We start from the raw sequence: 57,671 nt of genomic DNA, 5'->3' as shown, positions 1-57,671 counted from the left end.
TCGCCATGAACGACTTCTCTTCCGTTCAGATCGGCCGGCGCAGCGCCGTGCAAGCGCCGCGTCCGGCGCCGATGCACATCGTGCTGTTCGGCGCGGGGCACGTCGGCCATGCGCTCGTCACGCTGCTGGGCAGCTTGCCGTGCGTCGTCCAGTGGGTCGATGAGCGCGACGAACTGTTCCCCGACGAAACCCCGGCCAACGTGCAGATCGAAGCGACCGACACGCCCGAAGCGATCGTCGACACTGCGCCGCCCGGCGCGTATTTCCTCGTGATGACGCATAACCACGCGCTCGACTTTTCGCTCGCCGCGCGCATCATGCGGCGGCGCGATTTCACCTACTTCGGCATGATCGGATCGAAGACAAAGCGTGTGAAATTCGAGCGTCGTTTGCTGGATCGAGGCGTGGATCTGGATCGGCTGGTGGAGATGACGTGCCCGATCGGCGTGACCGGCATTGTGGATAAAGCGCCTTCGGCGATCGCGGTCGCGGTGTGTGCCGAGTTGCTGCAGATCCGTTCACGTCAAGCCTCGGCTCAGGCGGCAATGCAGAAGCTTTGCGCGAGCGTCTAGGCGGAGAGAGCCTTCAAACGCAACATCGAGCCGTCAAGCACCACACCACAACGTCAGCCCTCCGCGGCTGACGTTTCTTTTTTCACCGGCCGTTTCGCGCGCCGCACCTTCTGCGCGATCAATTCATCCGACACTTGCGACATCAGCGTACGCAGCCAGCCGACATCGCTCGGCCGATCCGGCTGCGGATGCCACAGCTGATAGCACTTGATGCGCGGAAACGGAATCGGCACTTCGACCACCGCGAGCGGCAGGATGCTGGCATAGTGCATTGCGAAACGCCGCGTGGTCGTGAAGATCAGATCCGATTGCAGCAGCGTTTGCGGCACGAGGCCGAAGTAGGGCAGCGTGGTGACGATGCGCCGCTCGGCGCGTGCCCTCGCGAACCCGATGTCGACGGCGCCGCCGCTGGCGCCGCTATAAGGCGTTGGCGCGAGATGCGGTGCGGCGAGATACGCTTCGCGCGTCATCGGCGTGCGTGCGAGCGGATGATCGGCGCGCATCAGGCATACCACCGTATCGGAGAACAGGTCACTGCGCTCGAAACGCGGATCGGGCTTCGGCCAGTTGCCGATCACCAGATCGAGTTCACCGGCATCGAGCGCGGCCGAATGGTCGAGCATCGGGCTCAACGAATCGATCTCCAGACGCGCATGCGGCGCCGCTTCGCGAAACTGCGCGATCACGGTGGGCATGAAGAAGTCGTTCAGATAGTCCGGCGCCGCCACGCGGAAGGTCCGGCGCGAGCGGCCGGCATCGAAGTCGCCGTGCGGCGTCGCAACGAAATCGACTTCGCGCAGCACGCGTTGCGCCGAGGCCAGCAAGGATTCGCCGTATTCGGTCGGCACCATGCCCGACTTGCCGCGCACGAGGATCGGATCGTTCAGCGTCTCGCGCAGTTTGCGCAGCGCGGTGCTGATGGCGGGCTGGGTCTGATTCAGACGCAGCGCGGTTTGTGTGACGCTGCGCTCGACGATCAGCGTGCGCAGCACGCGCACGAGCCAGATATCGAGGGAAGCGGCGGAATCGTCCATGGTTTAGGCGAGGCGATGCAAGCAGGTCGGGTCCGGATGAAGCGTCGTACGGAGCCGCCCGCGAGCCAGATCGCGAGAGCGGGGCGCAAAGGTTATAACCTTAGGCCCGTTTGCGGTGTGGCGGCATAGCAGGCGCGGTATGGCCGGCATCAGGACGGCCTTTTTGACACCATCACGTCCGAAAAGGCCTGTGCAAGCACAGGCACGGCGCGCCTGTTTGCACGAATATTACGTCTTGCTTTCGCTTTAATCGTCGGCAAGGCCGGAAGGCAGCGAACTGATCCGCTTCACTTCCTTCGAGTCGAGCCAGTTCGGCGTGCGTGCGCAATACAGCACCATGGGCAACGCGTCTTCGCCCCAGAACAATTGATCGTTCAGACGGAAGGTCGGCACGCCGTAGACGCCCAGACCGATTGCATCCGTAGTGTTGCGCTGCAACTGCGCCTTCACTTCTTCGTCCTTGATCAGTTCCGGGCCGTCCGGCATGCCGACACGCTCGCACAGTTCAGCGAATGCGCCGTTGCTCGACGGATCGCGGCCTTCCCGCCAGATAAAACGGAAGATCTCGCGTACGAAGCTGATGTCGCCCTTCGCCGCGGTGGCGAGCAGGAGCGGCTTCATCGAGTCGAACGGATGGGCCGGCGGCATCTTGAACGGAATGCCGAGCTGGTCCGCGCGAAACAGCGCGTGGCGGTACAGGAAGGTGCGTTTGGCGGGCACGCTATAAGCGGGCCGCTGGCCCCAGTGGCGATACAGCTCGTTCAGCACGACCGGCGTGAACGCGAAGTCGAAACCCGGCCACTTGTCGTGTTGCTCGAGCAACAGGTAGGTGAACGGCGAGACAAAATCGTAAAACCACTGCGGTTGCCTGGCGTCGATGCCTACGGTCATAAGTGTCTCCCGGATTGCCCTTTCCGAACGGTGTCGTCTGCTGGACCGTCGGAATTGTAATGATCTTACGCGGTGCAGCCGCCGCTTGCACCCGTCAATATGGATTTGGACCGGGGATGGCCGACACGGCGACCGCCAAACTCGACCCCGTGAGTCGGTACGGGTCTCTAGGCGTGGCGGCCGGCCGAAGGCTCGTCGGCCTCGTCGGCTCCCCGCGCTTCAGGTGATTCCGTTGCGGCATCGGCTTCTGATGCGTGCGCCGAAGCAGGTGGCTGCGGCTCGTCGTCCGAGTCTTCCGCCGCGTCGCGCTGAGCCTCGCGGCTATGCGTGAGCCGCTCGCGCACGAAGCCGATATGCTCGCGCAGCACGTAGAACTGATCCGCATAGGCGAGCGGCATTTTTAGCCCGTTCACCGATTCTTCGATCGCATCGAGCCGCTCGATCAGCGTGGCGCGTTCTTCGGCCGAGTACTCGCTGAGCGCACTGCGTTCGATCGCGATCAGCGCGCCATACCAGCGGTAAATGCGCGATTTCACCCGCCACGTGTACAGGGAGGGCACGACGCGCAGCGCCGGAATCAGCAGCACGATCAGCGGCACTACGACCACCAGCAACCGGTCCGCGAGACTTGCCAGCCAGAACGGCAAGATCCGGTAGAGGAAGCTCTTGCCTGACTTGTAGTAGCGGGCGGCGTCGTCGCTGATCGGGAAATCGTGGGCGAGCGGCGCGGGGAATTCGCCGGCGCGCTGCATGATGTTTGCCTTGCCGTGGACCTCGCGGGCCGCTTCGATCAGCAGATCGGAGAGCGCGGGATGCAGCGAATCGCGCGCCACCAGTTCGGCGGTCGGCGCCACCATATGAATCGGCGTGGACGGCAGATTCTTGCCGAGGTCGAACGCGCCCATCGGCATCTGGAGCTGCGTCAGATACGGAAAACGGCGGGTGTAGGCATCGGCCTGGGTGAAGTCGTAGAACTGCACGTTTGGCGTGCGATAGAGCTTGCCCATCACTGCCGGTTGCGCCGAATCGCCGGCCAGAAACGCCGCGTCGATTTTGCCGGCGACGAGTGCCTGGGCGGCGTCGTCGCCCGAGAGCGGCAGCAGTTTGGTCGGACCGCCCGGCACGATGCCGTTGGCCTTGAGGAGGGCGAGCGCCAGTTCGCGCGTGCCGCTGCCTTCGGCGCCGACCGCGAGGCGCAAGCCTTTGAATTCGGAGAGCCGCGAGATCGTCGGGCCGTGATAGAAGATCGCCAGCGGCACATAGGCCACGCTGCCGAGCGACATCAAGCCCTCGTTCGCTGCGCCGGGCGCGACCCCGTCCTGCACGAAGCCGACGTCGACGTTCGACTTCGGGTCGGAGAGCCGTTTGAGATTCTGCAGCGAGCCTTCCGAGGGCAAGACGTTCAGGGTGATACGGTTGCGCGCCAGGATCTCCTTGTATTTCTGGGCCGCATTCCAGAAGGTGCTGCCTTCGGGGCCGGCGCTGATCGTCAGCGTGCTGGGCGGCGCGGGCTGGATCAGGCGCACGGCGACCCAGATCGCCGCGATGGCAATCAGCACGAGCGGTCCGAACGAGACCGCCAGATCGCGCCAGGAGATCGCCACAAAACGGGCGACGAGACGGGGAGGGCGTTTGCGGCCGGTGGCTGGCTTCATCGGGTGACGTGACGGCTACGGTCGAAAGTGAACAGGATGGCGGCGTTCCGCGGCGCGCGAACCGGGCGAAGCATTCGCGCCATGCCGGCCTGGCTGCCGTGCGGGACATACAAAAAACCGCACAAGCCGCGCGGCAGCGCGACGCGCCGATGGTACCTGAGATTAGCGCGGCGGCGCAGCGTCCAGCCGGCGCGGGCGCCGTCAAACCCGTAACAATTCGTGAACGGCGCATGACCGGCATATGAACGTCCCATGAACGACACATTGACCGGCCGGCCAGGCACGCCCGAACCAGAATATGAACAACGCATGAACGAAACACGCCCGATGCCCCCTGTGACAACCGGAACGCACCGCAACGTATGACTAAACCCTTTGCGCTTCTGGCGCGGCTAGATTAAATTGTGGTTCGCTGCCGCGAACAGATGTTTGCACAGCGTGACCCGGCACGACAGACAAGAACCGGGCGCGCTGGCGGACCTCGCGGCTTGCCGGCTCCCGTAGCGCATCGCATGCGACTAACGGTGGCCGGCCTCTCTCGCCTCTCGCACACCGTGTCGCAGCCATAGTCGGCCGTCGCTGAGCCGCGCGTTGACGCGTCTTAAGCATGGCCGCCGGTAGTCGTAACGAAGCCGCTTGTACATGCGGTCCAATGTGTAGCTAAGGAGAATAGAAACTATGAAATCGGTCGGTTTTCTGAAAACGCTGGGCTCGGTTGTGGCAATGGTGGTGGCGTGCAATGTGTACGCTCAGGCAAGCGATGCAACGGCTACGGGCACGACCGCAGCGCCGGCTGCAAGTGCCAAGGCCGGCAAGAAGGCCAATAGCCAGTTGGGTCGCAAGGTGCGCAGCGCGCTCGCCAAGGCGCAAGGCATCGACGTCTCGAACATCGCCGTGCGTGCTCGTGGCGGTGCAGTGACGCTGACGGGTTCGGTGCCTGACCAAGGCCAGATCGACGCTGCCGGTGAAGCGGCCAAGGGCGTTGCCGGTGTGACGTCGGTGTCGAACAAGCTGACCGTTGTGCAGCAGTAAGACGCTTGCAATGAGCAGGCCGCGCTAAGCGGCCTGCATAAGCGAGAGCTCCGGCGAATACCCGGAGCTTTTTTTTCGCTTTATTTTTCCTGGCGGTGATTTTTGAAGCGGTGATGATGAATCGGCCAGTACCGGACTGAACGTCGGCGCCGCAACAGCCCGTTTGTGCGCTGTGACACACTATCGACGCGGCGCGAAGCGTACTGTGATGCAAGTGGAACCGGAGTCAACGCCATGGAAACCACGCAATTGCGTTATACCGATCTGCCGATCAGCGATCGGGCGGCTTTCGAACTGGTATGCGCGCGGCATGGTTTTGCGCCGGCGCATTTCGACATCAGCGCCTGCCCGGACCCGGGCGATGCCGCACACGAGCGCCTTGTCACGGTTCGGCGCGGCGGCTGGGCGCAGTCATATCACGACCATCACGGCCAATGGGTCAGGCAGTTCGAGACCGATCTGACCTGCCGGTTTTTCAAATAGCGCGGCTGCTTTACGACAGCACGAGGCGCACGCCGACCAGCGTGAGCGTGGCGGCGAGCACGTTGCGCAGTAGCGCGTCCGGTGCACGCGACGACAGATAACTGCCGATCGCGATGCCCGGCAACGATCCCACCAGCAGCGACAGCAGCATCGACCAGTCGACCGAACCCAGCAGCCAATGACCGGCGCCCGCCAGCAGCGTGAGCGGCACCGCGTGCGCGATATCGGAGCCGACGATGCGTGTGGTCGGCAGCAACGGATACAGCAGCAGCAACACCGTCACGCCGATCGCGCCCGCACCCACCGACGTCAGCGACACCAGCACACCCAGCACCGCGCCGGTCAGCATGGTGAGCGCGAGCGTACGGCCTTGCCTGGGCGCACGCTGACGGCGCGCGCCGAGCGCCGCGAGTTGCGGGCGGAAGATCAGCGCCACGGCCGTGACCAGCAGGGCGGCGCCGAGCACGATCTGGATCAGCCGGCTCGCGCCCGGTGTGTCCATCCCGTACCGATGCAGCAGGATCAAGGTGATGGTCGCCGCCGGTACGCTGCCCGCCGCGAGGCGCAGGGTGATCTGCCAATCGACGGTGCCTTTCAGGCCGTGCACCAGCGTGCCGGTCGCCTTGGTGGCGGCCGCGTACAGCAGATCGGTGCCGACCGCGGTAGCCGGATGCACGTTGAACAGCAGGACCAGGATCGGCGTCATCAGCGAGCCGCCGCCGACACCCGTCAGCCCGACCAGAAAGCCGACGAACAGGCCGGAGACGGAGTACAGCAGATCGATGTGGGGAAGAGCCATTGAGCAGACCGCTGACGGTCGGGTGGGTTGAACAGGTTAGACGGCAAGGCCGGCGCGCACTTGCCTTTGAGCGCGGGCGCATCCCGGCGACAGGCCCGCGACGGCGCGGCGAAAGCCGCTATTGTCGCAAAACTGCCGCGCTTGCGTACAAAGTGCTATGACACGCCCTGCTGCGCCCCCTGCATACGATCGATTAGCGCCAGCACTTCGGGCCGGCTCTCGCCCTTCGCATGCACGAAGTAATAAGTCAGCGGCGAGGCGACTTCGTGGCGGCTCACGCGCACGAGGCCACTCTTCTGCAGATACGCGTCGGCCAACGGCACGCGTGCCAGCGCCACGCCGAGTCCCGCTTCGGCGGCGGCCAGAACCAGTGTGTAGTCTTCGAAGCGCCGGTCCTGCGCGCGCGGCTTCAGCGGAATACCTAGCGCGCCGAACCATGCGCGCCAGCCGGTCACATCCGAGTCGTGCAGCAGCGGCACATCGAGCAGCGCGGCGTCGCCATGTTTGTGCCGCTGCTTCGCGAGGCGTGCGGCGAGTTCGGGATGCGCGACCGGATAAAGCGTCTCCGGCAGGAAAGGCTTGACCTCGAGCTGACGCCAACTGCCGCGCCCGTAGCGAATCGCCAGATCTGCTTCGCCGCCGGCAATGTCGGCGTTGCGATGGTCGATATCGAGCTGGATGCGTAGCGCCGGGGCAGCGCTCTCGAATGCCGCCTGGCGCTCGAAGAACCACAGTTTGGCGAACGCGGGCACTACGCTCAGCTTGACCAGTTGCGGGCTGCGCGGCGAGCGCCACTGATCCGCCGCGCTGTCGATGATGCCAAACGCCTGCTCGATACGCCCCACGAAGCGCTGCCCGTCCGGCGTCAGCCGCACGCCGCGCGCATGGCGTTCGAACAAGGTCATGCCGAGCCAGTTTTCCACCGCGGCCACCCGCCGGCTGATTGCGCCGTGCGTCAATCCGGCGACCTCGGCAGCGGCGAGGAACGAGCCTTCGCGGGCGACGGCGCAAACGGTTTCGAGGCTCGCAAGCGGCGGCCGCGCCGATGAGGTCGGTGAGGAGGTGTGAGCCATATTCACATCACGATGTGTATTTGTGCGCTAGCTTAGCAGCTCACGGCGCGGCACCATCTGCGCATGAACACACTCACTTCGTCCCCATCGCCCCGTTCCGCGCGGCAGCCGCTGCTGGCCGCAGGCGCGGTCGCCTGCACTATCGTGTCCTGGGCGTCCGCCTTTCCATTCATTCGTATCGGCTTGCAGGGTCTGGCGCCGTTGCCCTTGGCGGCGGCGCGCTTCGCCACTGCGGCGCTGCTGGTGATCGCATGGCTTGCCTATCGGCGTCCACCCTTGCCGACATGGCGCGACGGTCTGCGTTTTGTGCTGTGCGGTTTTCTCGGCATCGCGCTTTACAACGCGCTGCTCAACACCGGCGAGAAAACGGTGGCGGCAGGGGCGGCGAGTTTCATCGTCAATACGCTGCCGATTTTCACGGCGCTGCTGGCAGCCGTGTTTCTCGGCGAGCGATTCAATCGGTGGGGATGGCTCGGTTCGTTAGTCAGTCTCGCCGGCATCGCGGTGATTGCGCGAGGGCAGCCCGGCGGCCTGACGCTCGGCGCGGGCAGCACGCTGATTCTCGGCGCGGCGCTGTGTTCGGCGAGCTACTTCGTGCTGCAACGGCGCCTGATTCCGGTCTACGGGGCATTGACGTGCACCGCCTACACGTTGCTGGCAGGAGCGGTGTTGCTGGCGCCGTGGCTGCCGGGCGCGTTGAGTTCGCTGGGCAGTGCGCCGCACGGCACGGTGCAGGCGGTGCTGGTGCTCGGCGTATTTCCAGCGGCGCTGGGTTATGCAACGTGGACATTCGCGCTGGGCTACTTCGGCGCGGCGCGCGCGGCCAATTTCCTGTATCTGACGCCCGCGGTGGCGACGGCATTGTCCGCCGTGCTGACCGGCGAGCGTCCAGGTCTTGCGACGCTCTGCGGCGGATTGATGGCGATTGCCGGTGTGGTGTTCGTGGCGCTGCGGGGCCGCTCGTGAGTCAGAAGGCGCATCGTTCGTTGAGCGCCGTTGCGCAGCCCCGCTAACCTTACTCAGAGCGCGCGGCGAATCTCGACGATACCGAACGCCGCCAGCGTGATCCCGACGATCCGGTCGATCGCGACGCGCAGCTTGCTGCCGATCGCATGACGCGCGAGCGACACCACGGTCACGAGAAAACACCACCACGCGATCGAACCGCAAAATACGCCGCCTACGGTGGTCAACGCGATGCTCGATGAAAACGCGCCACGCGGAGCGAGCGTCGTGAACAGCGCGGCAAACATAATGACGGTTTGCGGATTGGTCAGCGTGAGCAGCAATGAACTTGCATACGCGCGCAGTGCGCCGGCGCGGCCTACCTGGGCGAGCTTGCCGTTGCCGTCGCTGTTGCCGTTTGCCGCGTCGGCGGGCGCTTTTTGCAGCAGCGTACGCACGCCGAGATAAAGCAGAAACAGACCGGCGACCAGATGCAAGGGCCGGTCGTAGGCGAGCATGAACTGCGAAATGCCGACCAGGCCGAGCGCCGCGATCAGGCCATAGACTGCATCGCCGGTCGCAATGCCGAAGCCGATTGCGAGCCCCGCGCGCGGACCACCCGTCAGCGTGCGGCGGATGCACAACATGCCCATCGGGCCGACCGGTGCGGCAATCGCGAGGCCGACGCCCGCGGAGGTGACGAAGAGACTGGCGGTGGACATGGGATAGCCTTTGTCAGTTGTTCTGATTGCGCAGTTTGCCACACGATTAACGGCCACAACCCGGGGCGCGCTCGACGATCGCCAACCAGCGTGCAGGCCGTGGATACCCTGGGATGGACTTGGCCGCCGCCTTCCTCGGGCATAATTTTCCCACTTCAAACATCCAGGGCGCGCCCGTTCATGTGGCAAATCGATCAGGTGACGTTGCGCTTGTTCATCGCCGTCTGCGAGGAAGGCACGATCGCGCGGGCGGCCGAACGCGAGTTCATCGCGCCGTCCGCGGTCAGCAAGCGGCTCGCCGATCTCGAAGCGCTGGTCGACGTCGCGCTGCTCTCGCGCAGTCAGCGCGGCGTGCGCGCGACTGCCGCCGGTGAGGCGCTGCTCAGGCACGCACGGCTCATCATGCGCGGCCACGAACGCTTGCAGGCCGAACTCAGCGAATATGCGGCCGGCGCGCGCGGTCATGTTCGGGTGCTGGCGAATGTCTCGTCGATGGTCGAGTTTCTGCCCGAGGCGCTGTCCGTGTTTCTGAAGGCCAATCCGCAGGTTCGTGTCGATGTCGAAGAGCGCGTCAGCGCCGAGATCGTGCGCGGCCTGGAAGAGGGCGTGGCCGATCTCGGCATCTGCCGCGATGTGCTGCCGATGGGCAGTCTCGATGTGCTGCCGTATCGCTCCGATCATCTCGCGCTGATCGTGCCGCGTGATCATCCGCTGGCCGGTGAATCCGCGGTTGGCTTCGAGCAGACCCTGGCGTTCGATCATCTCGGGCTCGCATCGAACGCATCGGTGAATGCGCTGATGCAACGCATCGCCGTGGAAAAAGGCGGCGAGCTCAACTATCGAACCTATGTGTCGACCTTCGACGCCGCCTATCGTTTTATCCAGGCAGGTCTTGCCGTCGCGATCCTGCCGAGCGAGGCGCTGCCCAAACATGCGGCTGACGAATACGGCATCGTCGCCGTGCCTTTGCGCGAAGCTTGGGCGGAGCGGCGGTTTGTGATCTGCATGCGCGACCGCAAGGCGCTGACGCTGACGGCGGCGCATTTACTCGACCATCTGCTGCATCCTCTGAAAAGCCCTTAAGGGTTTCCCCTTTGCGACGGCGCACGCCCGCCCCGCATGCCACTGCAGCCATCGCGAGCGGCGATGGAGTGCGTCGTCAACGCAGACTTTGCCGCACGGCCGCGCGCGGGCACGCTGTCACTCAGCGGCTTCATTTCCCACATTCCATGCAAGATTCAAGACCGGGATTCAAGACCATGAGTGACACCCAGGAGCGCGTCGTCGTGACCGAAGTCGGCATGCGCGACGGCCTGCAAAGCATTGCACGCACAATGCCCACCCAGTTCAAGCGGCGCTGGATCGACGCCGCCTATGCCGCCGGCGTGCGGCATATGGAAGTCGCGTCGTTTGTGCCGGCGAAGCTATTGCCGCAAATGGCCGACGCCGACGAAGTGATCGCCCACGCGCTCACCTACGACGATCTGATCGTGACGGCATTGGTGCCGAACCTGAAGGGCGCGCAACGTGCGCTCGATTCGGGCGTGCATCGGATCGTCGCGCCGATTTCGGTGAGTACGGCGCATAGCCTTGCCAATGTCCGCAAGACGCCTGTCGAGATGATCGAGTCATTTGCCGCGATGCGCGAGCTGATCGATAGCGCGGCCAGTGCGAACGCGCGACGCGTCGAACTGATCGCGGGATTGTCGACGGTGTTCGGCTGTACGTTGCAAGGCGCGGTGCCTTACGCCGATATCGCCGCGATTGCGCGCGCTGCGGTGCAGGCGGGCGCCGACGTTATCGCGCTCGGCGACACCACCGGCGAAGCGACGCCGCGCCAGGTCGGCGAAATCATCGAGCTGGTGCGAGAGGTCGCGGGCAGCAAGCTGCGCTCGCTGCATTTCCACGACACGCGCGGCCTTGGCCTCGCGAATACGCTGATTGCGCTGCAGCACGGTATCCGCGAATTCGACGCGTCGCTGGCAGGCCTTGGCGGCTGTCCGCATGCGCCCGGCGCGACCGGCAACGTGAACACAGAGGACCTCGTGTTCATGCTCGACAGCATGGGTTACGACACCGGCATCGACCTCACCCGACTTATCGCGTCGCGCGACATTCTCGCCGACGCGCTCCCCGGCGAACCGCTGTACGGCTATCTGGCGCGCGCCGGTTTGCCGAAGCAGTTCAGTGCAGCTGCTCAACGTTTTGAATCTTCCGGATCACGGGTGCTGCAATGACTTCAATTTCTTCTACGTCTGCTTCTTCTGCACCTACGTCTTCAGCAGGGCAACAGGGCGCGTTGCCGCTTGCAGGCATCCGCGTGATCGAGTTGTCGCACATGGTGATGGGGCCAACCTGCGGAATGATTCTTGGCGACCTCGGCGCCGAAGTCATCAAGGTCGAGCCGCCGCGCGGCGACGGTACGCGCCGTTTGCTCGGTACCGGCGCGGGATTTTTCCGTACTTTCAATCGCAACAAGAAGAGTGTCGCGCTCGATCTCGATAGCGAAGCGGGGCTGGCCGCGCTGCACAAGCTGGTCGATACCGCGGATGTATTCGTCGAGAACTTCAAGCCGGGCCGCATGGCGAGCCTGGCTCTCGATTACGCGTCGCTACGTGAGCGCAATCCCAGGCTGATCTACGTCTCGCACAAAGGCTTCCTTAACGGGCCATACGAGCACCGTCTCGCTCTCGACGAAGTCGTGCAGATGATGGCCGGCCTTGCCTACATGACGGGACCGGTAGGCCGTCCGTTGCGTGCGGGCAGTTCGGTCAACGACATCATGGGTGGCATGTTCGGCGCAATCGGCGTGCTTGCCGCGCTGCACGAACGGCATACGAGCGGACGCGGCAAGGAAGTGCAGAGCGCGTTGTTCGAAAACTGCGTGCTGCTTTCCGCGCAACACATGCAGCAGTTCGCGGCGACCGGTGTGCCCGCTGCGCCGATGCCCGAACGCATCAGCGCCTGGGCCGTCTACGACGTGTTCCGGCTTGCCAACGACGAGCAGATGTTTATCGCCGCGACCGGCGACGGCCAGTGGCGCGCGCTGTGCGCGATTCTCGGTCGCGCCGACCTGCTGGCTGATCCGCGCCTCGCGACCAACAACGACCGCGTGCTGGCGCGCGAGTGGTTGCTGCAGACGCTCAGTGAAACTTTGAGTCGCTTCGAAGGCGCGGCCCTCGTGCCGCTGTTCGAGCGTGACCATATTCCCTTCGCGTCGATCACGAAACCCGAGGACCTGTTCGACGATCCGCATCTGAACGAGAGCGGCGGCCTCGCGCGATTGACACTCGATGACGGAAGCGAAACCGCGATGCCATTGCTGCCGATTTCGATGGATGGCGCGCGTCTGCAACCGCGCTCGCCGATCGCCAAGATCGGTGAGCACACCGCCGACGTGCTGCGCGGTTTGGGCTACGACGAAGCACAGATCACGGCGTTGGGTGGCGGCGTAGCGCAGACGCCGCGAGAAGCTGCGTGAGGGTAGCGCTGCGCACGATGTGTCAAACGTAGTCAATCAATCTCATCCGGCGTCAGACCGGAAATCATGGAGACGGACGATGAAATCGTCGAATCATGCGGTGTATGCGACAGCGGTCGGCGATGCCGGCGCGCTGGGTGGTTTGCCCTCAGGCGCCGGTGCGTCGGCCAGCGGCCGTGCTGAAGAGATCGCGCTGAATGGCGCGCGCATTTCGGCGCGACTCGACCGTTTGCCCGCGACGCGTTCGATCTGGCAACTGGTGATGCTGCTGAGCCTTGGACTCTTCTTCGAACTCTACGACCTGATGTTCTCCGGCTATATCGCGCCGGGCCTCGTGCGCAGCGGCATTCTCACTGCGACGACGCACGGTCTGTTCGGTACCAGCGGTGTGGCGAGCTTCATCGCGGCGTTATTCGCGGGCCTGTTCATCGGCACGGCCGCATGCGGTTTTCTCGCTGACCGCTTCGGGCGGCGCGCGATCTTCACATGGTCGCTGCTGTGGTACACCGCGGCCAACATCATCATGGCGTTCCAGGACACGGCGCTCGGACTCAACCTCTGGCGCTTCATCGCAGGGATTGGCATCGGCGTGGAGATCGTGACGATCGGTACGTACATTTCCGAGCTCGTGCCGAAACATGTGCGGGGCCGTGCGTCAGCCTTTTCGCAGGCAGTCGGTTTTTGCGCGGTGCCGATCGTCGCGTTTCTATCGTATTTGCTGGTGCCGCACCGCTACTTCGGCCTCGACGGCTGGCGTCTGGTCGTGCTGACCGGCGTAGTGGGTGCGATCGTGGTGTGGTGGATCCGTCTGCGTTTGCCGGAGAGCCCACGGTGGCTCGCGCAGAAGGGCCGCATCGATGAAGCCGACGCCGTGATGAAGCGACTCGAAGCGCGCGTGGAACGAGAATATGGACGGCCTTTGCCGGAGCCGGCGTTGCCAGAACCGGTTCGCGCGCGTGCGACGTTTCGCGATCTGCTGGTGCCGCCGTATCGCAAGCGCACGCTGATGTTGATCATTTTCCACGTGTTCCAGACGATGGGTTATTACGGCTTCGCGAACTGGATTCCGACGTTGCTGATCAAGCAGGGCATTACCGTCACGACGAGTTTGATGTACGCGAGCATCATCGCGATTGCGGCGCCGCTTGGACCGTTGCTGGGGATGCTGATTGCCGACCGCTTCGAGCGTAAGACGGTGATTATCTGCATGGCGGCGGTGAACGTGGTGTGTGGGTTGCTGTTCAGCCAGGCGCGGGAGACGGTATTGCTCGTGAGTTTGGGCGTGTGCCTGGTGCTGGCTGGCAACATTATTTCTTATAGCTATCACGCATATCAGGCCGAGCTGTTTCCGACCAGTATTCGCGCGAGGGCGGTGGGGTTTGTTTATTCGTGGAGCCGGATTTCGGCGATGTTTTCCGCGTTTGTGATTGCGGGATGCCTGAACCGTTTTGGCGTGAATGGGGTGTTTGTGTTTATTTCGGGGGCGATGATGATCGTCATGTTGGCGATCGGGACGCTTGGGCCGAAGACGCGGGATGTCGCGTTGGAGGATATTTCGAGGTAAAGCTGGGAGGCCCGCCTGGCGGGGCGGGCTTGCTGCCTGGTTCGTGCTTCTTTAGTGTTTCTTTGGCGTTGCCGAAACGGTTGGCGCTACGCGGATCGGAGGTGCGCCCGATGGCGTCGTGGCCGGTGTGGGTTTCTTGGCCTGTTTCGGTTTCTTTACTTCGCGGTTACTGCGCATTTGACCTTTTGCCATGATGGGCTCCCCAGTAGGCTTTTATCGCTCCGCGAGGGAGCTAGTTGGATAGTGTGCGCTGAATTTTGTTTTTATGGGAGAGGATTTGGGGTTTTTTGCCTGCGGGGCGCTTATTGTCAGTGTTCGTAGGGCTTTGGCCCTTCCTTGAATTGTTAGTGGTTTATTAGCGTTCCCCCTGTGCGGGGGGCACCTACTTTTCTTTGCCGCCGCAAAGAAAAGTAGGCAAAAGAAAGCGGCTAGAAGCCCCTGCTAAGCGGGCACCGTGGTTTGCCTGGGGTAGTGGTGCGACTGGAATCCGTGTTCTCGCACACTCCGCGTTAGTGACAAAGGAGTCATCAGCTCCCACTCCGCACTGCGTGCGTCGCGGACGGGTCTGCATGGGAAACCTCCTGCTTCGGTTTTGGTTTGTGGGGGCCGTTGGCTCCGCCTCGGCGAGGCGCTCTGCACTCACCTGGGAACCCTAACTTCAAATGATATGTCCGTGCCCCGCTATCACGGTCGCGGCTGCGCGGTGCAAGGTCGAGCCGCGATCCGGTGGCGAGGGGTGGGAGTCAAAACGTAGCGGATGGTTTTATGAACGGCTCTTCGGCGCGCGCAGCGCCGCCGGAAGTATGACGCCCTTGTCACAAGCTTATGCACGGGCACGAACACAGATTCCAGATGCACCACTACCCTGCGTGGGCTGCGGGACCCGCTTAGCAGGGGCTTCTAGCCGCTTTCTTTGCTTATCTTTCTTTGCGGCGGCAAAGAAAGTAAGTGCCGCCCCGCACAGGGGCAACACTAATAGACCACTAACAATGCAAGGAAAGGCACCAAACCCAGAACAAGAAAAGCCCAAAACCCTAAGAACACGGCCAACAAGCGCCGCAGGCAACAACCCACCCTTCAACCCGCGCGCGCCCTACTGCGCCGCCAAGTCTCCGATGGCAACTCCCCAAACTGCCCCCGATACTCATTGGAGAAATTCCCAAAATGCCAAAACCCCCACCGCGTGGCGACTTCAGTAACAGACCCAGCGGCTCTCAGTTCCCGCCGCACATGATCAAGCCGAACCGCTCGTATATACGCTGAAGGATTCACTCCAACCGTATCCTCAAACGCATACTGCAAAGTGCGCCGACTCGCGCGAAACCGCGCACATAGCTCGGCGACAGACAGCGGGCAATCCGGCGACTCTTCCACCAGCTCACGAACGCTGCGCACAAGCTGCCAGTTCCGCGCGGTACGCGCTTCGACATTCCCGTGTGGATCCGCATCCCGCATTCCCTGCAATGCCTCGGCAAGACCAAATATCACCGACTTCTCGAACGAGGCCGCCACGCCGCCATCATCGAGCAGAGTCGGCGTCGCACTCACGGCGTCAAGCAATGGCTTCAGCACCTCGCGAAATCCTTGCAATCTCGCAGGATCGACATTCAACACACCAGGCCTCGCGCCCAGCAACGGCGCAATCTCGTCGAGCTGCGAGCGCAGCAAATGATCGCCAATCGCGTCAGGTTCGATCTCCAGATTCACCACCAGATGCGTGTCGGGCGACAAAAACTCGAACCCGCCATCGCCGGAAAACACATGCAGACCGTCGCGATGACTCGTCTGCCCGCACAGCAGTGCATGCCCTTCGAGTTGAAATGGAATGCCCACGGCGAGCCTGGACCGCGCCACCTGGCCGCGTTGATAGACCGTGCGGTTCAGGCGCTCCACCAACACCCGCACGCCGCCCGCGGCGAACGAACTCACCGAGCCGTCGAAGGCGCCACGCGAAATCTGGCAATAGCTTTGGTTCCACGCGTCGAGCAACATCGCCTGCTCGTCGATGTTCCGGCAATAGCGAATCTCGACGGCGCTGCTTGTCTGATTGGCCGGCTGCATAGCTTCTCCCGATTCTGTTGGCGCTCCCCGAAAGCCTCGTGCCGACCAGTGTATGCGAAAAAAAGTCCGTGCCGCACCCGGGGCTCAGGCCGTCTGCGCTCATCCGGGTGCGCTCGAATCACCGCATGTAATGCATTTGTCAGTAAGGCAGATTTTTACGGGATTTTTACTTTTTGCCAATTTTGGATAGTCGCCGCTTTTTGCCGCCCCTACTTTGTGCACAACGCAATGCAACACAACGCACTGGACACTGGAACGGGAGTCACGCATGAGCAGAGCGGCAGGCAGGCTGGAAGGCAAGATCGCAATCGTGTCAGGCGGCGCGACCGGTGCGGGCGGCGCGGCGTCGCTGCTATTCGCGCAGGAAGGCGCGCAAGTCGCCGTGGTCGATATCAATACCGATGCGGGCGAGGAGGTCGTGACGCGAATTCGCGCGGCGGGAGGCACAGCCGAACTGTTCGCCGCCGATGTATCGAAGCGCGCGGCCGTGGACGCCGCCGTGGCGAACATCATGGCGCGCTTCGGGCGCATCGACGTGTTGTTCAACCACGCCGGCAGCATCGTCGTGAAGCCGTTCGTCGATACCACCGACGAAGATTACGACTGGCTCATGAACGTCAACGTGAAAAGCATGTTCATGATGACCCGCGCGGTGCTGCCGCACATGCTCGCGGCAGGCGGCGGTTCGATCGTGTGCACCGCGTCGATTTCGTCGGTCGCGGCCACGCCGCTCGAAGTGCTGTACTGCACGACCAAAGGCGCATGCGCCATGTTCGCCCGATCGATTGCCGTCGAGTATCGCGACCGTGGCATTCGCTGCAACGCCGTATGCCCCGGTTTTATCGATACCCCGCATGGGCGCCGCGAAATCAGCGCGCTGGCGAAGTATGGATTCGATGCGAGCGAAGCGGCGCTGTCGGTGCAGCAGGGCCGTCTGTGCGCGCCGGAAGAAGTCGCGCGCGCGGCGCTCTTTCTCGCCAGCGACGACGCCAGTTTCGTCAACGGCGCACACCTGTACGTCGACAACTGCTTTACGGCTGCGTGAGCCGGTCCTTCGTCGCGCGGTCACGCCAGTTTGCCGCTTCGTCATAACCCTGTTCAAAGGATCGCGTCATGGACATCAACACGGCCGTGCCGTCGGCGGAGTCCGCCGACAACGACGTCAAGCTGTTGCACAAGATGGGCTACGCGCAGGAACTGTCCCGGCGCATGGGGGCGTTCTCGAACTTCGCGGTGTCGTTCTCGCTGATCTGCATTCTGTCGGGCGGCATCACGTCGTTCCAGATGGGTTTGTCGGCGGCGGGCGGGGCGTCGATCGGACTCGGCTGGCCGCTCGGCTCGCTGTTCGCGTTGGTCGTGGCGGCAGCGATGGCGCAGATCGCGTCGTCGTATCCGACGGCTGGCGGCCTTTATCACTGGAGTTCGATTCTCGGCGGCAAAATGTGGGGCTGGCTCACTGCGTGGCTGAATCTGCTCGGTCTCGTGTTCGTGGTCGCCGCGATCAACTACGGTACTTATGATCCGTTCTTTCGCACGCTGATCGCGCCAATGTTCGGTGTGAGTCCAGATTCGCTCGGCTGGTGGCAGCAGACGCTCTTTCTGACGGTGATCACCGCCTCGCAAGCGTTCCTGAATCATCGCGGCATTCGCATCACCAGCAAGATCACGGACCTGTCGGGTTATCTGATCTTTGTGGTGACGGTCATGCTGGTGGTGTCCCTGCTGGTGTATTCGCCGGTCAAGATCGATCTGTCGCGGCTCTACACGTTCACCAACTTCACGGGTATCGATGGCGGTGCATGGCCCAAGCAGACCATTGCCATGGCGTTTCTGTCCGGTTTGCTGCTGACCGCTTATACGATCACGGGCTTCGATGCTTCTGCGCATACCTCGGAGGAGACGCATCAGGCGGCGCGCAATGTGCCGCGCGGCATCGTTGGCTCCGTGTTCTGGTCGACGACCTTCGGCTATGTGATGGTGTGCGCGTTCGTGCTGGTGATGCCGGATATCACTGCGGGGGTGAAGCAGGGCACCGGGTTCTTCGAAGCGATTCTTGCGCCGATTCCGGGACCGCTGCGCATCCTGATCGAGTTGCTGATGTTCTTCATCAACTACGTATGCGGTCTCGCAGCCGTGACGTCGACCTCGCGCATGATGTTCGCGTTTGCCCGCGACGGCGGCTTGCCTGGCTCGAAGTGGCTGCGCAAGGTGAATGCGGCACACCGCACGCCGGGTGCTGCAATCTGGACCTCGGCGGTGCTGGCGATTGTGGTGACGTTGTACGGCGACGCGTTCACGGTGCTGAGCGCGGGGAGCGCGGTGTTTCTGTTCATCTCCTACGCGATGCCGATTGCAGCCGGCATTTTTGCCGAGGGGCGCACGTGGAAGGAAAAAGGGCCGTTCCAGTTGGGCATGCTGTCGAAGCCGTTCGCGGTGGCGGCGGTGTTCGGCGCGCTCGTGCTCGCCTATGTCGGCATGCAGCCGCCTAATCAGAAAGTGGTGTACGTCATTGTTGGTTTGCTCGCGATCCTGCTGGCGATCTGGTACGGCGCCGGTGTGCGCAAGAGCTTTGCGGGCCCGCCGATCGGCAAGGTGTCGAAGGAGCGCGAGCAGGAGTTGAGCGGGCTCGAGGGGCGACTGGGGGAAAGCTGACGCACTGCGAGTGCGCGGCCAGGCGCCGCCATCCATGTCTGAAAAAAATAACGTCAGCCGGCCCTGAAGCCGGCTGACGTTTTTACGTCTACCGCATGATGAGGCGGTTGCTAATTAGATACCGACGTATCCCACCGGCACCGTCGCATTCGACTTCGCAACCGAAGCGTTGTTAGACACCACATACACCGGCGATTCAGTCAGATTAAGCGTCAACGTCCCATTACTGTAACTCGCGCTCGAAGCATTCCCCATCATATCGACCACCTTCACGGTACCGCTCGTGCCCGGCGCATCCACAGTGAGGCTATACGGCACGCTATAGCTCGAGCTGAACCCAACACTCGCATCCCACACGCTATTGTTGTGCGCCCACAAAGCGGTGATCACCGCCCCATTCCCCACCTGCTGGAACGCGTACGCGTAGACCCCGGTTGGCGTGCCGTTCACCGCTCCAAGCGTATGCGTGCCATCGAGCGTATGCGTCATCGCGCTGATTGCCATCGCGACTGGCTTCGGACTGATGTTCGTCGCGCCGAAGGCACCCTGCGCATCGCTCAGGTCGAAGAACGTGCCGTAGCCGACTTCGCCCGGATAGTCCGCACCGTAAAACACGTAGGTCTGATCCGCGCCTTCACCCAGCGTGATGATGTGCATGCGCGCCGCGACCGCCGCTTGCGCGTACAGCACGTTCGCGCTCGGATAGTTCGGACCGTACGAGCTGCCGAGGTCGTAGCTGATTCCGGCTTCCGTGGAGAACAGCTTCATGCCCGTGCGGTAGTCGGTGGCCATTTCAGCGCGCAGAGCACGCATCTGGCCGCGCAGCGAACCTGAGGCGGTCGACGGGTCACTGTCGTAGCGCTCCGGCGGATGCGACGGCGAAGTGCCCGCGTCGTAGTAGCCATGCGTTGCCACCGCGTCGATGTATTGGCCGAAGCCGAGCGGCGCGAGGCGCTTCAGACGCGTCGTGGTCAGGCTCGGGAACGCATCGGCCGGGCCCATCACCACCGCGTTCGAATCGGTGGAATGGACGCCTTGATAGACGGACTGATACAGCGCGATGAAATTGGCATCGGTGTCGGTCCAGAACTCGTTGGGCTCCCACGTCACCTGATAGTAGTTCGCCGACTGGGTCGGGAAGTACGCCGCGCGAATCGCGCTCGATTCCGTGCCGACGCGGCTCATGTAGTTCTGGTAATACGAAAGGTTGGTCGGCACGCTCGTGTCGTCCTGGAACGCGCCGGTGCTGCTCGCCCAGGCAGGGATGCCGTCGAGACGGATCAGGCGCATCACGTTGCCGCTCTTGTAGAACGGATCGAGATTGTTCGTGGAAGGGTTGAAGGTGTTCGCGCCGTTCGGCTCCATCGTCGAAAGCTGGCGGTCGTCGATCGTCGACGAGATGCCGAGGTCGGCCAGCAGAGGGCCGTTGTCGTTCGCGCCCTGCATGCCGAAGCGGTGCTGGTCCTGATGCGCGTAGGTGACCGCAGGCACGACCTGGGACAGGTTCGGCAGCACACCGAAGGTCGCAATGCCGACCGGACGCGTGCCGGCCTGTGGCAGTTGGCCGCCGTTCTGCGCGAGCGTGCCCGTCGCGGCGAAATAGCCGGCGAGTGTCGAAGTGCAGTTGAGCGTGATGGTCTTCGAACCGCTCGGGACGGCGGTGCTGCCGCTCGCCGCCACTCGGCCGATGGTGTCCGTGACGGCCCAGTTCAGCGTGTCGGCATTCGGCACGTTGGTGCTGAAGGCGAGCTGGAAGGTGGTGCCGGAAGCGAAGATGCGTGTGCCGTCAGCACTCGGCGTGTCGGCGGAAATGGTGGCGCTGCCGGAGCCCGCCGAGACGGCCGGCGATGCACAACTGAGCGTCGCGACGGTGGTGCCCGCGCCGTTCACCGTGGCGGTGCCGCCGGTGCTGCTGTTGCCCGCCGCAGTCGAGTTGGACGAGCCGGAGCTGCCGTTGAGCTGGCTTGTTGCGTTGTTGCTGGCGCCGTTACCGCCGCCGCCACCACCGCAGCCCGCTAGCGCGAGAGAAAGTGTCGAAAGTAGGAGTAGTTGCGATTTCATCAATCTAACCAATGCGTTCTGTGAATATTCGCTTGCCTCTTCGCGCAAGGCGCGTAGGGAGACAGAGCAAACATCGGGGTTCAATTGCAAGCCAGCCGATGACCGAGGCATCGACACTGGCCGTCCTGGATGCGCAACCATTCGGTCGCGCGAAGGTGTGATGCCTTCCCGGGTTGTCGGCCCCGAACGCATTTCTCTGCAGAGAAATTCTTATCGTACGAATCCATGCCACTCGTCATGGCAGATTTGGCGGAATCGGACGACCGGGGAAGGTGTGACGAATACAACGAACGTCTTGAGGAACAGCGCAATCCACATCGAAGTGCTTGAGTTCATCGCGCCATTCGATGAACTTTTTACTGTCCTGTAAGCAAGAAAGGCTCTGATGGGAAGAATCGACTGCAACAATACTCATTAGTATGTTTAAAAGAAGTAACGAGTCGTTACGTATGAACAATAAGGCAGTACTAATTGCATTGATCGCACAAAAAAATACGTATGAGGAGATTAGTCTTTGTCCGCCAAACAGAAATGGGGTCGAAAAGATTTGCAACGGATGCCTAACTATACGAATCGGGGTAAACCGCTGAGAAATGGGCGATAGCGCTCATTGCATAGCCGAAGGAGCCTTGCAGATGGCGGAAAAGTGCTGGGCCTTCGGTGTAACGTTTCCTCGCGATAGTGACTTCGCGGCGGAACTGTCGCTGTTTTACGGAGACGAGGCCGCGTCCCGCGAAAGGGGCGCGCCAGATGAACGATGATGGATGTCGACGGTTTTTGGGGGCGGTACTTGCTGGTCGGCTTGTCCATCCGCTGCGCAAAAAAGGCGGTTATCCAGAGAGATAAATCGTGAGAATTCTTCAGTTGGTTCATGCCCCGCGACTTTCCGGGGCAGAAGTACTTGTAAAAGGTCTCGCGATTCAACATCAGCGCGGCGGCCATGAGGTCTGTATAACGTCACTGCTTCCTCAGCAGGACGATTTCGTCGGCATTCGTGCGGAGCTGGAAGCCGCAGGCGTCACCTGTCTGTTCCCGACCAGCCGTCACGGCAGGGTGGGCAAATTGCTGCACCTGTATCGCGTGGTGCGCCAGTTCCGTCCCGACTTCATCGTGGCGCATGCCACGCTCGCCGCACTCTATGTGCGTCTTCTGCCGGTGCATACGCCGATCGCCTGGGTGATGCACTCCGGCGTCAATGACTTCGAGAACGGCGCGCTCAAGCAGGCGGAGCGCCTGCTGTCACGGCGGGCGAGAGCGATCATCGGCGTGTCGCAGCAAAATATCGACGACTACCTGCGAGAAATCGGCAAGCATCCGGCGATGGTCGTGATCCCGAATGGCGTGGACGCGTCGCTGTTCGCCGAAGACAGCAACCCATCCGTACCGGATATCGCAGTGCCTGCGAAGCAGATCGTTCAGCTAGGCCGCTATATAGAAGGGAAGAGTCAGCTGGACACGATCCGCGCGTTCGAGCGCGTCGTGCAGAGCGAGCCTGAAGCGCGCCTGCTGCTGTGCGGAGTCATCGAGGAGATTCCCTATTACGAGGCGGTGGTGTCGCTGGTTCATCAGCTTGGCCTCGACAGCCGCGTGACGGTATGCGGGCCGCGCCTGGATGTCGCCGCGATTCTTCGCTCTTCACGTGTCTTCGCCATGCCTTCGCGTTTCGAAGCGCAGAGCATCGGCTTTCTGGAGGCGCTCGCCTCGGGCATTCCTGTCGTGGCGAGCCGGATTCCGTCGTTCGGTTTTGCCAGTGGATTTGCCGGCGTTAGTCTCGTCGACACGGCCGATCCGGAGGCCTATGGCCGCGCCTTGCTCAAGGCGCTCGATATGCCGCGAGCGAACCGGCAACTGGCGGGATACACGTTGCACGACACGGCAGATCGCTACATGACGATCGCGCGCCAGTTCGTTCAGCCGCTGCGCGTGTCGACCTGAACCGCGTCGGGTCGACCGGCTTGCGCTACTGCGCCAACCGGTCGATTCGCACCGTCTCCGAGAACAGTCCCGGGAGTTCACCGAGATCCTGGGCTGCACCCAAGGCGAAACCATCGCCTACCGGATAGCGCGTCAGCGCTGGTGCGCCGCCCGTGAAATAGAAATCGCCGAGCGTGGCGTCCGTTCTTCGATAGAGCACGAGCGCGGCATTGCGCTTGTCACGCACGAAAGCCGGAAAGACATCCGACCACGACATGCCACGCAGCGTCGCCGCCTGGACCGGCACGGCGCTCGCGTCCGCTGTGTCGAGCGTGGCAACGTCGATCAACGCGTCCTCGTTCGTTCCGTCGAGATGCGGTGTCAAAAGAATCAGCGTATTGCTCGCTTTGCCGTGCACGGCCCCGACCGTCACTTTGACGAAGTCGGGCAGGAAACTCGCCGGCAATAGTTTGCGTTCGCCGATGGTCATGCGTGTGCCGTCATTGGAAATTGGCGTGAGCGCGAGCCGGCCGTCCGCACCATCCACCGCGACCAGCGACGTGCGTGAACCTGCAGTTTGGACTGGCAGAAGATTGGCGTTTTGCCGCAGCGTTTTTGCTTGCGCCATGAGTGTCGGCGCTGAGCCCGTCGAGCCCGTGGAAGACGCCGTCCAGAGGTCAAGCCCGCTATCGGCGCGTTTCTGTGCGATCAGCACGCCGGCACGTCCCATTCCGCCGAAGTCCGCCGCCACATATTGCTGCGTCAACGCGGGCCTGAACTCACGGCTCGTCTGAAGCCAGAGACGTGGAGCCTCGAAGCGCTCGCCTGTGCTGCGAAGCAACCAGAACGCGGTGCCACCCTGGCGCGCGGTGATGACCATCAAGTCGGTCTTGCCGTCACCGTCGAAATCGCCGAGCAGGAAGCGCGCGCTATCGAAGCACAGCTTGTCATCCGTGCAACTGGGCGCGGTGGCGCGGGGATCGAAAGCAACGAGGCCGGCGTACCAGAGCGCAGGAGGCGACGCTTTCACGAGCGACGCCGCATACACATTAAAGCCGGGTCCGTCGTGTTGTCGTTGCACGTAGACCGCGGCTTGCTCGCCCGTGCCGGCGACGTCGCCGACCATTGCGGTTGCGAGGCGCAAATCGGTTGCCTGGGTGCGCTGCTGGGTCGCCCACCGGTAGCGTGTGGTGAGCTGGGTGCAGCCGCGCATGGTGAGCTTGCCGTCGTTTTCGCCGAGGCAGTGCCGCAGCGGCGTATAAACGAGGCCGAAGTCCCACGGCGTCCAGCGCTGCGCCATGTCCCATTGATCACAGGTCTCGGAGATCAGATAGCCGTCGCGTTCGGCGATGCATTGCGAAGTCGCGACGCTGACGAGCGCGGCGTTGCGCGCATTGCCGGGATAGACCGTCACGGGATCCCAGCGCCATTGTTGCGTGGACGAGCCCGTGCATGCGGCGAGTGTCGGCGCCTGGCCGCTGCCTGCGGAGGTCAGGCAGCGAGTTGCCGCCGCATTGAATAGCTGAATGGGATGCGGCTGGAAATCCGCGACGTGGCGATCGCTGCGATCGGCGAAGGCATAGCGGCGCGCGACCCAGTTACCGTCCCACTGGAACTCGCCGAATACGTGCGAAAACTCGCTACCGTCGACAGAAAAATAGCTGGCGACGATGTCGCGCTTGCGCTGAACTTCGGCCGCCGACACATTGCCCGGCCAGTCGCCGGTCGGATAGGTGATGTGGTATTCGATCGGCACGCTTTTGTTCAGCGTCTGGGCGACGTGGCGCGTGATGCGCGCGGCGTAGATGTGATCGGGGTGCTCGAGAAACGGTACGGTGTCCGGATTGAGCGTGTAGATCTGCGACGCCCCGGCGAGTATCACTCTCAGTGTGGCCGACAGCGAGGCCCGATCGTATTGCACACGCACCGAACCGTCGGCGTTCATCGGATAAGTGGAAAGCGTGGCGCGCTGTTCCCACAGCAGGCCGAGCGGTTCGCGGCCGCCGCGCACGGCGCCGCCGGGCAGGCGGAATTCGAGCAGACGGACTTGCGGCTTGGCCTTCAGCACCATCTGATGCACTAGCTTGCCGGCGATCGGAATATTCGTTTCGATCCATTCGTCAGGCACCCCCGCCATGCGCGCGTACGCGAGCCGCGAGGCCCGCTCGCGGGTCTGCACGTAAGCGAAATCCGCACCGTTGGCGCCGCCGATCAGATGGACAGTGGTGATGCACCAGCCGGCGTCGAGCCGTTCGCTGATGGCGGGGTCGACAAAGAGCAGATCGTCGTCGAGGTGAGCGACGACTGTCACCAGCGTGCCGGCGCCGCAATCGGCCGCGCGCGCCGCGCCCGGAAAGAGAGCGAAAAAAAGTAGCGCTAGAAGAGCAATGGATGAATCGCGAACGAGCCTGGCTGCCGATGATCGCATGTCTGATTCGAGCCCTGACGGTGAACTCGATCATACTGTACCGGCGTGAGTTGCCGCGTTGGCGAACTCACAGTAGATATCACTTTGCGCACCGGCAATGGGTCATGCGGGTGGCGGGGCTGTTGGCGCTAGCGGAAATAAGCCTTGGTGTTCTCGTGGACATCGGCGCGTGCGAGCAGCTCAGAAGGTGTTAGCCAGAGATAGTCGCTGTGCTGGTCGAGCCGGCCGACCGAGATGGTGCTAGTGAACTGCAGACCATAGGCGAGCACGATGTAGTGCGTCGACACGTCAGGCTCGGCGGCGAAATTGTCTTTGTAATGGTGTTCGAAAACGCCCTCGAAGCGCGCGGTCGAGCGCGTCAGCCTGCCGATGCCCAATTCGGCGTCGGCGATGCGCGTGAACGCTCTGTCGAGTGTTTCGTCTTTGAGAATTCGCCCGCCGGGAACGAACCATGTGCCGCGGGCGGGGCGATTGCGCCGGTGGCCGATCAACACGCGGCCCTCGGCGTCGCTGACGATCAGATCGATCGCGACCAGCGGCGTCAGACGCACCACGTCCAGGAAATCGATCTCGGTCAGCATTCCATCTCCTGCAGGGTGCGCGTCGCGTTGAGCGCAGGGTGATCGTGAGGCGATGCTGAAGGCACTAGTAGTCGCCATGATGTTCATCATCCCGGGTGAGACGGCTTGAGACATTCGCCAGCAGCAGTGCGACCAGAATCGCGCCGACCGTGGCGAAGACAAACGCCCCAACCATCCCGGCCAGCACCAGCATTGTCCATGCGAGGCCGTTCATTTCTCGGTTCCGGCGCGTTGATATGCGTGCGAGGTAGTCTTCTTCTGGATTTTACGGGTGTAAGAAACGACTTGCCCTGTCACATCACGCCGAAGTATCGCCGCGTCTCGACAGCAAGCGGTGCCTATCGAGGGGTCTACGGCGGCCGCTACGCGCACCCCGCGCCTTGTGCGGTACATCTAGCGAGGCACGTAACCCTCCGGCGTCATGACCGCGTCTTTGAACACGCCGGCGTTGGCGGACACCACATAGATAGGCGTCGGCGACAGCTTGAGGTTCGCGACACCGTCGCGATACGGCAAGCTCGATGGGTTGCCCATCATGTCGAACACGGTCACTTCGCCTGACGTGCCGGGTGCGTCGACACGCAGACGATAATCCGCGCTCTGGCTCGCGCTGAAACCGGTTTTGGCATTCCACGCGTCGTTGTCATGCGTCCACAGCGCCGTCACGATCTTGCCGCCGCCGAGCCGGCGGAACGCGTACGCGTAGACGCCTTTCGGCAGAGCTTTGAGCGGCCCGAGCGTATCCGTTCCGTCGATGATCCGCGTCATCGCCGCCACCGCGAGCGCGGCAGGTTTGGGGCTGATGCGCGCGGCGCCGTAGGCGCCAGTCGGATGATCGAGTTCGAAGAAAACCCCGTAGCCGGGCGCCGCGTCCGGCATGTCCGCGAGGTAGAACACGTAGGTCATGTCCGCGCCTTCGCCGAGCAGGATGAGATGCGTGCGCGCCACGACCGCGGCTTGCGCATACAGCACGTTCGCGCCCGGATAGTTCTTGCCATACGCCGCACCGATGTCATAGCTGATGCCGGTTTCGGTGACGAACAACGGCGCACCGGGTTTCAGGTATAGACGCAACTCGTGCCGCAGGGCGCGCATCGCGGCGGGCAGCGCGCCAGGCACGGTGCCCTGGTTGCCTGAATTGGCGACGCGCTCGGGCGGGTGCGATGGTGTGGTGCCGATGTCGTAATAGCCGTGAATGGTCATGCCGTCCATATAGCGGCCGATCCCGAGCGGACCGAGACGGCGCATCTTCTCGACATTGACTTGCACTGACGCGTACGTCACCCCCATCACTACGGCATGCGGGTCCGTCTGATGAATGCCCTCCCAAACCGCCTTATACATTGCGACGAAATTCGCGTCGGTGTCGCGCCACGGCAGGCCGCCGTCGGCGTCCGGTTCCCATGTCACCTGATAGTAGTTGTCGCGCTGTTTGGGGAAGTAGGTCATCCGCGTACGGTTGGACTCGGCGCCGACTTTGGCCATGTAGTCCTTCATTTGTGCGAGCGAGGTCGGCGCATAGCTGTGCGTCTCCTTGCCGGTCGGACTAGCCCACTGAGGAATACCGTCGAGCTGGATCAGACGCATGATGTCGCCGCGCCGGAAGTAGGGCAGCAACTGCTTGCTCGCGGGATCGAACGCGCCTGCGTTTTTCGGCTCTTCCATATACCAGTTGCGATTGTCGTTCGCCCACGAGAGGCCGAGCGCGGTGTAAGCCGGCCGATAGCCGTCGCCGTCGCAGCAATGTTGCCCGGGCGCAAGGTATGCAGTGCCCTGTCCGCCGAATCGGTGCAGGTCTTCGTAGGGAAAGCGAACGGCGGGCAATGCTGCGGAGGTGTCGGGCAGGACGCCGAAGGTGGCGATTCCCGCAGGACGTGTGCCATGCGATTCGAGCTGGCCGTGTGCGCGTTCCAGCGAAGCGGAGACGGCGAAGTAGCCGGCGACCGTTGAAGCGCAACTGAGCGTCGACAGCGTGGCGCCCGCCGCAACGGGGAAGCGGCCGCTGGCACGCACGGCATTCCAGCTGTCGCGGATTTGCCAGTTGAGCGTGTCGTTTTGCGCAGGTCGTGTCGTGAAGACGAGTGCGAACGGTTTGTCTGCTGCGAACAGGCGCGTGCCGTCGCTCGGCGTGTCCGCTTCCAGCAGATCGCCGTTTGCGGCCGCGCGTACTTGTGAGGTGGGCGCGCCGCAGCGCAGACCCTGCCCGGGCGGCGCCTTTAATGAAGTGGATACCGTGGCCGCAGATTCCTGCGCGGCGGCAGGCGCTGTGTCTTTTTTCGCCGAGGCAGCGGCTTCAGCCTTGGCCGCCGTGCTCGAGTCAGCCGCAGTGACCGCAACTGCGCAGCGCTTCTCCACACCGGGTGCAGGATCGCCGAACACACCGTTATTGCAATCGGCGCTGGCCGTGAACGTCTTGATGACATGTTGCTCGACGGTGCCGTACAGCACGTCGCGCGTACCGTTGAACCGGCAGGTTCCATATTCCGCCGCGCAAGGTGTCCACTTTCTGCCGTCGACCGTCAGATCGGCATTGCTTGCGCTGTCAGGACCGGCTGAAGCCGCTGCCGCGCTACACGAGGAGGCCATCATGGCCAGCAGGATAAACACCGCCACCGAGGCGGCAACGCGCAGCACTGACCCGTGGGCGACACAGGCGCCGGAGCGTGGTTGCAGCGAGCGATATTCACATACATCAGACATGTGTTCCCCGTGTCTTTCGACGCATAGGTTGCGGCCTGTTGCAACGATAAGGCGTGACCAGATGGCTAGTTGACCAGGCCAGACCCGCCTCAGGCCACCTCGTGTCGCAATGTGTTGCGGAAACCGCATAGGCCATTTCCGCAATTCTATGGCGGAAACATACCGGCTCTCATCCGACAGAATCCGCCATTGGCCCGTCTATTGCCGGGCTGGCTAAAGCTGTCTTATTGCCGTGTTTCACGTTTGAAACATTAATCGTCATGTTTATATTCTCCAGATCCAATAACAACGAATTAAATAATTTTCTCTCTCGAAAAGTGCTTATATTGGATACTGTTTTATATGTCTCTGCCGACCAAATATATCGTCAGAAGAAAGCCCCGCGGGCATCCGGTAAGAACAATGACTGGTGCAAACAAGGGGGCTGCGCTCATTCTGGCGATGTGACGGAAAGAAGTCACTTCGAATCTGCAGAATGCCGGGCAGATCAAATTGCAACTCAAGCATTTCGAGTGGCGGTTGTATGTGCGCCAGCACACAAAAAATCACATTAATTAGCATTAGGATTCGCGGAATGTGAATTCATTCATATGCAGAATCGGCAATTAATTCGTTGAAAAATAGTAGCAGAGCAATTGTTCCGAAAATCACTGGCTGGCCACCATATTGAAACGCCAACATGTCTGCACTTTCGGTCATGGCGGCTAAATGCTTGATTGCGGATGGCTATGATGCACTGCACAGAGCATTCCTCTGTGTGGGCGTTCAAGGTTGAAAAGTAGATCCGTTTTCAGTTGAGAGGATGACTATGACCTGCGCGAGTCTCGAGTCTGCCATGTTGCGCTGGGTGCACGCACCGAACAAAGGTATGCGTCGCATCGCAATCCTGATGTTCAACGACTGCTCGCTGCAGGGCGCGGGCGTGGTTGCCGAAGTGTTTCAGGCTGCTAACGAACTGGCATCGTCCGGATCCGGTGGCTGGTTGTATGACGTTTCTTTCCTGTCGGCCGACGGCGGCATGGTGACCTCGTCATCGGCACTGCGGGTCTGGACCGACGGGCTCGACGCGCGCCATTACGGCGGCTTCGACGCGTTGTATGTGGCCGGCGGCAAAGGCGCATTCGCCGCAGCCGGCGACGAGCGGCTGATCGCCTGGTTACGGCGTGTGCGCCGCAACACGGGCATGATCCGGCCGATCGCGGAAGGGCGCGCCTTGCTCGAAGCAGCCTATGTGCCGGACAGCAAGGAAAGCGGCGAATTTCACCAGCCGCAGTCGATGTCGTCGCGCCAGACCGAGCAGAACGGCGACGCGGGTGACCGGCTTGAATCGATGAGAAGCGCGCTCGCCATGATCAAGCGCGATCTCGGCGGCGCGACCGCCCGCACGGTGGCCGAGCGTCTGCTTGCCGATTCGTGCTCGAACCTCGCACCGCTGCTTGGCGAAGACGGCGGCTTGAGCCCCGGCGACAAAGTGCGCGCGGCGGCTCGCTGGCTGCAAGAGAATTGCCAGCAATCGATTTCGATTGCCGATGCGGCTCAGTTCGCCGCGATGAGCGAGCGCAACTTCCTGCGCCGCTTCAAGATGGAAATGGGCATCACGCCCTCGAGTTTCCTGTTGCATGAGCGCCTTGCGGTGACCTGCAGCCTGCTGACCGAGTCGGAATTGCCGGTGGACAAGATTGCCCGGCGTACCGGCATGGGTAACGGTGACCGTCTCGCGAAGGTTTTCCGTAAGCGGATGAGGATTTCCCCGACTGAGTTCCGGATTCAAAGCCGCCGCATGGTCGGCGGATAGCGCGCGCCGCGAACCGCGCTGAGCGCGCCCAACACGTAGTCGTCTCGTACCGCGCTTCGGTAAGTATTTCCTTGATCTCAAAAAATTATAAGGAATCCGAATATGTTGACTAAGGGAGTTGTGAACGCTGCGTCGGCGAATCCGGACGGTGCCAATGCCGGGACCGCCGGTGCGCATTGCGCGCGCATCGTCCCGGTCATTCTTGCCGGCGGCTCGGGCACGCGGCTGTGGCCGGTGTCGCGCGAAAACTATCCGAAGCAACTGATCGACGTGGTCGGTTCAGACTCGCTGTTGCAGGCGACTGCCCGGCGTATGGACGGCTTTCCCGCCGGCTGGAACGTGGACGCGTCGCCGATCATCGTGTGCGGCGAAGAACACCGGTTTGTGATTTCCGAGCAGCTTCTGGAAAACGGCGTGAACGCGCGTCTGATCGTCGAGCCTGCGCGGCGCGATACGGCGCCGGCGTTGACGCTCGCGGCGTCGCTCGCGTGCGCGGACGGCGACGACGCGATTCTCATCGTGATGCCAGCCGACCATTCGATTGCGGATGTGCCTGCGTTGCAAGGCGCGCTGGAACGCGCGGCCAGGTATGCGGAGCGTGGTTTGATCGCCACGCTGGGTGTGCCGCCCACGCGCCCCGATACGGGCTTCGGCTATATCCGTATCGGCGCGGAATTGCCCGATGGAGGTTATGCAATCGACGGCTTCGTCGAGAAGCCGGCCGAGGAAATTGCCGCGCAGTACGTCGCTGCGGGCACGTATTGGTGGAACGCAGGGATCTTCGTCGTGCGGGCACGCGTGTGGCTCGATACGCTGCAACGCCTGCAGCCGGAGATGCACGCAGCCTGCGAACGCGCATTCGCGAACGGCCGCAGCGAAGGCGCGTATTTCCGTCCGCTCGTGGACGCTTTCCTGAGTTCACCCGCTGACTCGATCGACTATGCCGTGATGGAGCGCCTCACTGACGTGAGCGACGTGAGTGACGCGAGCGCCACGGACGAGACAGCCGCGCCCCATGTCACTGACCCGCAAGACTCCGCTGCAAATCCGTCCGGCGTCGTTGTGCGGCTCGATGCGGGCTGGTCGGATCTCGGTTCCTGGGACGCCGTCTGGGCCGCAATGGATAAGGACGCCAACGGCAACGCCGGGCGCGGCCGCGTGACGTTCGAAGGCGCGGTGTCGAGCTATGCGCATTCCGAAGGCCGGCTTGTCGCCTGTGTGGGCACGACCAATGTGGTGGTCGTCGAAACAGCCGACGCCGTGCTGGTGGTCGACCGCTCACATGTGCAGGACGTCAAGGGCCTGGTGTCGCGCATCAAGGCGCAACACGCTCCCGAGGCCGATGCGCATCGCAAGGTGCGGCGCCCGTGGGGCTTCTACGATTCCATCGACCACGGTGAACGCTTCCAGGTGAAGCGCATCGTCGTCACGCCGGGCGCAAAGCTTTCGCTGCAACTGCACCACCACCGCGCCGAACACTGGGTCGTCGTGCGTGGCACGGCGCTCGTCACGCGCGGAGAAGAGCAGTTCCTGCTGAGCGAAAACGAGTCGACCTACATTCCACTCGGCACGCGTCACCGGCTCGAAAACCCGGGGAAAGTACCGCTCGAAATCATTGAAATCCAGTCAGGCACCTATCTCGGTGAAGACGACATTGTGAGGTTCAACGACAACTACGGCCGCTGCTCCTAACAGCGCCCCCGGAATCATGTGTGGAAAAGAACGAACGGCAAGAACGAGGTAAGCAAAATGCGCAAGTTTCAGGATTTGCTCGCGCGAGTTTTCGATGTCGCGTTGGTACTGGTGGGTGCGGCGGTGGCGTCGCAGATCCGCTTTGATTACCTCGCTCAATCAGGGTTCTATTGGGCGCTCGTGATGTTTTCCGCCGCCTTTGCGCTGGCCACCTTTCCAGCGTTCGGCGTGTATGAATCATGGCGCGGCCGTTCCAAGCTCTCATTGGCCGGACAGGTGTCGCTTGCGTGGTTGATGGTGCAGGGCAGCGCGCTTGTGCTGATGTATTCGCTGCATCGCATCGACTTCGTCTCGCGGCTGTGGTTCTCGTATTGGACTGCGGTGACGGGCGGCCTGTTGATCGCTGACCGGCTGATCATGCATGCGGTGCTGGCGCGTGCGCGCAGTGCCGGTCTGAATCTGCATCAGGTTGCGATCGTCGGTAGCGGCTCGCAGTGCGACGCGATCATCCGCAGGATCGATTCGGCGCCCGGCACAGGCTTTCGCGCGACGGCCGTCTACAACACGCGCCCTGACGTGTCTGCTGTGACCAGCCCGCGGGTACCTGTCTGCGAGACGGTGGATGCGCTTGCCGACTACATTCGCACCAACGATGTGCACGAACTCTGGCTCATGTTGTCGCTCACCGAAGAGCCGCTGATCTGCAAACTGATCAACGAGTTCCGCGACGATCTGGTGAATATCCGCTTCATGCCCGACGTGCGCAGCATCGCATTGTTCGATGGCAGCGGCGTGATCGATCTGCTCGGCATGCCGGCGATCAACCTGGTCGCCTCGCCGCTGTCAGCCAGCTCGATGCTGAAGAAGGAAATCTTCGACCGCCTGTTCGCCGCTTCGGCGTTGATTGGCCTCGCGCCGATCCTGCTCGCCATAGCGATCGCGGTGAAGCTCTCGTCGCGCGGCCCGGTTCTCTTCAAGCAGAAGCGCAAAGGCGCGGACGGCCACGTCTTCACGATCTACAAATTCCGCTCGATGCGACTGCATGCCGAGCCGAAGGGCACGCTCAAACAGGCGACGCGCGACGATCCGCGCGTCACGCGCGTCGGTGCATTTCTACGCCGCACGAGCCTCGACGAACTGCCGCAATTCTTCAACGTGTTGCGTGGCGACATGTCGGTCGTTGGACCGCGTCCCCATGCACTCGAGCACGACGACCTCTATCAGAAAGTGGTCGCCGGCTACATCAATCGCTATCGGATCAAGCCGGGCATTACAGGCTGGGCGCAGATCAACGGCTTTCGTGGCGAAACCGACCGCATCGAGAAGATGGAGCGTCGCGTCGAACATGACCTGTACTACCTGGGGCATTGGTCGTTCGCACTCGACATGCGGATTATCGGCGCGACGATCGTTGCCGGACTGGCGCATCGAAACGCTTACTAAGTACTAAGTAGTTAACAAGCACGCTGGGCTCTACCTCCCCCGAGGACAGTCCCTGGCGCAAGGAGGAAACACCATGAGCTCGCTTGGTATACGCACGGGAAGTCTCGTGATTTTCACAGTTGCAACAGTGCTTTCCGGATGCGGAATCGTACCGGGTCAACAGATGATTACCCCAGCCGCGGTTCAGGACACGGGTGGGGACTACAGCACGGAAGCGTCGCAGCAACAGCAGATTCCGATTACTGACATCAACCTCGCGCTGCTGCGCAAGATGAACGCGACGCAGACGGCCACGACGCTGCCGCCGCAGACAACCGCGCTGTTCGGCAAACCGACCTCTTACAAGGTCGGCCCGGGCGACGTGCTGCAGATCGTCGTGTGGGACCACCCGGAGCTCGCCGCCGCGCTGGGCCAGCCCGCGCAGAACGCGAAGACGTCGGACGCCGCGCCTGGTTTTCTGATCGACGAAAACGGCGACGTGCAGTTTCCGTATGCAGGCACGGTGCACGTGGCTGGCAAAGACGTCGGGACGATCCAGAAGGATCTGCACAAGCGTCTGAGCAACGTGTATCAGAAGCCTGAGGTGACGGTACGGGTGGCCTCGTTCCGCAACGCGCAGGTTTATGTCGACGGTGAAGTGCGCACTCCTGGCGCGCAGTCGGTCACGGACATTCCGTTGTCGTTGACGAGCGTGATCAACCAGGGCGGCGGCTTCAGCCCGAACGCGGATCGCAGCCGCGTTGAGCTGATCCGCAACGGCGTGACGTATCCGCTCAACGTGGACGACCTGATCAAGCGCGGCCGCAATCCGTCGGACATCTATCTGCAAGCGGGCGACATCGTGCGGGTGGCTTCGCGCGAAGACAGCGGCGTGTATGTGATGGGCGAAGTCAACAAGCCGGCGACGATCCTGCCGATGCGTAACGGCACGCTGACGCTTTCGCAGGCCATTTCCGATAGCGGCAGCTTCGACTCGAACACGGCGGCGGCCAGACAGTTGTTCGTGATCCGCAATTCGACCAGCGAATCGCCGCAGGTCTACCACCTCGATGCGACCTCGCCGGTGTCCATGATCCTCGCCAATCAGTTCGAGCTTCAACCGAAGGACGTCGTGTATGTCGGTCAAGGCGGGCTGGTCCGCTTCAACCGTGTGCTGAACCTGCTGCTGCCGGCGATCAATGCGGCTGTAACGGGTGCCGTTCTTGCGAAATAACAACCGTGCAACGTGACCATGAACCGCCGGGCTTTGTTGGGTGAACAAAATGGCAATTAATTTCGAAAACCGCTATACCGACGTGTCCGGACCGGACGAGCTGCACCTGTCGGATTATCTGCGCACGATCGTGAGAGGTTGGCGCACGATCGTGATGGTGACGCTGATCGCACTCGCGCTGGGGTGCGCGTATGCGTTCCTTGCGCCGCCGACTTACCGCGCAGATGTGCTGTTCCACGTTGAGGACAAGACAGCCAATGCCAATGCGAACGGCAAGGATTCCTTGCCGCCGCTCACCGGCATGTTCGACACCAAGCCCTCGACGGCGGCGGAGATCGAGTTGCTGAAGTCGCGTCTCGTCACCGAGGAAACGGTCAAGAATCTGCACCTCGATATCACGGCTTCGCCGCGTTATATGCCGTTCATCGGCGGGATGATCGCGGGCCTGGTGAACGGGCAATGGGGCTTCAAGTTGCCGTCATTCATCAACGTGTCGGGCTTCGCATGGGGTAACGAGAGCATTGCCGTGTCGCGTTTCGACACGTCGAAGGACTATTACGACACGACCTTCACGCTGATTGCGGGCGATGCGGGTTCGTACGTGCTGCGCGACAAGAACGGTATCGCGATTCTCTCCGGCCACGTCGGCGAGACCGTGCAAACCGACACCGCCGACGGCCCGATCGCGTTGCATGTCGACAAGCTGGTCGGCGAACCTGGCGCGCGTTTCGAGCTGCAGCGCGCTTCGACGCTGGGCACCGTGGACCGCCTGCAAAAGGCGCTCGTGGTGGCCGAAACCACGCTGCAGTCCGGCGTGATCCGCACCAGCCTCGAAGGCGGCGACCCTGCGCTGACGGCGGCGATCGTCAACAGCATGGCGCGCGAATTCGTGCGTCAGGACGTGGAAAGCCGTTCGACCGAAGCGGAGCACATGCTGGCCTTCCTCGACCAGCAACTGCCTGGCTTGCGCAAGGAACTCGACGACGCTGAGCAACGCTACAACAAATTCCGCAATGCGCACGGCACAGTCGATCTCGGTGAAGAAAGCCGCCTATTGCTTCAACAGGTCGTCGACAACAAGACGAAACTGCTCGATCTGCAGCAGCAACGCGCGGAGATGTCGCAGCGCTTCACGGCGAATCACCCGGCGGTAGCCGCGCTCGATGCACAGATCGCGGCGTTGCAGGGCGCAGCGGCCACTATGAACCGCAGCGTGGCTGTGATGCCGGACACGGAGCAAACCGCGTTGCGTCTGCTGCGCGACGTGCACGTCGACACGGAGCTCTATACCAATCTGTTGAACAGCGCGCAGCAACTCCGGGTGGCGAAAGCCGGCCAGGTAGGCAATGTGCGGGTGGTTGACTTCGCCGAAACGCCTGACGAGCCGGTGCGCCCGAAGCGCGTGCTGGCGATCCTGATCTCGCTTGGCGGCGGCTTGCTGATCGGCATCATGCTGACCTTCTTCAAGCGCGCGATGTACGGCGGCGTGGAGCGTCCGGACGAGCTCGAAGCAGTGCTCGGCGTGCCGGTGTTCGCAATCGTGCCGCGCAGCCAGACGCAACTGCGTTTGCAGGAAAACGTCATGCTGCGCCGTCGCGGGCTGCATGTGCTCGCGCAACAGGCGCCGGAAGACATCGCGGTGGAAGGCGTGCGCAACCTGCGGACATCGTTGCAGTTGTCGCTCGATCATGCTGAGAACAACGTCGTGATGATCACGGGTTCGCGGCCCGATACCGGCAAGTCGTTCCTGTCGGTGAATCTGGCGGCGCTGGTGGCGTCCGCGAACAAACGGGTGCTGATCATAGACGGCGACATGCGGCGCGGCGACGTCCATTCGCATTTCGGCATCGCGCATCAGCCGGGGCTCTCGGACGTGCTGAGCGGTGGCGATCTCGCGTCGATGGTCCAGCGCGACGTGCTGCCTGGACTCGACGTGCTCGCCAAGGGCACGCTGCCCTCGCATCCATCTGAATTGCTGATGAGCAAGCGTTTCCAAACGATGCTCGACGAGTTGAAGTCGCACTACGACATCGTGATCGTCGACACACCGCCGGTGCTTGCCGTGACCGATTCGACGGTGATCGGCAAGTACGCCGGTACGACGCTGCTGGTGGTGCGCCATGGCCGCCATCCGCTGAACGAGATTGCCGAGACGGCCAAGCGGCTGCTCAACGGCGGCGTATCGCTCAAAGGCGTGCTGCTGACCGATGTGCCTCAGGAAGGGGCATTCCTCGGTTCCGGCTATCAAGGCGGTTATTACGGATACGACAGCATCGCGGGTTGATGTGACGGCCCCGATGACGGGGCCGCTCATTCAATCGTGATGTTGCACTGGCATTGCAAAGTTCAACGAAAGGAGGGGTTCATGAAACGCAAGGTCGCGCTGATCACCGGCATTACTGGACAGGACGGGTCGTATCTTGCCGAGCTGCTGCTCGCCAAGGATTACGACGTACACGGCATCAAACGCAGGTCATCGCTGTTCAATACGGACCGGATCGATCATCTCTATCGCGACCCGCACGATCCCGACCAGCGACTCTTCCTGCATCACGCCGACCTGACCGACTCGACCAGCATTCTGCGCGTGATTCAGCGTGTGGAGCCCGATGAGATCTACAACCTCGCGGCGCAGAGCCACGTGGCGGTTTCGTTCGAGGAACCGGAATACACCGCTAACGCCGATGGCCTCGGCGCGTTGCGAATTCTGGAAGCGATCCGCATCCTGGGGCTTCAGCACAAGACGCGTTTCTATCAGGCCTCGACCTCGGAGCTGTACGGCCTCGTGCAACAGGTGCCGCAGTCCGAGACCACGCCGTTCTATCCGCGCAGCCCGTATGCGGTCGCCAAGCTGTTTGCGTACTGGACCACGGTCAATTATCGCGAAGCGTACGGGCTCTATGCCTGCAACGGGATTCTGTTCAATCACGAATCGCCGGTGCGCGGCGAGACCTTCGTGACGCGCAAGATCACGCGCGCTGTGGCGCGTATCGCGGTGGGCATGCAGAAGACCTTGTATCTCGGCAATCTGTCGGCGTTGCGCGACTGGGGTCATGCGCGTGACTACGTCGAGATGCAATGGCGCATGCTGCAACAGGAACGGCCGGAGGATTACGTCATCGCCACCGGCGTGCAGTACAGCGTGCGTGAGTTTGTCAAGCATGCCGCCGCTGAGTTGGGCGTCACGGTGCGTTTCGAAGGCACCGGTGTGGATGAAGTCGGCATTGTCGAAAAGGTGGAAGGGCGCGAAATCAAGATGTCGCCCGGCGATGTGATCGTGCGTGTCGATCCGCGCTACTTCCGGCCAGCCGAAGTCGAGACGCTGCTGGGCGATCCGTCGAAAGCCCATGCGCAGCTCGGCTGGAAGCCGACCACGCCATTCAGTGCGCTCGTCAAGGAAATGGTGCGGTCGGACTATCAGATTGCGAGACGTGACGCACTTGTCACGCTGGCCGGTTTCACGGCACTGGAACATCACGAGTAACGGCGATGAACAAACAAGCACGCATCTTCGTGGCGGGCCACCGTGGCATGGTCGGCTCTGCGCTGGTCCGGCGGCTCAATGCCGAGGGTTATCACAACGTCATCACGCGCTCGAGGGCGGAGCTCGATCTCAAGGATCAGGCTGCCGTGAACGGCTTCTTCGAGCGGGAAAAGATCGACGTGGTGCTGCTCGCGGCCGCGCGCGTGGGCGGCATTCTCGCCAATGCGTCGCAGCCGGGTGAGTTCATTTATGAAAACCTCGTGATCGAAACCAACGTGATTCACGCTGCGTTTCGCGCGCAGGTAGAGCGGCTGGTGTTCTTCGGTTCGTCGTGCATTTATCCGAAGCAATGTCCGCAGCCGATCCGCGAGGAGTATCTGTTGACCTCGCCGCTCGAGCCGACCAACGACGCTTACGCGATTGCGAAGATCGCCGGCCTCAAGCTGTGCGAGGCGTACAACCGCGAATACAACACCCAGTACGTCTCGTTGATGCCGACCAATCTGTACGGCCCCAACGACAACTACGACCTGAACAGCAGCCATGTTTTGCCGGCTCTGCTCAGGAAGGCGCACGAAGCGAAGGTGAACGGCTCCGCGACCTTGACGGTGTGGGGCTCGGGCACGCCGCGCCGCGAGTTTCTGCATGTCGACGACCTCGCCGCGGCGACGCTCTTCGTGCTCGAGCACAACGTGACAGAAGGCCTGTTCAACGTCGGCGTGGGCGAAGACCTGTCGATTCGCGAACTGGCCGAATGTATCTGCAAGGTGACCGGCTTCGAGGGTGAACTCGTATTCGACGCGTCCAAACCCGACGGCACGCCGCGCAAGCTGCTGGACGTTTCGCGGCTCGCGCAAATGGGTTGGCACGCGACCATCGGCCTCGAAGAGGGCATCACGTCCACGTATCGGGAATTCGTTGAATTGCACGCCGGCTCGACCGCCGCCGCCGTCATGCACGTTTAGGCGCGCATTGAAGGCTGCTGGGCGCGATTCCGGCAATGAGGGAGCGCGTGGAGCGTTTCGCACGAATAGCGTGCAGCGCACACAGGGACGATTTTCGAGGAGTGGCATAAAAATGACTGCGTCAGTCACGATCTTCCACAACGTCGTATGGTCGCGTCACAAGGGTGTCGTGTTCTCCGCCTTGCATAAGATCTCGGCATCCGGCGCGATTCGCTACTCGATGGTGCAGATTGCGGATACGGAGCACGACCGGGTTGGTTTTTCGGACGTCGACTATTCCTACCATCGCTATCCGATGCAGAAGCTGTTCGACGGTTGCTACGAAGATGTGCCGACGATGAAGATGATCGCGCGGCTCACGTGGGAAGTGTTGCGGACGAAGTCGGATCTGATCGTCCTGCCGGGCTACCACCGTCCGGAATACTGGGCGATGCTGGCGGCGTGCATCGTGACTGGCAAGCGGCGCGCGGTGTTCTGCGATTCGACCGCGCGCGACCGGCCTAAAAAATTGCTGACGTCGATTCCGAAGCGCGTGTTCTTTTCGCTCTGTGATGGCTATTTCGGTTTCGGCGAACGTAGCCGCGAGTATCTCGAGTCACTCGGCGCGAAGCGCGACAAGATTTTCGTGCCGTGCCAGGCCGCGGCAATGCCTGGATCGTTTTCGCCGGAGCGTGCGCTGGTCGAGCGGGTCGCGGCACGCGCCGGCAATCAGCCGGTGTTTCTGTACGTCGGCCGTCTCTCGGAAGAGAAGGGCATCGGCACGCTGATCGAGGCGTTCGCCGGGTTGCGGCGCCGCATTCCTGCAGCGAAGTTGCGCATTGTCGGCACGGGGCCGATGGCGGACGCGCTGCAGGCGAAGGTGGCCGATCTGGAACTGGGCGACGCCGTCACTTTCGCCGGCAGTTTGCAGGACGAGCCGCTCACTCGCGAATATTACGGCGCGACCTGCATGGTGCTGCCGAGCTATAGCGAACCGTGGGGACTCGTCGTCAACGAGGCGCTCGCGCATGGTTGCCCCGCGGTGGTCAGCGAGAGTTGCGGTTGTGTGCCGGAACTGGTGATCGATGGCGTGAGCGGCTATGCATTTACGGCAGGCGATGTCGCCGGATTGCAGCGCACGATGCTCAAGGCGATGGAGGCATTCGCCGACGCCGGCGGCACGGCGCGCCGTTGCATGGATGTGATTCGCCGTTTCGATCCGCCTTCTGCCGCCGCCAATATCGCGCGTGGCTGTGCGCTAATGCTGAGCGACTGAGGCGCCTCACGGCCCCGTCGCGCATGCGAAGCTCTAACTCGTCCTGGCAGTCACAATGAAGATCCTGATCTACGGCATCAATTACGCGCCCGAACTGACGGGGGTGGGTAAGTACACCGCAGAGATGGCCGTGCTTCTGGCGAGGCGTGGCCACGAGGTTCGCGTGGTGTGCGCGCCCCCTTATTACCCTGAGTGGCGCGTGGCGGCGGACTATGTGTCATGGCGGTATCAGCACGAAACGCGCGACGGCGTGACGATCTGGCGCGCGCCGCTATGGGTGCCGGCGCGTCCGAGCGGGCTGAAGCGGATGCTGCATCTGGCGAGCTTCGCGGTGAGTTCGTTGCCGCTGCTCGCCCGGCAGATGCTATGGCGCCCCGATGCCGCGATGCTGATCGCGCCGACCCTGATGTGCGCGCCCGCTACGCTGGCGCTCGCGCGTCTCGCGGGCGCGAGTACGTGGCTGCATATTCAGGACTTCGAGGTCGATGCCGCTTTCGATTTGGGTCTTCTGAAAAGCTCGCTCGCAGCACGCGTGGCGCGCTGGATCGAAAGCACGCTGCTGCGCCGCTTCGATACCGTGTCGTCGATTACGCCGCAGATGAGTGCGCGCGCGGTGGTCAAGGGCGTTAAGCCTTCGCGGGTTGTGTGTCTGCCCAATTGGGTCGACGTAGCGACCATCTTTCCGCTGACGCGCGCGAGCGACTATCGGCGCCTGCTGGGCATTCCGGCTGGCCAGAAGGTGGTGCTGTACTCGGGCAACATGGGCGCGAAACAGGGTATCGAAACGCTCGCCGATGCGGCGGCATCGCTCGCTGCACGTACCGACCTCACCTTCGTTTTCTGTGGCAGCGGCGCGGCGAAAGAGAGTTTGCTCCAGCGCTGCGCAGGATTGACGAACTGCGTGTTCATTCCGCTGCAACCCGTGGAACGTTTGAACGAGTTGCTCAATCTCGCCGACATTCATGTGCTGCCGCAACGTGGCGACGCCGCGGATCTGGTGATGCCGTCGAAGCTCACCGGCATGTTCGCGAGCGGGCGCGCTGTGGTGGCGATGGCGCGGCGCGGCACGGCTCTCTACGACGCAGTGGTGCCGCGCGGCGTGATCGTGCCGCCGGATAACGTCAAGGCGTTGGCGGCAGCGATCACGGTGCTGGCAAGCGATCCCGAACGCCGTGCGGCGTTGGGTAAGGCGGCACGCGATTATGCGGAGCGCGCGCTATCGCCGGAGTCGACGATCGGTACCTTCGAAGCGCGGCTCGCGACCCTGATTTGTGACACATGTGGCACGAATGCGCGTGGCAAGCATACGAACGTGGAGACGCCGTATTTCGGCGGCCCGAGGCCGTCAGCCACGGTGGCCCGGCGGCGCAAGCCGGCTACAACGGAGGAAGCCGCGCCGGATTGATCCGGCACGCGGCCATCTCATGAATGCGATATCACCACGGGGATTTGTAGACGGCGTGCTTGCCCGCATCGAACGGATCGGCGTAAGTGGTTTTCGCCGCGCCATCGGGCATCAGGCGCTCGGCTGCATTCGTACCGCCCGGCTGGCCGGCCACGCGCACCTTACCGTTGCCGGCGGCCTGCGCCTTGTTGGGCTGCTTGCGCACGGCAGGCTGCGCTCCGCCCAGCACCGTCATGCGTTGTTCGTCGAGCAGGGCTGCCTGCTGGGCGTCGGCGGTATTGCCTTGCTGCGCGTCTGGCGAGCCGTAGTCGCGTGGAGCGCCGAGCAACTGCGTTTCGCTGTTGCGATTCGCCGCCCGCGGCTTGGCGCGCGCTGCAGGAGCGGGGGTGCCGTAGCTGGTCGCAGCGGTAGCGGCAAGAGCCGGTGCAGCGGGCGCGGGCGCTGCTGCGTTCTGCGCGAGCGCCGGTACGGCATAGGTCGCGATGGCGAGAAGCAGAGCGGGTGTTATGTGCCGGAACGGAATGGTCATCGGATGCCCCAGGAAGATGCGGTCGCAATAGAGCTATCGTGCGCCAACCGGTACGCGTGCAGCCGCCAAAACGCTTGCTCGTACGGCCATGAAGGCGGGTTCAGTAAGGAGTCGAAACATAATGTAAGCGTGATGCGCGGGTATGTCGATTGCCGTTCGTGGACTGGAGAAATCTGATGGGTAACGCTGCCGACGATCCGCAGATCGGGCGTATGCCGGAAGTCGAAGGCGTTCGCGAGGATGGCCGTGTCATCGATCTCAGTCTGGCTGGAAAGGGGAACTATCGCGCGAAGCGCGGCGCCCTGATCGAGCTCATCTGGTTTGTCGTGGAAGCCTGCCTCATCAACAACAAACTGCTGCCGCTCTCGTCGGTCCGCGTTGCGCTATTACGCCTCTTCGGCGCGAAGATCGGCACGGGTTGCCGCTTCGTGCATCCATTGCGCGTGAAGTCGCCGTGGAACCTGGAGGTAGGGGATAACTGCTGGTTCGGCGTCGACGTCTGGATCTACAACCAGGCGCTAATCCGCATCGGCTCGAATGTCTGCATTTCCCAGGGGACGTTCCTCAGTGCCGGCTCTCACGATATGAGCACGACGATGGATCTGCGCGTCGCGCCGATCGTCATCGAGGACGGTGTCTGGATCACGTCGAAATGTGTTGTGCAGATGGGTGTGACGATCGGCCGGTCGGCCGTGGTGACGCCGTTGTCCGTCGTGCATCGTTCGCTTGATCCAGAGGGTGTGTATGGCGGAAATCCATGTCGTTTTATCCGGAACCGTTTCGATTCCGTGACCTGAAGCACAGAGAGAGAACCGCAGCGTTTGTACGCTGAGGAGGCCAGGTCGTTGACAAGCCGGAATGTCGATCGATGCCTTTGATCGACACCTGCGGCGACGCCGGAGATGCGTTCGGCAACGACGTGTGCGTGGTTTGCTTGCCAGCCCCGGTTGGATAAGTAGCCGGTTTGACGCACTCAGACATGCATGAAGAAGATGGGAGTAGGGATGTTCATCGATACTCGCACTGTTGAACACAATACGGTCATTGAAACGACGGTCTGCATCATCGGCGGAGGTGTGGCCGGCATTACGCTTGCGTTGGAGATGTCGAGGGCCGGGGTCGACACCTGCATGCTCGAAAGCGGGGGCTTCGGGCCTGATGACGAAACCCGCGACCTCTATCGCGGCGAAAACGTCGGACTTCCCTATTCGTTCGCGGACGGCTCGCGCAGCCGTTATTTCGGCGGCAGCAGCAACTGCTGGGGCGGCTGGTGCCGCCCGCTGGATCCGTGGGACTTCGACAAGCGCGACTGGATTCCGCACAGCGGCTGGCCGTTCGGACTCGACGAACTGGCGCCGTACTACGCGCGTACGCATGAACTGCTGAAGCTCGGCCCGCAGAATTTCGACCCTGCCTACTGGGAGCGCGAGATCGGACGCCATGACGTGCGCCGCATACCGCTTGCGACCGGCGATATGCGCGATACCGTCGCGCAATTCAGCCCGCCTGTGCGTTTCGGCAAGGCCTATCGTGACGAACTCTCACGCTCGGCGCGGGTGCGCGTGTTTCTGTATGCGAATGTGCAGAATATCGACGCCGATGCTGACGGCACGTCCGTTTCGCGGCTTCAGGTGGCGACCATCAGCGGACGCAAGATGACGGTGACCGCGAGGATTTTCGTGCTCGCCACGGGCGGCATCGAGAATGCGCGGCTTCTGCTTGCTTCGAACAACGTGCAGGCGGCGGGTCTCGGCAATGCCAACGATCTGGTAGGCCGCTACTTCATGGATCATCCGCGGATGATGTCCGGCAAGGTGCGTTTTCGCCCGGGCAACGCACGCAATAAGCTGTACGACATCAAGTATCACTATCAGAACGCCGCGGTGTCCGCGCACGGCACGAAGATCTCTTCACAGTTCGCGCCGAAGCAGGAGTTGATGGAACGCGAGAAGCTGCTGAATTCGCGCGTGTGGCTCTATTCGCGCTGGTACGGCGAAGGAACGGCAGGGTCCGAGGCGCTGATCCACTGCAAGGAAGCGCTGTTGCAGAAGGATCAGCCGGGCCGCAGTCTGAAAACCGATGTCGCGACGATGATCGCGCATCCGTTGCACACCGTAGGCTACGGTTTGACGCGGCTGTTGCAATGGCCCGCGTTGATCACCGACGTGACCTTGCAGGCGATCGTCGAAGCGGTGCCCGATCCCGATAGCCGGGTCACGTTGTCGGCCGACAAACGCGACCGGTTCGGCATGCCGCGCGTGAAGGTGGAGTGGCGTCTGGGCGAACAGGTGCAACGCACCTTCGACAAAACGTTTGCGTTGCTCGCGCTGGAGTTGCAGATGGCGGGCATTGCTGATGTCGAACTCGACGCGCCGCTCGAAGGCCGCCGTTGGCCGGCAAAGCTGGAGGGCACGTGGCATCACATGGGCACTACGCGCATGCACGATTCGCCACGCGAAGGCGTGGTCGATCGCGATTGCAAAGTGCACGGCATGAGCAATTTTTATGTGGCGGGCAGTTCGGTGTTTCCAACCGTCGGCGCGAACTTTCCGACCATCACGATCGCCGCGCTTGCGTTGCGCCTCGCGGGTCATCTGGTGCGGCAGCTCGATGTGCCGGATATCGTCGGCAATACGCGGGGTGACGCCGCCAACAGTTCCCTGATGTCGATGCAGACCCAGCAGCCTCAAGTCGAAACGCTGCCGATCGCAGCCTCGACCTTGACGCCGTTGATGAAGGAGCAGTGAAGAACAATCGGTGACAGGGCGCCCCTCGCGGCGCAGTCACCGGTGATATTGATTTTGACCGATGCAGCCTGCCGACCGCAGCCTGCATCGCGGCAAAGCGGTCGCCCGACTGCTTTGCCGCGACGATATTTCGTCATCCTGCTCACATAGCGGGAAACGCCTCCTGAAGTTCATTCACTCCCTACCGATTATTTCAGCGCTTCCACCCGTGCACCGCGAGCGTTTTGCAGATGCACAAAACGCTCGCCGGACCGATCACGTATGTCTCCCCGCCAGACCGACAGCCCAATTTCGGTGTCGCTTTGCTGCGCGCGTACCGAGGGAAAAGCCTAATGTCTGGAGAATCCCTGTTAAGTGCATATTTGCACAAAATATTTATAGGTGGATTTCTCGGGGAAACTTCGCGAACCAGGAGACAGGATGAAAACGTCCGTAAACCAGAAGCGTCGCAGGCTCCTCAAACTCGGCGGTGCAGCCGCCATCCTGCCGGTGGCAGGCGGCGGCACCGGCAACTATGCGGCGATCAGTTCCGCACAGGCCAGCGAAACCGGCACTTCCCCGAGTACCGATTCCCTCTCCACTCCCGCACAAGCCGCTTCACCGCTCCTCTCCGCCGATCAGGCGCTGCTGTTCCAGTACGATCAACCCGCCGTCGAATCCAGCATCCAGTTTCAGGGCCTGCCGGTCGGCAATGGTCGTCTGGGTGCGCTGGCAGGCGGCGCAAGCGAGAGGGAAGCGCTTTACCTGAACGAGATCACGCTATGGTCGGGCAGCAAGGACGTCGTCGACCTGGCCTATACGACAACCGGCATGGGCACCTACCTGTCGCTCGGCAAGCTCTATATCGATCTGCCTGCTCACGCCGGCGCCACGAGCTACCAGCGCTCGCTCGACATCAGCAATGCGCTCGTGCGCACGCAGTACAGCGTCGGCGGCAGGACCTACCGGCGCGAGATCTTCAGCAGCTTTCCCGACAACGTGATCGTCGTGCGGCTCACCTCGGACGGCGGCACCTATAACGGCACCGTGTCGCTGATCGACGGGCAGGATACCCAGACCGTTGGCGAGTCGAATCATGCACTGTCGTTCTCGGGTTCGGTCAGCGGTAGCGGAGAGCTGTACGCCACGTACCTGTCGGTCATTCCGGATGCGGGCGTCGCGCGGTTCAACTCCGCCACTGGGCAGATTACGCTGCAGAATTGCCCTGCGCTCACGATCATCGTTGCGGCACGCACCGACTACACCGGGCGTTACGTCGACAGTTACCTGACGGGCATCAACCCGCGCAGCGCCACGATCGCAGACGTGACGAACGCCGCGGCTCGGGGCTACTGGGATCTTCTGTGGCGCCACGTGCGCGACTATCGCGGTCTCTTCGGGCGCATGGAGCTGAACCTCGGCACCTCGAGCGCCGCGCAGAGGGCGCTGACAATCCCGGCCCGGTTGCAGGCGCGCGGAGCGAACCCTGCGCTGGCCGATCCCGAACTCGAAGCGATGTACGTGCAGTTCGGACGCTACCTCACGATCTCGTCGTCGCGCGGCTCGATGCCTGCGAATCTGCAGGGCTTGTGGAGTACGACGAACAATCCGCCGTGGATGGCCGACTACCACACCGATATCAACGTGCAGATGAACTACTGGCTTGCCGATCGCGCGGGATTGCCGGAGTGTCAGTTGCCGTTTGCCGATTACGTCACCGGGCAATATCCGTCGTGGGTCCAGTCCACCCGGAATCATTTCAACGATGCCGCCAACGTGAATTACAGCAATTCGAACGGCAAGGTGGCGGGCTGGACGGTGGCGATTTCGACCGGCATCTACGGCTCGCTCGGCTGGGACTGGAGCCCGCCGGCGAGCGCATGGTATTGCCGCACGCTGTGGAATCACTACCAGTACACGCTGGACAAGCGCTATCTGGCGAACATCTACCCCGTGATGAAATCTGCCTGCGAGTTCTGGCAGGCGCGCCTGATCCGGGATCCGGCGACGGGGCTGCTCATCGACGACAAGGACTGGTCGCCGGAGCAGGGACCTCACCAGCAGCTCGGCATTACCTATGCGCAGGAACTCGTTTGGGACCTGTTCACCAACACGGTCGCGGCGAGCCAGTTGCTTGGCAAGGACGCGGATTTCGCGCAGACACTTGCGACGCTGAAGTCGAACCTCTATCTGCCGAAAGTGAGCCCGACGACCGGCCAGCTTCAGGAATGGATGAGCGACAGCGTCGTCGGCGAAACGGGGCACCGGCACCTGTCGCCGTTGATCGGGTGGTTTGAAGGCGAGCGCATCACGCTCGACAGCGATCCGAAACTCGTGGCCGGTGTAAAGGCCCTGCTCACCGCGCGCGGCTTCAACTCGTTCGGTTGGGGACTGGCATGGCGCATCGCCTGCTGGGCGCATTTCCACGATGCCGCCACCTGCTATTCGATGATTCCGAAGCTGTTGAACTACTCGGCGGGTAACGACGGGGTGAACGGCACGTTTGCCAATATGTTCGACGCCTACGCGCTGTCGAGCAACTCGTCAGCATTCCAGATCGATGCGAACTTCGGCGGTCCGGCGGCGATATTAGAGATGCTGCTGCAAAGCAGGATGGATCGCATCACGCTGCTGCCCGCGTTGCCGTCGCAATGGGGTACTGGAAGCGTAAAGGGGCTGCGGGCGAAAGGCGGGTTTGCGGTGGACCTCGCGTGGAGCAGTGGCACGTTGTCGTCCGTCAAGCTCACCAGCGTGGGAGGGACGCGGACAAACCTGTACTACGGCAACGCTTCGCGTGCGGTCGTGATCCCTGCGAATGGCACGGCAAAGTTCGACGGCAGACTGCAGCCGGTTTCCTGGTAGCCCCAAGTCGAAACCCTGCCGATCACAGCCGCGACGTTGACGCCGTTGAAGGAGTATTGAAGAGCAGCCTGTGACGGTGCGCGCCTCGCGGCGCGCGCCGTTATCCCAACCTCACTGGCTTGGTTGAGTCGTGGCTTCGCGCAGCGTGCTGAGCGTGTTTGCGCGCGTTTCGCCGATGCTGCCTTTCGTTTCCAGCAGCGCGGTCAACGCGTTGACCATGGTCTCGACCCGGAAGCGTGCTTCGAAAGTGTGAACTGCCTGAGCGCGCATGGCGGCGCGCGCGGTGTCGTCGAGTTCGAGCCAGCGCACGAGATTCTTTTCCGTACCGTCGACCGTATCGGCGGCCACCATCCCCGCACCGTCCGCTTCGATCTCGCGCCACACGTTGACCTTGTCGGAGATCAGCGCCGGCAGTCCGCAGCCGAGCGCCTCGGCAACCGCTACGCCGAAGTTCTCCTGATGCGAGGGCAGAACGAACACGTCGCTTGCATGGAACGCGCCCCACTTGAGATCGCCTTGCAGCATGCCCGGCAGGCTGAGGCGGTGCGCGATGCCGGCTGCCTGAGCCTGGGCGCGCAAGCTGGCCACCCAGCCGGTCTCGTCGGGACCGGCAATCATGAGATGCAGCGACGGGTCGCGGCCGGCGATACGCGCGAACGCATCGATCAGCAGATCGCAGCCCTTCTTCGCGTGCACGCGGCCGAGAAACAACACGATGCGTTTGCCGCGTAAGCCGGGGACGGCTTGCAGGAACGCTTCGCGCACAGACGCTGCGTCGAGCGGCGGCACGGTCGCGCCGTACGGCACGATCTGCTCATGCGCGCGGTACAGCCAGAACGATTGACGGGCGCGCGTACGCTCTTCCTCTGTCGTAAAGATGACGGCGCGTGCATCGCGCAGTACGCGGTATTCGGCCCACGGCCAGTACAGCCACTTCTTCAGATGCTTGAGCGGGTAAGCCTGTTTGAACCAGGGGTCGAGCATGCCGTGCACGTACACGTAATAGGGCACGTCGCTTTGGCGCAGCGCTTTCCATGCCGCGAAGCCGTGGTACTGCCACAGGCCGTGCACGATGACCGCGTCGAAGCGCTTCGCGTTGGCCGCGATCCACGGTGCAAGTTGCGCGCTATAGCTATAGCGGCTGGTGACGGGGCCAAACGCGTGGACCGGAAACGGAAAGGACGCGAGGTAGGTGTCGCCGGGCGCGTCGCAGGTGGCCACTTCAATTTCGTGCCCGGCGTCCTGCATCGCCGCGCCGCTTCGGCGAACGCCTTCAACCGGGCCGCCGGCGCGGGGATCGACGCTTGCAAGCAAATGGAGAATTTTCATCGGACGATATTCCGTCGATTGGTGTTTCGCGTCGACGTGGTGTGCGACACGAGGGCACCGAACTGGCTGGAGCCGGGCGCGGTGCTTGCCGCGTGCGACATGCCGAGGGTCGTCGCGAGATCCGCGCGACCCATGCCGGGCTGGATTCTGCCCGGCAATTCAGGCATGGCGGCCGGGTGCAAATGCGGGGGCTTAGGTGCGCGCTTCACACGAGCCGGCAGTGCGCGCTGCAAGCGCGCGTGCGTGGCGATCATCAGGCCGAGGGCAATGCCGAATATCAGCCCGGAAAAACGCGGCCCGAGCGGATTGCCACCGATCGACGTAGCCGGCAGCGCGGCGAACAGCATGATGGCGCGGCCCAGCACCGGAAGCATGGGCGCGTCGGGAACCACCACGCGCCAGTAGCGGTAGGAGAAAAAGCAGATTACCAGCGCGGCCAGGCTCGCCAAAGGCATGGCGATGCCGAACAGCAGTCCACCCGCGAAGAGCTGATAGACCCAGAAATTGTGACCCGCCGGCCATTCGTTGATCGCGTAAAAGTCTTTCTCGCTGATCTGGCCGGCAAGGTCCGGCAGATAGACGGGGGAATAGCGGTAGTAGTGCCCGTAGCCTTCGCCGAACAGCAGCGTTTCCGGCGAGGACGTCACCTGGTCATACTGATCGCGCATCTCGGCGAGACGGGTGATCGTGGTTGGATCCTTGCCGGTGACGGTTTCTTCGGACGCGAAAATGCGCTGCGTCCAGTGCTCGGTGACAGTCGGAAAACTCACTGCCACGATGCCGACTACGCCGGCGAGCACCGCGCCGGTTATTACGCTGCGGGCGGCCGTGCGCCAGATAAGCTGGATCGACGGTGCGCTCAGTGCCATCGCGATCAGGAACAGCAGGACCGTACCCACCAGCAAACTGCGCGTCACGCTCAGCAGCTCGACGATCACGCTGACTGCGAACACTGAGACGGTGAAAAACGAAAAGCGTTTGGCGACGACGAATTCGTGCAGTAGCACGCCTTGCAGCCCGAGCAACGTCACCGAGATGATACGAAAGCGCGCATCCTCGAGATCGCCGCTTGTGGCGAGGCCATAGACGAAGGTAAACAGGAGACAGATCACGTTGGCGACAAACAGCGCTTTCTCGAACTGCGCGATTCTGTATTCGCTCCACGGACGGCAGGCTACGAGATAGCCCAGCAAAAACAGCAGGAACGGCAGAAGAACGCGCAGATAGTTGCCGGTGTCGTTATCCTGAACAAACTGGGCGACGATGCTGCCGAGCACGCATAGCAGCACGCTGAAGGTGACCACCGAGCGCAGCCGCGAGCCGTTGTGAAAGCGTGGCGCGATCAGGGCGAGAGCGAGCCCCGCGGCGATCACGGGAATGACGAATATGAACTGGACGAAGTGGCCTACGTTGGCGTCGGGCGCTTTATAGTCCAGCGCAAGCGGTAACAGAAATAACCATATCCAGAGCGTCGCATACTGATGGCGCATTGCTGATTCCTCCCCGTGCTGTCGATCCGCCGTCGGTCTAAAGCGGACGGTCTCGCATCGGGTCATTGTGCGGGAATATCCCCGCGTGGCCGCTCTGCGCACCCCTTTTCGTCGCCGTTTGCCTGGGTTCTGGCGACAGTGGCAAGGGCGCTCCCTGCAAGACGCGCGCACACTTGCTGATGTTGTCGGCCAATGCCTTGATGTTGGCGCGCACGCACGCGTGCCGCCACCGAAGATGCAAAAAGGGACATGCGCCCACGAATGGTGACAGGGGAGAACAACATGAAATTATTCGGCGGGGCGAGACCCTCAACAGCCGGGCGAGCCATCGAGCTGGATTTCGTGCGGGGCATCGCCATTATCATGGTGATGGGGTTTCACTTTCATGCCGTTCAGACCGGCAATTTCCTGATTGAGATCGTTGAATATCCCCTGAAGAATTTCGGGCGGGAAGGCGTCAATCTGTTCTTTACGCTGAGCGGTTTTCTGGTTGGCGGCCTGTTGCTTCGACAGTACGCCGAAACCGGTAACGTCGACGCCAAGCGCTTTATTGTCCGGCGGATTTTCCGCATCTGGCCCGCGTATTACGTGTTGATCGCGTTTCATGTACTGGCCGGACGCCATCCGTGGAATACCTTTCTGGTCCAGAACCTGACCCACCTGCAGAACTATCTGGGCACCTCGATTACGCAGACCTGGAGCCTCGCGGTCGAAGAACACTTTTATCTTGTGCTGCCGGCACTGTTATTGCTGTTCGCGCGCTGGCGCCTCAGTGCGTGGACGATCGTCGGCGTGCTCACGGGAATCTGCGCGGTGGTGCTCACGGCGCGCTGCTTCGCGGTGGCGGGCGGTAACCTGGAAGGCGCATTCGCGTACACGCAATACCGCATCGACAGTCTGCTGGTCGGCGTGATTCTGTCCGCGATCTACTGGATGAAACCAGGCGTCTATCATCAGATCGCGAAGCGCAAATGGCTGCTGATCGCCAGCGTCGTGGTGCTGTGCGCGTGGCTCGCCCTTGCGACGAAACACATCGCGCTCGACGAAAGCATCGGCTATACGATTCAGGCGCTCGGTTTTGCCGCACTGATCGTGTTCGTGCTGGAGTATTCCGGATCGTTCAAGACGTCGTGGGTGTATCGCGGGATTGCCTGGATCGGCCTCTATTCGTATGGTATTTACCTGTGGCATTCGCTTGCGCTCGCCCCGGGCGACATGCTGATTCACAAAATGACCGCCATGGGTCTTGCGCCGAGCGTCATCTGGATCGTGGCGCTTGCCGCGCAGTTTGCGTTCGCGATTGCGATCGGCTACGTGACCACGCGCGCGATCGAGTATCCGTTCCTGCTGATGCGCAATGCGCTGTTCCCGGCAAAGCGCAACAGCTCGGTGCGGGAAGAAGTGCCAGTTGCGGGCGGCCAGTTGTCCTGAGTACGTTCAAGTTCAACCATGAGCGGCCTGGCCTCGCGCCAGGCGCTCTGAGTTTCTGCCGAAGTGAGGGTGTCTCGACGAAGGCGTGTTGCCGGATCAGGCTATCAGGCCATCTGCTGCAGCAAGGTCTGCTTGAATTGCCCGAGCGTATGCCGTGACAGAAGATCTTCGCGTGCGGCCGGAACGGCCTCGGGCTCGTGCGGCCACGAGGTCATGGTCTCGGTGATCGCCTTGCCGATCGAGGCGGAGCTCAGGTCCTTCAGAATCGGCCCCAGTTCGCAGCGCCGGCTGAACCAGCCGATCAGTCCATCTTCCGTTGCAATGACGGGCTTGCCGAAGCGGTACGCCTGCACGAGCACGCCGCTCATGCCGTAGTGTCCCTTGTAGCCTAGCCAGACTGCGTCGCAGGCGGAGAACAGATCGCGCTCCACGTCGTTTGCAATGAACGAATCGAGCACCAGCGGCGCGGGCGTGAGGCTGCGCACGTGATTGCGCATGAAATGGCGCGTGCCAGCATCCTGCTCACCGGCAACGATCAGCGTGGGCGCATGCTCGAGACGCGTCAACGCGTGGACCAGTTCGTAGATGCCCTTTCGTTCGGTGATCGAGCCGTACACCAGCAGATAACGTTGCGTGGGGTCCAGCCCGAGACGCTCACGGGCCAGCACTGGATTTTCCGCACGCTCGTCCGGAAACGGGTCCGCGACATAGGCGACCGCGGCGCTGTTTTTCGAAGTATTGTGCGCGGCCCATTCCGGCAGAGTCGGGTCGATCGTCAGCAGTGTGCGCAGCCCGACAGAGCGGATTGCGCGCTTGAAAAGCAGCGCCTTGACCGCATTCACAATCGGTCGATCCGGCGACTTGATGCCGACCTTGTGATGATGGAAAGTCGAGCGCATCGTAATGCCGATCCACGGCGTCTTGCGAAACGGCGAACCGAGAAACGGCAATCCATAAAAGAAGTAGTCCACATAGGGCACGACCACCAGCCTGATCGGCTGCGCGTGGCTGACGATGCGATGCACGCGCTTGAAATAGCGGTGAAAGCGCGAATACTGGTTCGACTGGGGCAACAGCCCGCGGGGCCGCTCCTCGGGATCGACGAACGCGATCTGCAGATCCGCGCGGTTCGCGGCGACGATCTGTCTCGCGAGCCGGTGGTCTTCGTTGGCGGATTCCGTGGCGAGGATGCACGGATAGCCGGCTTCCGTGCAGGCCTGCATGGTCCATTCGACATAGCGCCAGCGGTGGCCGGTGAGGTTGGGTTCCACAATCAGGACGTAGTCTTGTTCCATCGATTCAGTGGTCTTCAGTGGTCGAATGTGTTGTGGAAAAGCACCCTTGCGCCGGCTGTCTGAGGCGCTAGCTGAACAACGTTAGCATCGGCGGCGTCAGTGAATCCGTCTATTTGACCCGTTCTGTGGGTAAACGTACTAGCGCGCAATGGCTTCGGCTGAACTGACCTAGCTGATGGCGGTTGTTGCCGATTCTCTCGCTGTAAGGTCGTATATGGAATTCGATGAAAAAACTCGCCAGCTTGCTGGTGCAATCTAACAATTTATGCGCCGGCGGCGTTTCGCAGCGATGTATTGAATCGCTGCTTATGACCGACTCAACGGCGCTCCGATTCGACGGAGAAACAGCTTGCGGGCGATCAGGCTTCCGGCGCTCTCGATAGCGGCCAGCTTCGGCGCGAGCGCGGCGACGTGGGTGCTATTGCAGCAGTTCGCTGTGCGTGGACTTGTAGCGATCAAATTTCTTGCGATCGGCCGGATGCTCGGGCCGGCGGCGATCGGCAGCGTGAGCGTGGCTTTGCTCGCGGTGGCGATTGCCGAGGCGTTGTCGGACACCGGTCTCGCGCAAGCGGTCATTCAAGGTGAACATCCACCGTCGCGTTCGCAACTCGGCGCGGTGTGGACGACGCTGACCGCGCGCGGCGTGCTCATCTCACTGCTGCTGGTCGCGCTTGCACCATTGTTGAGCAATCAGTTTCATCTGAACGGCTCACTGGTGCTGATTCAGCTTGCCGCGCTGCTGCCGCTGTTACGCGGTCTCGCCTCGCCCACCTACTACCTCGTGCAGCGCGAGCGGCGCTTCCAGCATATTGCCGGCGTCGAGGTTGGGGCGGCCTTTGTCGATTGTTCGGTCGGACTGGGGCTCGCGTATTTCGGCGCCGGTGCGGCTTCGGTGCTGCTCGGCCTCGTGGCCGGCGAGAGCCTGAAAAGCATCCTGACCTGGGCGACGATGAAACCGCGTCCGCCGATGCGCGCCGTGTGGTCGGGTATCGGTCATTACGTCGGCTTCAGCCGCTGGATCTGGGCGAGCAGCGTGATCAACCTGCTGCTCAACCAGTTCGACAAGGTCGTAGTCGGCAAACTGCTCGGCCCGGCGCAGCTGGGTGGCTATCAGATGTCGTCGCGGCTCGCGCAGATGCTGCTTGCCGACGCCGCTATCGCGATGTCGCAATACCTCTTTCCCACCTTCGCGGCACGCCATCGGCGGAGTCCGCAGGCCGCATCGCGGTTGATCAAGATTTATCTGCTCGTGATCGCGATCGGGCTGACGGGGTTCGTCGCGGTGCTGAGGTTGATCGCCGAGCCGCTCTTCTCGCTGATTCTCGGCGCGGCCTGGTTGCCTGCGGTGCCGCTGTTCAGGATTCTGGTGATCAATATGGCGATCGGCGCGTTGATTGCCGTGCTGGTTGCTTATCTGCGCGCGGTGGGTGACGCGAAGGCGACGGTGCATGCGTCGCTGATTCAGGTTGTCGTGCTGCTGGCAAGCGTGCCTGCAGCGGTTCACTGGTGGGGCGTGACGGGCATTGCCTGGTCCATGACCCTTGGCCTTGGCTGCGCCGCGGCGTGGATGCTGTTCAGAACGCTGACCGCAAGGACTTCGTGATGCGCGTTTTACATCTGGTTCTGGCGCCGCGTTTGTCGGGCGCCGAAGTCCTCGCCAAGGATCTCGCTATCGATCAGAGCGCCGAAGGCATGGCCGTATGCGTGGCCTCGCTGTTGCCTGTGCACGCCGAATTCCTGCCCTTGCAGGACGAGCTGCAGCGGCATGGTGTGCAGTGCTGGTTTCCTTCACGGCGCAGGCGCCTCGCGGGCAAACTGTGGAATCTGTTCTTCACAGTGCGGCGATTTAAACCGGACGTGATTTTCGCGCATGCCACGATCCCTTCGTTTTATGCGCGCGCGTTGCCGCTGCGGGTCCCGGTTGTCTACGTCATGCATTCGGCAACCAACGATTTCGAGCGGCCATTGTTCCGGCGCGTCGAGCACATTCTGTCCGGACGTGCCCGGGTCGTGATCAGCGTGTCGCAACAAGGCATGACCGATTACGTGCAGGCCATCGGACCGCATCCTGCGATGACCGTGGTGCCCAACGGGGTCGACCTCGGCCGCTTCGCGTTCACTGACGGCGCCGCGCACAACGGCCGGGCACCTCAGGTCGTGCAGATCGGGCGCTATGCGTCGGTGAAGAATCAGCTTCTGACGGTGCGTGCCTTCGGCCAGGTGCTCGAGCAGGTGGCGGACGCGCGCCTCGTCTTGTACGGCGTGGTCGAAGATCCGGAGTATCAGCGCACTGTCATTGGCCTCGCGCAGGAGTTGGGGATCGCGCACCGCGTCGTGGTGGCCGGTCCGCGTACCGATGTGGCGAGCGTGCTGTCGGAGTCGAACGTGTTTGTCATGCCCTCGCGTTCCGAGGCGCACAGCGTCGCGTTTCTTGAGGCGTTGGCTTCCGGTATCCCGATCGTCGCGAGCCGGATTCCGTCGTTTGCCTTCGCGAACGGCTTTCCCGGTGTGCAGTTAGTCGATACGGACGATGTGCCGTGCTATGCGGATGCCGTGGTCGCGGCGCTAGGGCAGGCGCGGGCGCAACGCTCGCTTGCCGGTCTGACGCTCAGGGATACGGCGGCCCGTTATCGGGCAATCGCGCATCAGGTCAGCAGCCGTCTCGCCGTGCCGGCCCGATAGTTCTTCGGTTTGACCCTGCCTGTTTCCGGCCTGTTGCTTGCGCCGGAACCCCCGACTTTCAATGGTGGCTGATTGAGAGGCCGCGTTCGTCGGGCGTCGATTCGGGCGCGGGTGTCGACGGCCACGCGCTTGCCAGTTCGGACTCGCGCATCGCGAGAGTCAACAGGCGCTGGGCTTCCTTGCTGCTTGAGTCGACCTGCAGCGCGTCGCCGGCTTTGTGCCAGACGCACGCCCATCGTGCGACATAGCCACAACCTCGCGCCACGCTCAAAAGTGCGTCCCGCTGCTGTTCACGCGCGGTCACGGTTTCGCGCATGCGCAGCGCGTCGGGGTTGTCCGGCTGGGCCGCCATGGCTGCCGCCAGGCGCGCTTTCGCCGCCGACAGATTGTTCTGCTGCAGATTGGCGCGGGCGGACCTGATCTGCTTTGAAGCGTCTACGTTAGGTTTGACGGGCGGGTTGTAGGTCTGGCCACCGGGGTTGCGCTTCGCCTCGGCCGACGCAGTTGCCACGCGCCGCGGGGCCGGTGGCGGCGCAGCGATTGGCGGGACCGGAGCCGATCGCACGGGCGCGGGCTTCACGGGCCGTTGAGCAACGAAGACCGGCGCGGACCGCTGAGCGACGACAACCGGCGGCTTGACGTGCTGGGTCTTCACCTTGCCGGACACCGCGATAGGGGTGCCGTCGTCCGAGTCGTAGGTGTGAATGAAGCCCAGGTACACGGCGGACGCCACAAGCAGCATCGAGACGCTGAGCACGAGCGGCTGGCGCAGCCTGTGCACGACGGGGGCGGCGACCGGTGTCTCGCTGGTGACGGCATACGGATTGGTTAGCTCGCGCGAAGACGGGCGCCAGATTCGCGGCGTCATCAGCCGGGTTGCCAGCATCGGCTGGGGGTCGCCCAGCGGTATTTTCAGGGAGGGAGGCGGCGTGCGGCGCGCGCCGAGCGAATCGACCGGACGCGCGCCGCACTCGGTGCACGGCGTAAAGCGACCGGCTAGCGACGCACCGCAGTGCTCGCATTGGGGGTAATCATGCTGATCGGAAGTAACGTCGCTAAGCATTGCCGTTTCGCAAAGGGGCGTCGAATGCCGGCGCCACAATCAAAAAGAACCAGGCACGGCAGCGAGGCTTGCAAGCGGGATTACTGTGCGACGACGTAACCCCGCGCTTGCATGCACGCGCCATAAGCGGCCCAATACTGTGTCATTGGCGGTTCAGACGCCGGCAGCGGCGGCAGCTTTACGCCAGATGCAGCGGCCGTCTGTGCCGCGCCGGCTGCTGCCGTCTCCGAGGCGCCGTTATCCGCGCTGGTTGCCGATGCCGGCGTGGCCGCCGTCGTCGTCGTTGCGGTTGCCGCGGTCGAGCTTGCTGACTTGGTCGCTGCAGCGGTCGTTGCCGTGCTCACGCCGGCCCCGCTTGCGGCAG

Annotated in this window: 44 protein-coding genes (1 of these 44 only partly in view); 26 read left to right on the top strand and 18 right to left on the bottom strand. The window is 62.5% G+C overall.

Translation table 11 applies throughout. The features are described 5' to 3' along the window. The first annotated feature begins 5 nt into the window (after positions 1-5). Positions 6-572, top strand: coding sequence for a xanthine dehydrogenase accessory protein XdhC (gene xdhC, locus BM438_RS20095; RefSeq protein WP_244179403.1), 567 nt, complete (start codon positions 6-8; stop codon positions 570-572). Between the two features lie 53 nt (positions 573-625). On the opposite strand, the gene BM438_RS20090 is transcribed toward xdhC, so the two are convergent. The 3 genes from BM438_RS20090 to BM438_RS20080 form a co-directional block, all read right to left on the bottom strand. Continuing rightward, positions 626-1,606, bottom strand: a complete 981-nt coding sequence (locus tag BM438_RS20090; RefSeq protein ID WP_093636602.1) for a LysR substrate-binding domain-containing protein — start codon at positions 1,604-1,606, stop codon at positions 626-628. 246 nt (positions 1,607-1,852) lie between these two features. Next, positions 1,853-2,497: a 2-hydroxychromene-2-carboxylate isomerase gene (locus BM438_RS20085; protein WP_093636600.1), complete on the bottom strand. Its 645-nt coding sequence runs from the start codon at positions 2,495-2,497 to the stop codon at positions 1,853-1,855. 167 nt (positions 2,498-2,664) lie between these two features. Then, positions 2,665-4,152, bottom strand: coding sequence for a TAXI family TRAP transporter solute-binding subunit (locus BM438_RS20080; protein ID WP_093636598.1), 1,488 nt, complete (start codon positions 4,150-4,152; stop codon positions 2,665-2,667). A 678-nt stretch (positions 4,153-4,830) separates the two neighbouring features. Between BM438_RS20080 and BM438_RS20070 the strand changes: the two genes are divergently transcribed. Both BM438_RS20070 and BM438_RS20065 read left to right on the top strand, forming a co-directional pair. Then, positions 4,831-5,184, top strand: a complete 354-nt coding sequence (locus BM438_RS20070; RefSeq protein WP_054043266.1) for a BON domain-containing protein — start codon at positions 4,831-4,833, stop codon at positions 5,182-5,184. Positions 5,185-5,418: 234 nt separating this feature from the next. Continuing rightward, positions 5,419-5,667, top strand: coding sequence for a hypothetical protein (locus BM438_RS20065; RefSeq protein WP_093636592.1), 249 nt, complete (start codon positions 5,419-5,421; stop codon positions 5,665-5,667). A 10-nt stretch (positions 5,668-5,677) separates the two neighbouring features. Here BM438_RS20065 and BM438_RS20060 read toward each other — a convergent pair whose 3' ends face one another. Beyond that, entirely contained in the window at positions 5,678-6,466 is a 789-nt protein-coding gene (locus BM438_RS20060) for a sulfite exporter TauE/SafE family protein (protein WP_093636589.1), read from the bottom strand. Positions 6,467-6,621: 155 nt separating this feature from the next. Then, the gene (locus BM438_RS20055; protein ID WP_093636586.1) at positions 6,622-7,539 is read right to left on the bottom strand and encodes a LysR substrate-binding domain-containing protein; all 918 of its coding nucleotides are present in this window, start codon (positions 7,537-7,539) and stop codon (positions 6,622-6,624) included. 63 nt (positions 7,540-7,602) lie between these two features. On the opposite strand from BM438_RS20055, the gene BM438_RS20050 reads away from it, so the two are divergent. Beyond that, on the top strand, positions 7,603-8,505 hold the full coding sequence (locus BM438_RS20050) for a DMT family transporter (protein WP_093636584.1): 903 nt from the start codon (positions 7,603-7,605) through the stop codon (positions 8,503-8,505). Positions 8,506-8,558: 53 nt separating this feature from the next. On the opposite strand, the gene BM438_RS20045 is transcribed toward BM438_RS20050, so the two are convergent. Then, complete coding sequence (locus BM438_RS20045) at positions 8,559-9,206, bottom strand: LysE family translocator (RefSeq protein ID WP_093636581.1); 648 nt, start codon at positions 9,204-9,206, stop codon at positions 8,559-8,561. Positions 9,207-9,386: 180 nt separating this feature from the next. Between BM438_RS20045 and BM438_RS20040 the strand changes: the two genes are divergently transcribed. The 4 genes from BM438_RS20040 (at position 9,387) to BM438_RS20025 (ending at position 14,251) form a co-directional block, all read left to right on the top strand. Next, positions 9,387-10,289 carry a LysR family transcriptional regulator gene (locus BM438_RS20040; protein ID WP_093636578.1) on the top strand — a complete coding sequence of 301 codons (903 nt, stop codon included), beginning with the start codon at positions 9,387-9,389 and terminating at the stop codon, positions 10,287-10,289. Between the two features lie 176 nt (positions 10,290-10,465). Beyond that, a complete protein-coding gene (locus BM438_RS20035) occupies positions 10,466-11,443 on the top strand; it encodes a hydroxymethylglutaryl-CoA lyase (protein ID WP_093636575.1) in 978 nt (325 codons plus the stop codon). Further along, the gene (locus BM438_RS20030) at positions 11,440-12,687 is read left to right on the top strand and encodes a CaiB/BaiF CoA transferase family protein (RefSeq protein WP_093636571.1); all 1,248 of its coding nucleotides are present in this window, start codon (positions 11,440-11,442) and stop codon (positions 12,685-12,687) included. Before BM438_RS20035 ends, BM438_RS20030 begins: the two co-directional genes overlap by 4 nt. Positions 12,688-12,766: 79 nt before the next feature. Then, positions 12,767-14,251, top strand: a complete 1,485-nt coding sequence (locus tag BM438_RS20025; RefSeq protein WP_093636568.1) for an MFS transporter — start codon at positions 12,767-12,769, stop codon at positions 14,249-14,251. A gap of 1,077 nt (positions 14,252-15,328) precedes the next feature. On the opposite strand, the gene BM438_RS20020 is transcribed toward BM438_RS20025, so the two are convergent. Beyond that, positions 15,329-16,312 carry a helix-turn-helix domain-containing protein gene (locus tag BM438_RS20020; protein ID WP_093636565.1) on the bottom strand — a complete coding sequence of 328 codons (984 nt, stop codon included), beginning with the start codon at positions 16,310-16,312 and terminating at the stop codon, positions 15,329-15,331. 268 nt (positions 16,313-16,580) lie between these two features. Between BM438_RS20020 and BM438_RS20015 the strand changes: the two genes are divergently transcribed. Both BM438_RS20015 and BM438_RS20010 read left to right on the top strand, forming a co-directional pair. Beyond that, the gene (locus tag BM438_RS20015; RefSeq protein WP_093636562.1) at positions 16,581-17,357 is read left to right on the top strand and encodes an SDR family NAD(P)-dependent oxidoreductase; all 777 of its coding nucleotides are present in this window, start codon (positions 16,581-16,583) and stop codon (positions 17,355-17,357) included. 68 nt (positions 17,358-17,425) lie between these two features. After that, positions 17,426-18,964 carry an amino acid permease gene (locus BM438_RS20010; RefSeq protein ID WP_054035445.1) on the top strand — a complete coding sequence of 513 codons (1,539 nt, stop codon included), beginning with the start codon at positions 17,426-17,428 and terminating at the stop codon, positions 18,962-18,964. Positions 18,965-19,078: 114 nt separating this feature from the next. On the opposite strand, the gene BM438_RS20005 is transcribed toward BM438_RS20010, so the two are convergent. Next, positions 19,079-21,025, bottom strand: coding sequence for a hypothetical protein (locus tag BM438_RS20005; RefSeq protein WP_093636559.1), 1,947 nt, complete (start codon positions 21,023-21,025; stop codon positions 19,079-19,081). 849 nt (positions 21,026-21,874) lie between these two features. Between BM438_RS20005 and BM438_RS20000 the strand changes: the two genes are divergently transcribed. Beyond that, a complete protein-coding gene (locus BM438_RS20000; RefSeq protein ID WP_093636556.1) occupies positions 21,875-22,960 on the top strand; it encodes a glycosyltransferase family 4 protein in 1,086 nt (361 codons plus the stop codon). Between the two features lie 25 nt (positions 22,961-22,985). Here BM438_RS20000 and BM438_RS19995 read toward each other — a convergent pair whose 3' ends face one another. The 4 genes from BM438_RS19995 to BM438_RS19985 all read right to left on the bottom strand — a co-directional run bounded on the left by BM438_RS19995 (position 22,986) and on the right by BM438_RS19985 (position 28,537). Next, positions 22,986-25,367 (bottom strand): RICIN domain-containing protein, encoded by a 2,382-nt coding sequence (locus tag BM438_RS19995; RefSeq protein ID WP_093636553.1) that lies wholly within the window; start codon positions 25,365-25,367, stop codon positions 22,986-22,988. 128 nt (positions 25,368-25,495) lie between these two features. Continuing rightward, positions 25,496-25,948, bottom strand: coding sequence for a GDP-mannose mannosyl hydrolase (locus tag BM438_RS19990; RefSeq protein WP_093636550.1), 453 nt, complete (start codon positions 25,946-25,948; stop codon positions 25,496-25,498). Between the two features lie 64 nt (positions 25,949-26,012). After that, on the bottom strand, positions 26,013-26,162 hold the full coding sequence (locus BM438_RS45565) for a hypothetical protein (RefSeq protein WP_167378424.1): 150 nt from the start codon (positions 26,160-26,162) through the stop codon (positions 26,013-26,015). Positions 26,163-26,341: 179 nt separating this feature from the next. Next, the gene (locus BM438_RS19985; protein ID WP_425270741.1) at positions 26,342-28,537 is read right to left on the bottom strand and encodes a hypothetical protein; all 2,196 of its coding nucleotides are present in this window, start codon (positions 28,535-28,537) and stop codon (positions 26,342-26,344) included. 919 nt (positions 28,538-29,456) lie between these two features. On the opposite strand from BM438_RS19985, the gene BM438_RS19980 reads away from it, so the two are divergent. From BM438_RS19980 to BM438_RS19940, 9 genes are all read left to right on the top strand, one after another. After that, positions 29,457-30,443: a helix-turn-helix domain-containing protein gene (locus BM438_RS19980; protein WP_093636544.1), complete on the top strand. Its 987-nt coding sequence runs from the start codon at positions 29,457-29,459 to the stop codon at positions 30,441-30,443. Between the two features lie 102 nt (positions 30,444-30,545). Next, positions 30,546-32,135: a sugar phosphate nucleotidyltransferase gene (locus BM438_RS19975; RefSeq protein ID WP_093636541.1), complete on the top strand. Its 1,590-nt coding sequence runs from the start codon at positions 30,546-30,548 to the stop codon at positions 32,133-32,135. A gap of 57 nt (positions 32,136-32,192) precedes the next feature. Next, positions 32,193-33,578, top strand: coding sequence for an undecaprenyl-phosphate glucose phosphotransferase (locus BM438_RS19970; protein ID WP_093636538.1), 1,386 nt, complete (start codon positions 32,193-32,195; stop codon positions 33,576-33,578). 73 nt (positions 33,579-33,651) lie between these two features. Continuing rightward, complete coding sequence (locus BM438_RS19965; RefSeq protein WP_093636535.1) at positions 33,652-34,791, top strand: polysaccharide biosynthesis/export family protein; 1,140 nt, start codon at positions 33,652-33,654, stop codon at positions 34,789-34,791. 49 nt (positions 34,792-34,840) lie between these two features. Continuing rightward, on the top strand, positions 34,841-37,075 hold the full coding sequence (locus BM438_RS19960) for a polysaccharide biosynthesis tyrosine autokinase (RefSeq protein WP_093636532.1): 2,235 nt from the start codon (positions 34,841-34,843) through the stop codon (positions 37,073-37,075). A gap of 81 nt (positions 37,076-37,156) precedes the next feature. Then, complete coding sequence (gene gmd, locus BM438_RS19955) at positions 37,157-38,275, top strand: GDP-mannose 4,6-dehydratase (protein ID WP_093636528.1); 1,119 nt, start codon at positions 37,157-37,159, stop codon at positions 38,273-38,275. A 5-nt stretch (positions 38,276-38,280) separates the two neighbouring features. Beyond that, positions 38,281-39,240 (top strand): GDP-L-fucose synthase family protein, encoded by a 960-nt coding sequence (locus tag BM438_RS19950; protein WP_093636525.1) that lies wholly within the window; start codon positions 38,281-38,283, stop codon positions 39,238-39,240. 112 nt (positions 39,241-39,352) lie between these two features. Next, the gene (locus tag BM438_RS19945; protein ID WP_093636522.1) at positions 39,353-40,495 is read left to right on the top strand and encodes a glycosyltransferase family 4 protein; all 1,143 of its coding nucleotides are present in this window, start codon (positions 39,353-39,355) and stop codon (positions 40,493-40,495) included. Between the two features lie 55 nt (positions 40,496-40,550). Further along, complete coding sequence (locus BM438_RS19940) at positions 40,551-41,900, top strand: glycosyltransferase WbuB (RefSeq protein WP_093636519.1); 1,350 nt, start codon at positions 40,551-40,553, stop codon at positions 41,898-41,900. Between the two features lie 31 nt (positions 41,901-41,931). On the opposite strand, the gene BM438_RS19935 is transcribed toward BM438_RS19940, so the two are convergent. Further along, the gene (locus tag BM438_RS19935; RefSeq protein ID WP_093636516.1) at positions 41,932-42,429 is read right to left on the bottom strand and encodes a hypothetical protein; all 498 of its coding nucleotides are present in this window, start codon (positions 42,427-42,429) and stop codon (positions 41,932-41,934) included. Between the two features lie 176 nt (positions 42,430-42,605). Here BM438_RS19935 and BM438_RS19930 point away from each other — a divergent pair, with 176 nt between their 5' ends. The 3 genes from BM438_RS19930 (at position 42,606) to BM438_RS19920 (ending at position 48,017) form a co-directional block, all read left to right on the top strand. Continuing rightward, complete coding sequence (locus tag BM438_RS19930) at positions 42,606-43,226, top strand: LbetaH domain-containing protein (protein WP_093636513.1); 621 nt, start codon at positions 42,606-42,608, stop codon at positions 43,224-43,226. A 207-nt stretch (positions 43,227-43,433) separates the two neighbouring features. Beyond that, positions 43,434-45,176 carry an FAD-dependent oxidoreductase gene (locus BM438_RS19925; protein ID WP_093636511.1) on the top strand — a complete coding sequence of 581 codons (1,743 nt, stop codon included), beginning with the start codon at positions 43,434-43,436 and terminating at the stop codon, positions 45,174-45,176. A 420-nt stretch (positions 45,177-45,596) separates the two neighbouring features. Continuing rightward, entirely contained in the window at positions 45,597-48,017 is a 2,421-nt protein-coding gene (locus BM438_RS19920) for a glycosyl hydrolase family 95 catalytic domain-containing protein (protein ID WP_093636508.1), read from the top strand. A gap of 111 nt (positions 48,018-48,128) precedes the next feature. Here the strand turns inward: BM438_RS19920 and BM438_RS19915 are convergent, their stop codons facing one another. After that, positions 48,129-49,346, bottom strand: coding sequence for a glycosyltransferase (locus BM438_RS19915; protein ID WP_093636505.1), 1,218 nt, complete (start codon positions 49,344-49,346; stop codon positions 48,129-48,131). Then, a complete protein-coding gene (locus BM438_RS19910) occupies positions 49,343-50,836 on the bottom strand; it encodes an O-antigen ligase family protein (protein WP_093636502.1) in 1,494 nt (497 codons plus the stop codon). Before BM438_RS19910 ends, BM438_RS19915 begins: the two co-directional genes overlap by 4 nt. A gap of 282 nt (positions 50,837-51,118) precedes the next feature. Here BM438_RS19910 and BM438_RS19905 point away from each other — a divergent pair, with 282 nt between their 5' ends. Beyond that, the gene (locus BM438_RS19905) at positions 51,119-52,267 is read left to right on the top strand and encodes an acyltransferase family protein (protein ID WP_093636625.1); all 1,149 of its coding nucleotides are present in this window, start codon (positions 51,119-51,121) and stop codon (positions 52,265-52,267) included. A 104-nt stretch (positions 52,268-52,371) separates the two neighbouring features. Here the strand turns inward: BM438_RS19905 and BM438_RS19900 are convergent, their stop codons facing one another. Continuing rightward, on the bottom strand, positions 52,372-53,562 hold the full coding sequence (locus BM438_RS19900) for a glycosyltransferase (RefSeq protein WP_093636499.1): 1,191 nt from the start codon (positions 53,560-53,562) through the stop codon (positions 52,372-52,374). A 349-nt stretch (positions 53,563-53,911) separates the two neighbouring features. On the opposite strand from BM438_RS19900, the gene BM438_RS19895 reads away from it, so the two are divergent. Beyond that, a complete protein-coding gene (locus BM438_RS19895; RefSeq protein ID WP_093636496.1) occupies positions 53,912-55,165 on the top strand; it encodes an oligosaccharide flippase family protein in 1,254 nt (417 codons plus the stop codon). After that, positions 55,165-56,244, top strand: coding sequence for a glycosyltransferase (locus BM438_RS19890; RefSeq protein WP_093636493.1), 1,080 nt, complete (start codon positions 55,165-55,167; stop codon positions 56,242-56,244). Before BM438_RS19895 ends, BM438_RS19890 begins: the two co-directional genes overlap by 1 nt. A gap of 58 nt (positions 56,245-56,302) precedes the next feature. On the opposite strand, the gene BM438_RS19885 is transcribed toward BM438_RS19890, so the two are convergent. Together BM438_RS19885 and BM438_RS19880 are read right to left on the bottom strand one after the other, a co-directional pair. After that, positions 56,303-57,307, bottom strand: coding sequence for a hypothetical protein (locus tag BM438_RS19885; protein ID WP_093636490.1), 1,005 nt, complete (start codon positions 57,305-57,307; stop codon positions 56,303-56,305). An 80-nt stretch (positions 57,308-57,387) separates the two neighbouring features. Then, positions 57,388-57,671, bottom strand: partial view of a hypothetical protein gene (locus BM438_RS19880; RefSeq protein ID WP_093636622.1) — the 3' end only. The gene runs 307 nt beyond the window's last position; 284 of the gene's 591 nt are visible here — the last part of the coding sequence; its start codon lies off the right edge, out of view; the stop codon is at positions 57,388-57,390.

Source organism: Paraburkholderia aspalathi (assembly GCF_900116445.1).
Classification (GTDB): Bacteria; Pseudomonadota; Gammaproteobacteria; order Burkholderiales; family Burkholderiaceae; genus Paraburkholderia; species Paraburkholderia aspalathi.
Note: the sequence above shows the minus strand (reverse complement) of the source record. Positions and strands in the feature narration are given on the sequence as shown.

What these genes read in the sequence shown, in the direction of transcription:
- BM438_RS19995 (WP_093636553.1), bottom strand. Translation starts at nt 25,367, where the DNA reads ATGCGATCATCGGCAGCCAGGCTCGTTCGCGATTCATCCATTGCTCTT.
- BM438_RS20045 (WP_093636581.1), bottom strand. Translation starts at nt 9,206, where the DNA reads ATGTCCACCGCCAGTCTCTTCGTCACCTCCGCGGGCGTCGGCCTCGCG.
- BM438_RS19980 (WP_093636544.1), top strand. Translation starts at nt 29,457, where the DNA reads ATGACCTGCGCGAGTCTCGAGTCTGCCATGTTGCGCTGGGTGCACGCA.
- BM438_RS20010 (WP_054035445.1), top strand. Translation starts at nt 17,426, where the DNA reads ATGGACATCAACACGGCCGTGCCGTCGGCGGAGTCCGCCGACAACGAC.
- BM438_RS19950 (WP_093636525.1), top strand. Translation starts at nt 38,281, where the DNA reads ATGAACAAACAAGCACGCATCTTCGTGGCGGGCCACCGTGGCATGGTC.
- BM438_RS19945 (WP_093636522.1), top strand. Translation starts at nt 39,353, where the DNA reads ATGACTGCGTCAGTCACGATCTTCCACAACGTCGTATGGTCGCGTCAC.
- BM438_RS19890 (WP_093636493.1), top strand. Translation starts at nt 55,165, where the DNA reads ATGCGCGTTTTACATCTGGTTCTGGCGCCGCGTTTGTCGGGCGCCGAA.
- BM438_RS19965 (WP_093636535.1), top strand. Translation starts at nt 33,652, where the DNA reads ATGAGCTCGCTTGGTATACGCACGGGAAGTCTCGTGATTTTCACAGTT.
- BM438_RS19910 (WP_093636502.1), bottom strand. Translation starts at nt 50,836, where the DNA reads ATGCGCCATCAGTATGCGACGCTCTGGATATGGTTATTTCTGTTACCG.
- xdhC (WP_244179403.1), top strand. Translation starts at nt 6, where the DNA reads ATGAACGACTTCTCTTCCGTTCAGATCGGCCGGCGCAGCGCCGTGCAA.
- BM438_RS20025 (WP_093636568.1), top strand. Translation starts at nt 12,767, where the DNA reads ATGAAATCGTCGAATCATGCGGTGTATGCGACAGCGGTCGGCGATGCC.
- BM438_RS20065 (WP_093636592.1), top strand. Translation starts at nt 5,419, where the DNA reads ATGGAAACCACGCAATTGCGTTATACCGATCTGCCGATCAGCGATCGG.
- BM438_RS20030 (WP_093636571.1), top strand. Translation starts at nt 11,440, where the DNA reads ATGACTTCAATTTCTTCTACGTCTGCTTCTTCTGCACCTACGTCTTCA.
- BM438_RS20055 (WP_093636586.1), bottom strand. Translation starts at nt 7,539, where the DNA reads ATGGCTCACACCTCCTCACCGACCTCATCGGCGCGGCCGCCGCTTGCG.
- BM438_RS20085 (WP_093636600.1), bottom strand. Translation starts at nt 2,497, where the DNA reads ATGACCGTAGGCATCGACGCCAGGCAACCGCAGTGGTTTTACGATTTT.
- BM438_RS20005 (WP_093636559.1), bottom strand. Translation starts at nt 21,025, where the DNA reads ATGAAATCGCAACTACTCCTACTTTCGACACTTTCTCTCGCGCTAGCG.
- BM438_RS20015 (WP_093636562.1), top strand. Translation starts at nt 16,581, where the DNA reads ATGAGCAGAGCGGCAGGCAGGCTGGAAGGCAAGATCGCAATCGTGTCA.
- BM438_RS20050 (WP_093636584.1), top strand. Translation starts at nt 7,603, where the DNA reads ATGAACACACTCACTTCGTCCCCATCGCCCCGTTCCGCGCGGCAGCCG.
- BM438_RS19990 (WP_093636550.1), bottom strand. Translation starts at nt 25,948, where the DNA reads ATGCTGACCGAGATCGATTTCCTGGACGTGGTGCGTCTGACGCCGCTG.
- BM438_RS19930 (WP_093636513.1), top strand. Translation starts at nt 42,606, where the DNA reads ATGGGTAACGCTGCCGACGATCCGCAGATCGGGCGTATGCCGGAAGTC.
- BM438_RS19970 (WP_093636538.1), top strand. Translation starts at nt 32,193, where the DNA reads ATGCGCAAGTTTCAGGATTTGCTCGCGCGAGTTTTCGATGTCGCGTTG.
- BM438_RS19960 (WP_093636532.1), top strand. Translation starts at nt 34,841, where the DNA reads ATGGCAATTAATTTCGAAAACCGCTATACCGACGTGTCCGGACCGGAC.
- BM438_RS45565 (WP_167378424.1), bottom strand. Translation starts at nt 26,162, where the DNA reads ATGAACGGCCTCGCATGGACAATGCTGGTGCTGGCCGGGATGGTTGGG.
- BM438_RS19900 (WP_093636499.1), bottom strand. Translation starts at nt 53,562, where the DNA reads ATGGAACAAGACTACGTCCTGATTGTGGAACCCAACCTCACCGGCCAC.
- BM438_RS20040 (WP_093636578.1), top strand. Translation starts at nt 9,387, where the DNA reads ATGTGGCAAATCGATCAGGTGACGTTGCGCTTGTTCATCGCCGTCTGC.
- BM438_RS20070 (WP_054043266.1), top strand. Translation starts at nt 4,831, where the DNA reads ATGAAATCGGTCGGTTTTCTGAAAACGCTGGGCTCGGTTGTGGCAATG.
- BM438_RS19940 (WP_093636519.1), top strand. Translation starts at nt 40,551, where the DNA reads ATGAAGATCCTGATCTACGGCATCAATTACGCGCCCGAACTGACGGGG.
- BM438_RS20080 (WP_093636598.1), bottom strand. Translation starts at nt 4,152, where the DNA reads ATGAAGCCAGCCACCGGCCGCAAACGCCCTCCCCGTCTCGTCGCCCGT.
- BM438_RS19975 (WP_093636541.1), top strand. Translation starts at nt 30,546, where the DNA reads ATGTTGACTAAGGGAGTTGTGAACGCTGCGTCGGCGAATCCGGACGGT.
- BM438_RS19885 (WP_093636490.1), bottom strand. Translation starts at nt 57,307, where the DNA reads ATGCTTAGCGACGTTACTTCCGATCAGCATGATTACCCCCAATGCGAG.
- BM438_RS19985 (WP_425270741.1), bottom strand. Translation starts at nt 28,537, where the DNA reads ATGATGGCCTCCTCGTGTAGCGCGGCAGCGGCTTCAGCCGGTCCTGAC.
- BM438_RS20020 (WP_093636565.1), bottom strand. Translation starts at nt 16,312, where the DNA reads ATGCAGCCGGCCAATCAGACAAGCAGCGCCGTCGAGATTCGCTATTGC.
- BM438_RS19915 (WP_093636505.1), bottom strand. Translation starts at nt 49,346, where the DNA reads ATGAAAATTCTCCATTTGCTTGCAAGCGTCGATCCCCGCGCCGGCGGC.
- BM438_RS19925 (WP_093636511.1), top strand. Translation starts at nt 43,434, where the DNA reads ATGTTCATCGATACTCGCACTGTTGAACACAATACGGTCATTGAAACG.
- BM438_RS20060 (WP_093636589.1), bottom strand. Translation starts at nt 6,466, where the DNA reads ATGGCTCTTCCCCACATCGATCTGCTGTACTCCGTCTCCGGCCTGTTC.
- BM438_RS20090 (WP_093636602.1), bottom strand. Translation starts at nt 1,606, where the DNA reads ATGGACGATTCCGCCGCTTCCCTCGATATCTGGCTCGTGCGCGTGCTG.
- BM438_RS19920 (WP_093636508.1), top strand. Translation starts at nt 45,597, where the DNA reads ATGAAAACGTCCGTAAACCAGAAGCGTCGCAGGCTCCTCAAACTCGGC.
- gmd (WP_093636528.1), top strand. Translation starts at nt 37,157, where the DNA reads ATGAAACGCAAGGTCGCGCTGATCACCGGCATTACTGGACAGGACGGG.
- BM438_RS19905 (WP_093636625.1), top strand. Translation starts at nt 51,119, where the DNA reads ATGAAATTATTCGGCGGGGCGAGACCCTCAACAGCCGGGCGAGCCATC.
- BM438_RS20035 (WP_093636575.1), top strand. Translation starts at nt 10,466, where the DNA reads ATGAGTGACACCCAGGAGCGCGTCGTCGTGACCGAAGTCGGCATGCGC.
- BM438_RS19935 (WP_093636516.1), bottom strand. Translation starts at nt 42,429, where the DNA reads ATGACCATTCCGTTCCGGCACATAACACCCGCTCTGCTTCTCGCCATC.